The 50,264-nt window shown below is 33.5% G+C and carries 45 protein-coding genes; 15 read left to right on the forward strand and 30 right to left on the reverse strand.

Annotated elements, in window-relative coordinates; all coding sequences use genetic code 11:
• The 4 genes from SLH48_RS20400 to SLH48_RS20415 form a co-directional block, all read right to left on the reverse strand.
• A partial coding sequence (locus SLH48_RS20400; RefSeq protein WP_320259618.1) for an ABC transporter permease occupies nucleotides 1-477 on the reverse strand: 477 nt, incomplete at its 3' end.
• Between the two features lies 1 nt (nucleotide 478).
• The gene (locus SLH48_RS20405) at nucleotides 479-1,411 is read right to left on the reverse strand and encodes an ABC transporter permease (protein ID WP_320259619.1); all 933 of its coding nucleotides are present in this window, start codon (nucleotides 1,409-1,411) and stop codon (nucleotides 479-481) included.
• Between the two features lie 207 nt (nucleotides 1,412-1,618).
• Nucleotides 1,619-3,274, reverse strand: coding sequence for a peptide ABC transporter substrate-binding protein (locus SLH48_RS20410; RefSeq protein WP_214484056.1), 1,656 nt, complete (start codon nucleotides 3,272-3,274; stop codon nucleotides 1,619-1,621).
• A gap of 1,381 nt (nucleotides 3,275-4,655) precedes the next feature.
• A complete protein-coding gene (locus SLH48_RS20415) occupies nucleotides 4,656-5,135 on the reverse strand; it encodes a hypothetical protein (protein WP_320259620.1) in 480 nt (159 codons plus the stop codon).
• A gap of 795 nt (nucleotides 5,136-5,930) precedes the next feature.
• Between SLH48_RS20415 and SLH48_RS20420 the strand changes: the two genes are divergently transcribed.
• Both SLH48_RS20420 and SLH48_RS20425 read left to right on the forward strand, forming a co-directional pair.
• On the forward strand, nucleotides 5,931-6,398 hold the full coding sequence (locus SLH48_RS20420) for a hypothetical protein (protein WP_320259621.1): 468 nt from the start codon (nucleotides 5,931-5,933) through the stop codon (nucleotides 6,396-6,398).
• Nucleotides 6,399-6,568: 170 nt separating this feature from the next.
• The gene (locus SLH48_RS20425) at nucleotides 6,569-6,739 is read left to right on the forward strand and encodes a hypothetical protein (protein WP_320259622.1); all 171 of its coding nucleotides are present in this window, start codon (nucleotides 6,569-6,571) and stop codon (nucleotides 6,737-6,739) included.
• Nucleotides 6,740-6,929: 190 nt separating this feature from the next.
• Here the strand turns inward: SLH48_RS20425 and SLH48_RS20430 are convergent, their stop codons facing one another.
• Complete coding sequence (locus SLH48_RS20430) at nucleotides 6,930-7,580, reverse strand: RNA polymerase sigma factor (RefSeq protein WP_320259623.1); 651 nt, start codon at nucleotides 7,578-7,580, stop codon at nucleotides 6,930-6,932.
• A 90-nt stretch (nucleotides 7,581-7,670) separates the two neighbouring features.
• On the opposite strand from SLH48_RS20430, the gene SLH48_RS20435 reads away from it, so the two are divergent.
• Nucleotides 7,671-8,105 (forward strand): VOC family protein, encoded by a 435-nt coding sequence (locus SLH48_RS20435; RefSeq protein ID WP_320259624.1) that lies wholly within the window; start codon nucleotides 7,671-7,673, stop codon nucleotides 8,103-8,105.
• Between the two features lie 904 nt (nucleotides 8,106-9,009).
• Here the strand turns inward: SLH48_RS20435 and SLH48_RS20440 are convergent.
• The 7 genes from SLH48_RS20440 to SLH48_RS20470 form a co-directional block, all read right to left on the reverse strand.
• A complete protein-coding gene (locus SLH48_RS20440) occupies nucleotides 9,010-9,447 on the reverse strand; it encodes an NUDIX hydrolase (RefSeq protein ID WP_320259625.1) in 438 nt (145 codons plus the stop codon).
• Between the two features lie 327 nt (nucleotides 9,448-9,774).
• Nucleotides 9,775-11,058: a histidine--tRNA ligase gene (locus SLH48_RS20445; RefSeq protein WP_320259626.1), complete on the reverse strand. Its 1,284-nt coding sequence runs from the start codon at nucleotides 11,056-11,058 to the stop codon at nucleotides 9,775-9,777.
• A 948-nt stretch (nucleotides 11,059-12,006) separates the two neighbouring features.
• Nucleotides 12,007-12,426 carry an NUDIX hydrolase gene (locus SLH48_RS20450; RefSeq protein ID WP_320259627.1) on the reverse strand — a complete coding sequence of 140 codons (420 nt, stop codon included), beginning with the start codon at nucleotides 12,424-12,426 and terminating at the stop codon, nucleotides 12,007-12,009.
• A gap of 175 nt (nucleotides 12,427-12,601) precedes the next feature.
• Entirely contained in the window at nucleotides 12,602-14,755 is a 2,154-nt protein-coding gene (locus SLH48_RS20455) for a penicillin-binding protein 2 (protein ID WP_320259628.1), read from the reverse strand.
• A gap of 797 nt (nucleotides 14,756-15,552) precedes the next feature.
• Entirely contained in the window at nucleotides 15,553-16,302 is a 750-nt protein-coding gene (locus SLH48_RS20460) for a class I SAM-dependent methyltransferase (protein WP_320259629.1), read from the reverse strand.
• Between the two features lie 329 nt (nucleotides 16,303-16,631).
• Nucleotides 16,632-17,543: a hypothetical protein gene (locus tag SLH48_RS20465; RefSeq protein ID WP_320259630.1), complete on the reverse strand. Its 912-nt coding sequence runs from the start codon at nucleotides 17,541-17,543 to the stop codon at nucleotides 16,632-16,634.
• Nucleotides 17,527-18,060, reverse strand: a complete 534-nt coding sequence (locus tag SLH48_RS20470; protein WP_320259631.1) for an RNA polymerase sigma factor — start codon at nucleotides 18,058-18,060, stop codon at nucleotides 17,527-17,529. The genes SLH48_RS20465 and SLH48_RS20470 overlap by 17 nt, the downstream gene beginning before the upstream one ends.
• Nucleotides 18,061-18,553: 493 nt before the next feature.
• Between SLH48_RS20470 and SLH48_RS20475 the strand changes: the two genes are divergently transcribed.
• Nucleotides 18,554-19,669 (forward strand): HD domain-containing protein, encoded by a 1,116-nt coding sequence (locus SLH48_RS20475; RefSeq protein WP_320259632.1) that lies wholly within the window; start codon nucleotides 18,554-18,556, stop codon nucleotides 19,667-19,669.
• Between the two features lie 674 nt (nucleotides 19,670-20,343).
• Here SLH48_RS20475 and SLH48_RS20480 read toward each other — a convergent pair.
• The 3 genes from SLH48_RS20480 to SLH48_RS20490 all read right to left on the reverse strand — a co-directional run bounded on the left by SLH48_RS20480 (nucleotide 20,344) and on the right by SLH48_RS20490 (nucleotide 24,609).
• Nucleotides 20,344-20,889, reverse strand: coding sequence for a cytochrome D1 domain-containing protein (locus SLH48_RS20480; RefSeq protein WP_320259633.1), 546 nt, complete (start codon nucleotides 20,887-20,889; stop codon nucleotides 20,344-20,346).
• A 768-nt stretch (nucleotides 20,890-21,657) separates the two neighbouring features.
• The gene (locus SLH48_RS20485) at nucleotides 21,658-23,118 is read right to left on the reverse strand and encodes an Msr family ABC-F type ribosomal protection protein (protein WP_320259634.1); all 1,461 of its coding nucleotides are present in this window, start codon (nucleotides 23,116-23,118) and stop codon (nucleotides 21,658-21,660) included.
• 804 nt (nucleotides 23,119-23,922) lie between these two features.
• Nucleotides 23,923-24,609 carry an ArsR/SmtB family transcription factor gene (locus SLH48_RS20490; protein ID WP_214484033.1) on the reverse strand — a complete coding sequence of 229 codons (687 nt, stop codon included), beginning with the start codon at nucleotides 24,607-24,609 and terminating at the stop codon, nucleotides 23,923-23,925.
• Nucleotides 24,610-25,117: 508 nt separating this feature from the next.
• On the opposite strand from SLH48_RS20490, the gene SLH48_RS20495 reads away from it, so the two are divergent.
• Together SLH48_RS20495 and SLH48_RS20500 are read left to right on the forward strand one after the other, a co-directional pair.
• Nucleotides 25,118-25,990 carry a DMT family transporter gene (locus SLH48_RS20495; RefSeq protein ID WP_320259635.1) on the forward strand — a complete coding sequence of 291 codons (873 nt, stop codon included), beginning with the start codon at nucleotides 25,118-25,120 and terminating at the stop codon, nucleotides 25,988-25,990.
• A gap of 399 nt (nucleotides 25,991-26,389) precedes the next feature.
• Nucleotides 26,390-27,085 carry an AIM24 family protein gene (locus SLH48_RS20500; protein ID WP_250886781.1) on the forward strand — a complete coding sequence of 232 codons (696 nt, stop codon included), beginning with the start codon at nucleotides 26,390-26,392 and terminating at the stop codon, nucleotides 27,083-27,085.
• A gap of 243 nt (nucleotides 27,086-27,328) precedes the next feature.
• On the opposite strand, the gene SLH48_RS20505 is transcribed toward SLH48_RS20500, so the two are convergent.
• The gene (locus SLH48_RS20505; protein WP_320259636.1) at nucleotides 27,329-28,402 is read right to left on the reverse strand and encodes a trifunctional transcriptional activator/DNA repair protein Ada/methylated-DNA--[protein]-cysteine S-methyltransferase; all 1,074 of its coding nucleotides are present in this window, start codon (nucleotides 28,400-28,402) and stop codon (nucleotides 27,329-27,331) included.
• A gap of 536 nt (nucleotides 28,403-28,938) precedes the next feature.
• Nucleotides 28,939-29,817 (reverse strand): SDR family oxidoreductase, encoded by an 879-nt coding sequence (locus SLH48_RS20510; protein WP_320259637.1) that lies wholly within the window; start codon nucleotides 29,815-29,817, stop codon nucleotides 28,939-28,941.
• A gap of 106 nt (nucleotides 29,818-29,923) precedes the next feature.
• On the opposite strand from SLH48_RS20510, the gene SLH48_RS20515 reads away from it, so the two are divergent.
• From SLH48_RS20515 to SLH48_RS20530, 4 genes are all read left to right on the forward strand, one after another.
• Nucleotides 29,924-30,895 (forward strand): YafY family protein, encoded by a 972-nt coding sequence (locus tag SLH48_RS20515; protein WP_320259638.1) that lies wholly within the window; start codon nucleotides 29,924-29,926, stop codon nucleotides 30,893-30,895.
• Between the two features lie 164 nt (nucleotides 30,896-31,059).
• Nucleotides 31,060-31,311: a hypothetical protein gene (locus SLH48_RS20520; protein WP_320259639.1), complete on the forward strand. Its 252-nt coding sequence runs from the start codon at nucleotides 31,060-31,062 to the stop codon at nucleotides 31,309-31,311.
• Nucleotides 31,312-32,004: 693 nt separating this feature from the next.
• Complete coding sequence (locus SLH48_RS20525; protein WP_320259640.1) at nucleotides 32,005-32,577, forward strand: hypothetical protein; 573 nt, start codon at nucleotides 32,005-32,007, stop codon at nucleotides 32,575-32,577.
• 320 nt (nucleotides 32,578-32,897) lie between these two features.
• Nucleotides 32,898-33,152 (forward strand): hypothetical protein, encoded by a 255-nt coding sequence (locus SLH48_RS20530; RefSeq protein WP_320259641.1) that lies wholly within the window; start codon nucleotides 32,898-32,900, stop codon nucleotides 33,150-33,152.
• 119 nt (nucleotides 33,153-33,271) lie between these two features.
• Here the strand turns inward: SLH48_RS20530 and SLH48_RS20535 are convergent, their stop codons facing one another.
• The 3 genes from SLH48_RS20535 to SLH48_RS20545 form a co-directional block, all read right to left on the reverse strand.
• Entirely contained in the window at nucleotides 33,272-33,904 is a 633-nt protein-coding gene (locus SLH48_RS20535; RefSeq protein WP_320259642.1) for a hypothetical protein, read from the reverse strand.
• Nucleotides 33,905-34,199: 295 nt separating this feature from the next.
• On the reverse strand, nucleotides 34,200-34,460 hold the full coding sequence (locus tag SLH48_RS20540) for a hypothetical protein (RefSeq protein WP_320259643.1): 261 nt from the start codon (nucleotides 34,458-34,460) through the stop codon (nucleotides 34,200-34,202).
• Between the two features lie 320 nt (nucleotides 34,461-34,780).
• Nucleotides 34,781-35,293 carry a hypothetical protein gene (locus tag SLH48_RS20545; RefSeq protein ID WP_320259644.1) on the reverse strand — a complete coding sequence of 171 codons (513 nt, stop codon included), beginning with the start codon at nucleotides 35,291-35,293 and terminating at the stop codon, nucleotides 34,781-34,783.
• Nucleotides 35,294-35,976: 683 nt separating this feature from the next.
• Between SLH48_RS20545 and SLH48_RS20550 the strand changes: the two genes are divergently transcribed.
• Together SLH48_RS20550 and SLH48_RS20555 are read left to right on the forward strand one after the other, a co-directional pair.
• Nucleotides 35,977-36,732 (forward strand): hypothetical protein, encoded by a 756-nt coding sequence (locus tag SLH48_RS20550; RefSeq protein WP_320259645.1) that lies wholly within the window; start codon nucleotides 35,977-35,979, stop codon nucleotides 36,730-36,732.
• Between the two features lie 388 nt (nucleotides 36,733-37,120).
• Nucleotides 37,121-37,273, forward strand: a complete 153-nt coding sequence (locus SLH48_RS20555) for a hypothetical protein (RefSeq protein WP_320259646.1) — start codon at nucleotides 37,121-37,123, stop codon at nucleotides 37,271-37,273.
• Nucleotides 37,274-37,618: 345 nt separating this feature from the next.
• Here SLH48_RS20555 and SLH48_RS20560 read toward each other — a convergent pair whose 3' ends face one another.
• From SLH48_RS20560 to SLH48_RS20590, 7 genes are all read right to left on the reverse strand, one after another.
• On the reverse strand, nucleotides 37,619-38,164 hold the full coding sequence (locus SLH48_RS20560) for a BclA C-terminal domain-containing protein (protein ID WP_320259647.1): 546 nt from the start codon (nucleotides 38,162-38,164) through the stop codon (nucleotides 37,619-37,621).
• Nucleotides 38,165-38,457: 293 nt separating this feature from the next.
• Complete coding sequence (locus tag SLH48_RS20565; RefSeq protein WP_320259648.1) at nucleotides 38,458-39,006, reverse strand: hypothetical protein; 549 nt, start codon at nucleotides 39,004-39,006, stop codon at nucleotides 38,458-38,460.
• A 494-nt stretch (nucleotides 39,007-39,500) separates the two neighbouring features.
• Nucleotides 39,501-39,650, reverse strand: a complete 150-nt coding sequence (locus tag SLH48_RS20570) for a hypothetical protein (protein WP_320259649.1) — start codon at nucleotides 39,648-39,650, stop codon at nucleotides 39,501-39,503.
• Between the two features lie 79 nt (nucleotides 39,651-39,729).
• Nucleotides 39,730-41,436: a beta-propeller fold lactonase family protein gene (locus SLH48_RS20575; RefSeq protein ID WP_320259650.1), complete on the reverse strand. Its 1,707-nt coding sequence runs from the start codon at nucleotides 41,434-41,436 to the stop codon at nucleotides 39,730-39,732.
• Nucleotides 41,437-41,784: 348 nt separating this feature from the next.
• Nucleotides 41,785-42,180: a hypothetical protein gene (locus tag SLH48_RS20580; protein WP_320259651.1), complete on the reverse strand. Its 396-nt coding sequence runs from the start codon at nucleotides 42,178-42,180 to the stop codon at nucleotides 41,785-41,787.
• Nucleotides 42,181-42,712: 532 nt separating this feature from the next.
• Nucleotides 42,713-43,270 (reverse strand): cupin domain-containing protein, encoded by a 558-nt coding sequence (locus tag SLH48_RS20585; protein WP_320259658.1) that lies wholly within the window; start codon nucleotides 43,268-43,270, stop codon nucleotides 42,713-42,715.
• Nucleotides 43,271-43,808: 538 nt separating this feature from the next.
• Nucleotides 43,809-44,417, reverse strand: a complete 609-nt coding sequence (locus tag SLH48_RS20590; protein WP_320259652.1) for a histidine phosphatase family protein — start codon at nucleotides 44,415-44,417, stop codon at nucleotides 43,809-43,811.
• A gap of 1,087 nt (nucleotides 44,418-45,504) precedes the next feature.
• Between SLH48_RS20590 and SLH48_RS20595 the strand changes: the two genes are divergently transcribed.
• Nucleotides 45,505-45,642 (forward strand): hypothetical protein, encoded by a 138-nt coding sequence (locus tag SLH48_RS20595; protein WP_214484013.1) that lies wholly within the window; start codon nucleotides 45,505-45,507, stop codon nucleotides 45,640-45,642.
• 281 nt (nucleotides 45,643-45,923) lie between these two features.
• Nucleotides 45,924-46,079 carry a hypothetical protein gene (locus tag SLH48_RS20600; protein WP_320259653.1) on the forward strand — a complete coding sequence of 52 codons (156 nt, stop codon included), beginning with the start codon at nucleotides 45,924-45,926 and terminating at the stop codon, nucleotides 46,077-46,079.
• A 419-nt stretch (nucleotides 46,080-46,498) separates the two neighbouring features.
• Here the strand turns inward: SLH48_RS20600 and SLH48_RS20605 are convergent, their stop codons facing one another.
• From SLH48_RS20605 to SLH48_RS20615, 3 genes are all read right to left on the reverse strand, one after another.
• Complete coding sequence (locus SLH48_RS20605; protein ID WP_320259654.1) at nucleotides 46,499-47,272, reverse strand: GNAT family N-acetyltransferase; 774 nt, start codon at nucleotides 47,270-47,272, stop codon at nucleotides 46,499-46,501.
• 59 nt (nucleotides 47,273-47,331) lie between these two features.
• Complete coding sequence (locus SLH48_RS20610) at nucleotides 47,332-47,871, reverse strand: GNAT family N-acetyltransferase (protein WP_320259655.1); 540 nt, start codon at nucleotides 47,869-47,871, stop codon at nucleotides 47,332-47,334.
• A gap of 577 nt (nucleotides 47,872-48,448) precedes the next feature.
• Nucleotides 48,449-49,393 (reverse strand): helix-turn-helix transcriptional regulator, encoded by a 945-nt coding sequence (locus SLH48_RS20615; protein ID WP_320259656.1) that lies wholly within the window; start codon nucleotides 49,391-49,393, stop codon nucleotides 48,449-48,451.
• An 81-nt stretch (nucleotides 49,394-49,474) separates the two neighbouring features.
• Between SLH48_RS20615 and SLH48_RS20620 the strand changes: the two genes are divergently transcribed.
• Entirely contained in the window at nucleotides 49,475-49,918 is a 444-nt protein-coding gene (locus tag SLH48_RS20620; protein WP_320259657.1) for a VOC family protein, read from the forward strand.
• Nucleotides 49,919-50,264: the final 346 nt, after the last annotated feature.

Raw genomic sequence — 50,264 nt, forward strand, 5'->3', positions numbered from 1 at the left:
AACAGCTGTTAAAATATCGGCGATACGCATTAATATTTCATCCGTACGCTTGCCAAGATAACCTGCTAAACCACCCCAAATGATACCGATAATTAAATCAATTGTTGCAGCTGCTAAACCGATAAACAATGAAATTCGTGCTCCATGCCAAATTCTAGTAAACACGTCACGCCCCAAGCTATCAGTGCCAAACCAATGTTCACTTGAAGGTGCTTTATTCGCTTGGGTTAAATCATTTGACGCATAATCATATGGGGTCAAGCTTGGACCAATCCAGGCCATAATTCCGAGTATGAACAATAAAAAAATGCCGAATACAGCTAATTTATTGCTTTTAAAGCGCAGCCAAACATCTTTCCAAAATGTGATGCTTTTCCCTAATTTTTCTGCTTCATGTGCTTCAGATTTAGTTCGTTCGAATAATTCTTTAGGTAAGTTTTGTTGTATTGTTTGTGATTCTTCTATTTGTCTATCCATATTAATCCCCTTTCCCTTGAGACAATTTAATTCGAGGATCAATTAATCCATATAATATATCTACTAAGAGGATTGAAACGAGTAACAATATACTATAAAACACAGTTACACCCATAATCGTTGTATAATCACGATCTGTAATCGACCGAACGAAGTGGCTACCTAACCCAGGAATACCAAATATACTCTCGATAATAAAGCTACCTGTTAAAATCCCAGCTGTTAGTGGACCCATATAGGAAACAACAGGCATTAAGGCATTACGAATGGCATGCTTAACGACGACAACGGTATTTTTAATGCCCTTTGCCTTCGCTGTTCTTATATAATCTGAAGCTAAGACTTCAAGCATACTTGACCTAGTAAGTCGCGCAATAAATGCTAGCGGTGTCGACGCTAAAGCAATTGCAGGTAAAACATGGTAAGAAAATGATTCAAATCTAGCCACTGGAAATAGCCCTAATTTCATCGCAAATACATATTGTAGGACTGACGCAATGATAAAGCTAGGAACTGATATTCCTAATACTGCAAAGACCATCACGGAATAATCTTGCCACTTATTATGTCTGAGAGCTGAAATAACTCCAAATAATACTCCAAAAGCCAATGCTAGAAAAATAGCCTCCAGTCCAAGTATTAATGATACTGGGAATCCATCATTAATAAAATCATTTACAGATTGTCCGTTGTACTTAAAGGATGGACCGAAATCCCAGCTAGCTACTGAAACTAAATAATCAAAATATTGAGCATACCAAGGCTGATTAAGACCATAATATTCATTAAGTTTTTCTAAAATTTCAGGTGGTGGTGGCTTTTCTGAGGTAAATGGTCCTCCAGGTGCTGCTTTCATAAGGAAAAAGGTTACAGTAATAATTACTAAAAGAGTAATTATGATAAATCCAAGACGTTTTAAAATATACTTAAACAAGGTTGTACACCTCCGCAACATTAACTTGAACTATAAAAACAGGTGACTCAAAGCTAAAGGTCAGACCTACTAACTCCAATTATTGTATAGTATCCGGGCAACATTCCCTATATACAATAAATGGGTTCATGGTCGGATCTTTATGAGTCACCCTCGTTAGTTAACTTTTATTCTAGTATATATCGGTCACTATCATTTATCGATTGGTTATTTCGCTTCGAAATATGCCCATTTATATTGTACGTCTCCTAATCCAGAAACTACAACGCCTTTTAAGTTGTCTTTCTTCACATACGCATTTGTATAATAATAGATTGGAGCAATTGGCATTTCTTCCATGATAAGTTCATCAGCTTTGCTTAAAAGCTCTTTTCGTTTTGCAGGATCTGTCTCTTTGTTAGAATCATCCAATAACTTTTTATACTCATCATTTTCCCATCGAGTATCATTGTTTCCGCCGACCTCTTTATATATTTCTAAGAAGTTCATTGCGTCGTTAAAGTCTCCTAGCCATCCTAAACGAGCAATTTGGTAATTACCCGCATCCATTGCATCAAGATGAACGGCAAACTCCTGATTAAATAATTCCACTTCTACACCTAGATTTTTCTTCCACATATCTTGGATTGCTTGTGCAACTTTAGCATGTGTTTCATTCGTATTGTACGAAAGCTCGATAGCAGGAAGGTCTTCTACACTTGCATAACCTTCTTCCGCTAAACCTTCTTCCAACAATTGTTTAGCAGTTTCATAATCCGCATCTTTAAAATATCCCCCTTCAGCTGCTTCTGGGAAGATAGATGGTGGAATGATACCAAAGGCTGGAACTTCTCCACCTTGTGTTATATTTTCAACAATTGCTTTACGATCAATTGAATACGCAAACGCTTTACGAATCTTCTTATTGTTAAATGGTGCTTCTTCAGTATTAAATTTATACCAATATACACCAGCAATAGGCTTAACATTTAAAATACCTGCTTCTTTAAGGCTTGGTAATGCCTCAGAAGGTAAACTACCAGTTGGGTCACCCGCCCAATCTAACTCATCATTGTCAAACATCGTTAATTCAGTGTTTTGATCATTAATCATAATGATCTCAATTGTTTCTAATGTTACTGAATCTGCATCCCAATAATTTTCATTCTTTTCCAGTACAATTATATCGTTATGCTCCCATGATGCTAGTTTGAAAGGACCATTTGAAGTGTAATCAGGTCCAGCATCTAATGCCCAGTCAGCATTTGCTTCTGAAACTTTACTATTCACTGGGAAATAAGTATAAAATGCAGTAAGCTCTAAGAAGTAAGCAGTTGGATTTTCTAGCTGAACTTCAAGAGTCAGATCATCAAGTGCTTTAACACCAACTTCAGAAAGGTCAACTTCACCATTTCTAGCTGCTTCAGCATTCTTTACATAATCAAGAATATAAGCATAGTTTGCTTCAGGGTTTTGTAGCACCCATTTCCAAGCATATTCAAAATCATGTGCTGTTAAAGCGTCACCATTAGACCATTTTAGGCCATCACGAAGTTTAAACGTATAAGTAAGACCATCATCAGACATTTCATAATCCTCGGCCATTGCCATCTCAGGCTTACCTTCTTTACCGACACGCGTTAAACCTTCAAATGATTGTAATAAAACTGCCGAAGAAGTAGTATCTTCTGCTAAGCCAGGATTTAAAGTACTCGGCTCTGAATTATTATTCACACGTAAAACTTGATTTTCTGCAAGTCCTGTTTCATTCGCTTCTGTTTCTTCTTCTGTTTGTTCTTCTGATTCTTCAGTCGTTTCGTTACTTTCTGCTACCTCTTCTGTCTCAGAGGTTGTTTCACTATTTCCGCATGCAGCAAAGACCATAGTGAATGCTAACAGCAATGTGAGAAGCAAATACAGCTTTGTCTTCTTCAAATTGAATCTCCCCCTAAATGTAATTTTTTGTATGTAGTGGTTATAGCCCACTGAAACTATTATATTATTTACTGAAAATATTGTAAATTAATATTTTTCTTCTTTTTGCAAATTTTATGACTTTTTTTGTCGAAAAATGACCTTAAACCAGTCGTTGTTAATATGGAATATGGCACTAAAAAACTATTAAATGTATTTGATGAAGACATTGGAACCAAAACTTGATTTCCTCATTCTAAATGATATTAAGGAATAAACTATAGAATGATTCGATCTTGTCATGAGCAGAACTTCAAAATATTTATATGCATGCCATCATCGAATAGATCACCCTATTAAAAACAAAAACATATCGACATATTCCTTCGGAACCTAATATTTGCAATTACAAAAACAGCAAATTCCCGGTGAAAGGACATATGCTCACATCAATATTATTTGATCGAAAATAGGATTTTCTTAAACTTTAAACTAAGTTGCTGATAGACATGAGATTTTGTGTTAGCTGTCAATCTACTTACTTTCGTTATAAATACTTAAGTTATATGATGACAGACAATCCGTTGCCTTTCATTACATTTGAACCCCGCTTTCTTTACAAATCAGTTGTAAATATTATCAATCTTTTTGCTTACCCATATCCCGCCCTAACAAGGAGTAAATTCACATTTTCAATGAAATTTCAAATGCTTTTTGCTATGTGTTAAAGTGATGATACCCAAGCCAAACCGTTCTGACTCTCTCAATCATACTCTTACTAAAGCTTGACCAATACCCTGACATTATTCAGGATGTACGAGTATACTTCCATATAACCATGTTGTAAGCCCACACCTGAAACATAACCAAAAGCATTCAGTTTTTCTTTTTGCATCACGAACTTCACCCAAAAATTACAGCGCACAAATAGGATGGGATAATCGTTATCACGTCTATCTCACCCTAAACCCTCTCTTAAATAAGGTTCTTCAACATGAAAATATTGTCGAACCACCTTTAGCTAGGGGATATCTTATAATCATATTTCAGCCACCATCTTCGCTAGTAAATTTTTTATTACAATCTTACCAACAAGATCCAGAGGCTTTATTCCTATTCTAAAGTGATGCCGCTTAGTGTCTTTGCTTTGGTGAATCAAAATATATAAACAACCAATCCAGAAAATTAAGAAATTGTGGAGAAAAACTATTTTCTTCGACATCTATGCTAAAACGAGCATTTGATCATACTACTGTGATAAAACTCATAAATAACAAGATAAATTTGCTCCTCATTTCGTGCCATTCAATAGACAATTACGATTTAAACTCTTTAGTCTCGCTTAATACACTTATTTATTCATAAACCTAGCTCCTATATGACGAAAGTGGTCAAAGTCGCTCATGATCTTCAAACCATTGTCATTAGATATTGTTACATGTCCATTTACTTCAATAATCTCATCAGTACCGATTTTTAATTTTATCGTATAATCATAATCTATATTGCTATTTTCATCTTCTTCACCTTTTACAAGTACTACATCTACTAATTCAATTTTTTTGTTTAGCTTTTTTGCAACTTTATGGGCTATATCAAAGATTCTATTTATATTTTGTTCATATAAAGCATCTTCAGATAAATAGTGACTAACATTTTCGGAAATTTCAAACTCTGAAGGGGGTGCAGACGGGTCTTCTATTGTGTACTGCTCTTTTTTGTATGCCATAACAAGTTCATGAACTTCTTCATCATTTACAGCTTCGTTACTGCAAGCAACTGAGCTGATGAGGAAAATGGAAAACAACGTTAATCTAATTAACTGTGTCATTCAAGTCACTTCCTTGTTTTAATTTGAATGTAGAACGCTGCCTTTCGATCACATAAAGAAAAAATATAAATAAAAGAAACCCCAAACTAGTAATTTTAGAAGCATGTTTGGGGTTTTATTATTTTAGCTTTTATTTTTATTAAAGGTAAAGTCTTCGCATAACTCTCATCACTTTGACTTAGGGAAGCTGATGAAACAGGGCTTAGGAATAAGAATGAGTAACTTATATGATTGTTTTCTAATATCCACCATTATAAAACCCATTCAAAGATGATATTTGTCCTCTGTAATATCAGAGTTATTACTTAATCTAAAACATTCTGTAAATGTTGGCGATCAAGTTTATTGTGTCAAACCTTTCATGATCTCTTTTATTATATTGTCTTGTAGCTTGTAACATTACCTGTCTTTGAAACGAATTGCTTTGACTTTAATTCAAATTTAAGGCAACCAAGTTAAATATTATAAAAATAACTTTACATAATCGTTCCTCATCTTCAAACTTACTTAATGGGCGTTCATTCACTTTTTCAACAAAACGACTCGACATTCCTAGATACAAAGATCAAACAATTTTGTTATATTTCTTTTGCAATGAACTGACTAAGTGATGAACAAAAATAACTTTTAAGGTTGATATCCTAGCATCCCAAACATTACAACACTATATAAATAACAAAGACCGACAAGAACTGATGATTTAATCATCAAAAACAAAATACTTTATTAGCATATAATATACCAATACGTTATAACGAAAAATATTATATAAGTTAAATAGAAGGGATATAAAAAATGAAAAAACTAATATATACTCCTATCATTTTTTTCGTACTAATTACAGCTGCATGTTCTAATAATGAAGTGATTGAAAGTGAGCCACCAATTGCACTAATTGAGATAAATAATAAACAGTATGAAACAATACTAGGGAGTTACTGTTGGAAAACTTCAAAAAGCTCAAACATTTGCGTTGATACAGCTGGGCCAGTGGAAATATTGGAAGGAGAAACACCTATTGAAGTGAGGTCAGGTGAAGTAGTAAAGTTTGTCATGCATTATGAACCAAAGCGTACCAAAATCCATGTAACGCAAATTGAAGGTGTTAAAACTTCTGATGTTATCGTAGAAAACAACACCTTTTTTGCACCAATGGACAAGGGAATTTATTATTATAGCTACGGTGTATGGTGGATGGATAAGGAAAATACAAATGTATCTGATGGTGATGCTCTTTATAATTTCGTGTTAGAAGTGAAGTAAACGATATATTTAGTAGTCTTCTAACATTACTTCAAATGGTTATTTTCATTGTAAGAGTACCTAAATTTGTTATAAGCTTTTTACTACTTATCCTATACATAGTCATATTTAAATTTGAGTGTAGTTTTGATAAAATGTATTCATAAAATATAATTGATTGAGGTAATGAAATGACAGATCATACAGAGATAGATTTAAATAAAGTATACGATTACAAGAAATACCCTGACAAAGTAAGTGGTCGTTGCGATAATTGTAACTCATCCATTTTTAAAAGCTCTGCAAAGGACTATGTTTTTATACGTGAATGTACGAATTGTGGAATGAAAAAAAGCATCTAGACCAGCCCTACTTATAGGGCTTTTCGTTTTGTCCAAAGTAAGATTTGATGAAATAACGATTTACCCTGTCCTCGCTAATTTCTATAGCTAAATATATATGGTAAGATCTAACCAAAATTAATTACAATGACTATACTAAATAACATCCATGACTTTTTACATTCACATAACCCACATTCTCCTACTTGAATCATGATGAAGATAGAAACTCGAGTATATTTCCATCAGGATCTACCACATGACATACAGACTGACTACTATTTCTCCTTACTTTAAAGTTACGGGCTTCAAGTAATCTGTAATAAAAAAATATTTTGTTAGCATTGGCCTCTTTTATTGCACTAGAAAGCCCAACAATGATTTGATGGTTTTGAACATTAACATCTGCATTAGATTTTGGAGATGATTTAAGTCTCTTTCTTGACCGATGTAATGCTGTTTTTATAGATTCATTACTTGTCCGAAGCATTGAGCTTAGTTCTTTTATCGTATAACCAAACACATCTTTAAGAGTTAAGAGCATAGCTTGTTTTAATGGTAAAGATACGAGTAATGATTCAATCAAGTTATCGTATTCTAAAAAATCATTCGTCTGATTATGAATCTCTTCATTGAAATAAAATAAGTCTCTTTTTTTTCTTTTTTCATCTATAAAAAGGTTTTTAGCCACAGTATAAAGAAAAGGGTATGTAATTTCTCGGTTAGGTTCTGAGTCTCTCAGCCTATAAACCTTTAATAAAGTCTCTTGAACAAGGTCTTCTGCCACCCATGTTGAGCCTGTTAATTTCAAACAGTATTTATATAGTTTTGTGATTGTTAATGCTAAATTGTCAAATACCATCTAAAACCCCCTCAAAAAAAATAAAATTACTGTAACCTTTTTACCATTATAAACGTTATACTTAGGAATTTATATAAAAGGAGTGATTTGATGATGCAAGTTGGAAGTATATTTATCCCTGTAACTAGCATAAAGGAAGCGACAAAGTGGTATGAAAAGAATTTAGGCGTTAAGAAAATTGATGGATGGGAAGATGGGGCTGGTTTTTATTTTCCAAACAGTTCAACTCAATTGGCCCTTGTTCAAGTTGAAGCTCCACAACCAACTGAATTTATCATTAAAGGAAAGAAGAAAAATGTCTATTTTAATTTTGTAGTTGAAGATATTAATTCAGTATTTGACCACCTTCATAGTAATGGTGTTATAACTACAGATATTGAAGATTATGGGGGAATGAAAGGTTTTGAGTTCTTTGATTTAGATAATAATACATTTAGTATTGTTAGTGAAAGTATTGACTCACCTTTTCATATTGAAAACGTTAAAATGGTTCAGAAGATGAACAAAAAGACATTAGAAAGTTAATAAAGTGTCCAACGATCAAAAAAACGCTCAATTGGAGCGTTTTTTTGATTAAAACAGCGTTATTTCCATACCTCTTCTACTTGGATAATGATCTACTCGTAGCTTAGTAGGTCAGCAGACATCATTTATCACCTTATGACTCCTTAGTCTTTTCTCGTCAAACTGAATCTTACCCCTGGAATGCCATTCTATATCTCTATTTTTATATGTATTAAATATGACATCCAAATCATAATGACGATTATCATTTCCCCGTTACAACTAGTCCATGAGTTTTTAGAACAACTTTTTCTTTCGAAAATCTAATAACAACTGTTTAAGTTCAACATTTCCACAAATTATTAACCTCTCCATTTATAATTACAATGTTTGGATTAGATTATGATTCTTTAAATATAGGAAGGGTATACATCTTTATCGGTTTCCAAATTCCAATATTAAATTTACTAAATCAAAGGCTGCGTTCACATTATATTAATCCTCATGCCCGTTGTTTTCAGTTTACATGTATTCACATTCTTATTTAACAGGAAATGTGTTTAAAAGTCCCAATTATGTACTTCTTAATCATGTTTTTGATCGACCTTTGGCAAGAGAAAACATTCCGTCTTAAGAATGACATCTAAACAATCTTTCGGTCGTATTTAAAAATGGCGCATCAGTTTATACTTAAATTATCAAAAAACAAAGGGTGATGACCTTGTTAAAAAAATGGTTTAAACGCCATGGAAAACATGGATCTACAATAGATATATATAAAGAAATTGAACGAAGGAAGCTAGAGATAATGCTCAAAAATCATGCTTTTCGATTATATTTAGGTGTTAGATAGAGAGGATAATAAAAAGTATACAACTTCTATTTCCATTTCCTCTTCACCTTTTTCCAATCATTTAACATATATTTAGTCCTTATGACTGACTCTACCTCTAAGAAAATAAGGGGCTGATGATTTACTTTTAATCAACCCCTTTTCGTTTGTAATATGTACATATTGCTCTGCTTTCGACGATTCCATCCAGGTGATTTCTTCAATCTCTTCAGGTAATGATATGCCCATTACTCCGCCAATTATTTTTCCTCTAAAAGTAAAAAAAACAGCGTGGTTACCACTTTCTTCAAAGAATGCTTCACTTATAGAAAATATACCGTCTAATTCTACGACAAACCCTGTTTCTTCTCTAACTTCACGGATAGCAGCATCTTGTAGGGTTTCTTCCTGTTCTACTGCCCCTCCTGGTAAAGTATAGTAAGAGGTCTTTTCGCCCTTATTTTTAACCAGCAAAACTTGTTCGTCATTCTCATCAAAGATGAGTACGTATGCAACGTCTACTCTTTTCACCGCTCGTATTTCCCCCTTAAGAAATAGTAGTATCATTGAATGGTATAAAGCTATTTTTTCTTGAGGAGATCTCCTTACACAACATCCACCAGATTAGAATCTGTTCGTGTAGACCTTACCAATGGAAAATACATATAATTATACCGTTCATTACCCATTTTAATCATATTCTTACATATTTACCTTGTCAAACTTCGACTTATTTTCAAAAGTAGTAACTGTCACATATAATTACGCTGTAATCTTGTCATGGTTGTAACAAAATATACCCATCGTATACCGCTCATTCACTGTTTATATGGTTGAACCATTGATAATATAAGCAGTTTAACTTTTATATTGAAAAGCTTCGAACTTCTCTTCTCCTGAAGACATATTTTTTATTTTTAGTTGATTTTTCTTCACTTCATCTTCTCCGACAATAATTACATAAGGTATTTTCTCTTTGTTTGCCTTATCCAGCGCCTTTCCTAATCTTTTGTTACTCATTTCCAATTCAACCTTATAACCTTGATTCCTTAAATAGTTGGCTACTAACAAGCATTCTCTCTCAGTGTTTATTGGTACTAAATAATAATCTATATCCGTCTTGTCAGTTAGTTTCTTAGACTGACTCATAGCTGTATATATGACATCTAAACCAAAGGAAATTCCGACTGTCGAATATTTTTCATTCGTTCCAATAAGTCCACCAATTGCATTGTCATATCTCCCACCACTCCCGATGCTTGATTTCAGTGATAAATCTGACAAAAAAACTTCATAGATCGTACCTGTGTATATTTCTAACCCTCTTGCTAAAAATGGGTTAAATTCACATCGTCCACTGACATCAAGTAATTCCAAATAATTATCTAGCTCTTGTAATTCATCGAGTCCTTGTTTTACTCGTTCATTTTGTTCGGCGAATGATTGATAGTAACTGTAGCTTGTATGATTGGTAGCAGTGATAAATTGTTTGATCGATTTAATCGTTAACTTCGACAGTCCTATTTCATCAAGCTCATTTATTACATTGTCTAAGCCAATCTTTTCAAGCTTATCTAATATCATCACAACTTTATTAATCTTTTTATCCTCTGTTTGAAATACTTCCAATATGCCAGTTAATAATTTTCTATTGTTATATTGGATAATGATATCTAAATCGAGCTGGCGGAAGGCATCCAATGCCATGATTAATAATTCAGCTTCAGCTAATTGTGATTCTACTCCAACAATATCAACATCACACTGCGTAAATTCTCTAAGTCTACCTGTTTTTATAGGTCCATCTCTGAATACTTTACCAATTTCATATCTTTTCAAAGGCATCCTCAAGGTCGGATTCAACGCAACTACTTTGGCAAAGGGTATGGTGAGGTCATATCTTAAAGCCAAATCTCTTGCTCCTCTGTCAGATAATGCATACATTTCTTCTAATATTTCAGCTCCACCCCCATATTTTGAAGCAAGTAATTCCGTATAATTTAAAATAGGTGTCTCTAGTGGTTTGCATCCGTATTTGATAAATACATCTTCTAACGTTCTTTTAATATCTCTTCTTATTATCTCTGCACTTGGTAAGTAATCTTTCGTTCCTTTGACATTTTGATAAGCCATTTTTTTCATTTTTTCTTCCTCCATAATTAAAGTAAGCAGTTTTCTTATTAAGAAAAACATACACAACTAGAGTTCGTGACATCTTTTCTTCTCAACAGACTATAAAAATCATATCATTCACATCAGTTGCTCAAATTTATAGAACAAAAGCAACAAAGTCTCCGAAAAGAACCTAAATAAAAAAATCGCATCTGAGATAAGTTGTTAACTTAGTCAAATGCGATTTAATAAGAAATAGCCATCCTATGTACGATTTTTTGGATCGTATAGCACAGCTAATTGTTATGATGATGAAATTGTTCGAATGAAATAAAACTTATACAATAGGTCATGTTTATCACCTCTAATTTCCAGTTACTATATCATACTTCATTAGCAGTATCAATGTATTATTTCTTAATTTTTGGATTTTTCACCACATTAAACTACGACTCATATGTATCAGCCTTCGTCGTGTTTTCCCAATAATCATATCTGTATTTTTAAAAAATAAGTCATTATCATTCATAACGTTTCCGTTAGTTATAAGTCTTTAATGGCATATAGCACGATTATACACAATTCTAATAGACTCCCAAGCTGACAGGCAATAAACGATTCTGCATATAAATATGTTAATGCTTGTTGAGGGTAATTCTCTCGTACTTTCTCCCCAAAAAATAAAGTTTGAATCATGATATTGTCCTAGCCATTACAAGCCTTCTTGGTTCGTAAAAAACTTTATTTGTTACACTTAAGGATTATATAATCAGTAGTATAGATATATCTGCAAATTTTAATAAAGTGACATACCATAATAAATCATGCCTTTTGAATTACTTAGTGTAAAATTAATACCTCAGCAGTACATTCATTAAAGTTATATAACGCTGGTGTGTCGATTTCCGATCGCTAATACAATGTTCAATAACAAATGTTCCACATATCACTTAAGTTAGGGATGCATAGATGCAATGTTCAATCAAAGACAAGCTTTAAATAATCACCATGTCCTCTAATAAGTTCAACCTCATTTTCTGAAGAAATCCAGAAAAAATGGAACGTTAGTCCTTCTTCCTCCTCTCCGCCTGTTGGCTCGTAGTCCCATTCATTTGATGCAGTTGTTACAGAAATTTTATAAAAAAACCGATGATGTATAGCACCGTCATCATTTTCCCATAAGTCTTGCGCAATTAAATATTCAATATGAATATCTTTCAGCCCAGTCTCTTCTTCAATTTCTCTTATTACAGCATGATAAGTACTTTCATTAGGTTTAACTGTGCCTTTTGGTATTTGTATTCCTGCTGCAGATATTGGGTGTTGAAAGACTAAAACTTGTGTTTTTCCTTCTTTCATTCTAGTAACATACCCATAAGCTTTTTTTATCGGGGTCAATATCGGAATCCTCCCATATAAAAGGTTGTTTGTTTTCTCAATGTAGTTATACATAATACAGAAAAAGAAAATTATAGTAGACTAGTGCAAACTATCTAAGAATGACAATCTTTCAAATTAATATGAGGAGCTAATTTATAGATATTTCCTAAATTTAGCCCCTCTCTCTCAATCACTACTCATTTTCTTCTTCACTTGTGGGATCGGTTAATTCAGACTCAGCCTCATCGATAACTTCTTGTTCCGTACCATTGGCTCTGTTTTGCTTTAAATTGAAGTATTCATCTAAAATTCTCTCGCCTATGTTTAAATTGATGGAGGTTTTACTATTCCCGTAGTCTGCAGTAGGAGCGACAACCGAAAATGCAACCTCTGGATTGTCATAAGGTGCATAACCAATAAGAGTTAAATTATGAGCATAAGCTACATTTTCCGACTTATCCACATCTACTTGAGCGGTTCCTGTTTTCCCAGCTGGTTTATAGGGTTTGTCTCCAAAAGAACCTACAGCAGTACCTCCTGATTCTTGCATTACTTGACGAAACCCCTCCTGCACTTGTTCAATATACTCTTTTTTCATATCAACTCTATTTAAGATTTCAGGTTTAAATTCCTTTAAAATTGGACCAAGTCCATTTTGACCATCAGATGGTTGATGAATATCCTTGACAATTTGTGGTTTCACCCTGTAACCACCATTAGCAATAGTAGATACATATTGTGCTAGCTGGAGTGGTGTATACGTGTCATATTGCCCAATAGATAGATCCAATAATAAACCTGGGAGTGTATCTGTTCCAGCAAAGCCAGTTTGTTCCCCAGGTAAATCAATCCCTGTTTTTACCCCTAGACCAAATTGACTAAAATAATAACGAAACGTGTCAAAAGCAGCTGTATTTATATACAATGGTTTTCCATAAGCATAATTACCTTCACCTACCCCAATTGCTGTATGAAACATGTAGACATTAGAAGATTTTTTAAGCGCATCAAGGTCGTTTACAGGACCTAACACTTTATATGATCCTTTTGGTAAACCATTAATATTCAATGGACTATCAATAAAGGTAGTACCTGGTTTAATTGTATTTGTTTCAAAGCCTGTTAACACTGTCGCGCCTTTTACTGTTGAACCCATCGCATACGACAACTGAAAAGTTCCCCTAGCAAAATCCAAAAATTCCACTTCACCTTGATCATTTTTCACATATTGCTTCCCAGCTAATGATAGTACTTCACCAGTAGTAGGGTTCATCATAACGACAAAGGCACGGTCTAAAAATGCAGATCCCGATTTGCTTTTTGCAGTTACTAATTCCTCTTCAATAATTTTTTCAATTGCAATTTGCAAATCCATATCAATAGAAAGAACAAGATCTTTACCATTCGCACCTTCTGTAATAACTTCCTGATTAAGAGGATTACCTGCCTTGTCTGTAATATTTTTAACCTTCTCTTTTTGACCATGTAGAACATCTTCGTATTGCTTCTCAATATAGCTTTTACCTACACGGTCATTACGACTATATTCCTTAGCGACATAATAGGTAGCTACTTCAGAAGGTAACCCTTCCTTGGATGATGTAATATTTCCTAATACTGTTCGAAAGGTATCACCGTACGGATATTCACGCACCCAATCTGTCGTCGTATCTACTCCTGGCAATTGTGATAAATGTTCACTTACAACTGCATATTCCTGTTCAGAAACTTCATCATTCTTATTTTCACTGTTACTTTTTACAATTTGTGGTGTGAGTGCATAACCACTAAATTCACGATAAATTGCAAGCACTTCAAGCTCCTGGCCTGTAATGGTGGCAAGCTCCTCTTCTGTAATTCTATTAAGCTGAAGCTTGTATATATCTGTTGCTTCAAGATCACCATCATCTAGTTTCTTTAATTCTGCATCTGTTACTTTTTCCAAAGCTTCTTCAGGATGAGTTAACATCCAAAAGTCTTTTTTATCACGTTCAGTAACATCTTTAGTATCTTTGTCAATGAAAATTGCTAGATCTCTCGCAACCTTAAGGCGCTCCTCAGCAGTTGTACCTTGATAGCCAGTATATGTGATTGCGTTTAACGGTAAATTGTCTACAATGACTTTACCATTCCTGTCATATATTTTCCCTCTTGGAACGGATGCACTTACCGTCACCTCTTCTTTTTTTTCAATTTCACGTCGATAATCTTCCCCATAAACAATCTGAGTAAGTCCAAGCTTTAAAATCAATATTGAAAATAGTAAAAAGACGATAAAAAATAACACATTCAACCGAAATGGGAGATGGTTCCTTTTCTTCTTATTGTTTTTCTGTTTCTTTTTCATCCATGCACCTACTATAATTATTTTTCCATTATTATCAAGTTTTTATAGCATATTCAACTATACAAACAGACCATAGCGTTGAATTAACTTATGACTTTTAAATTCAATTTCTTTTCCTTTATTGCCTATGCTGTCTTAAGAGGAGGGACATCATTTAGTTTGAACTCCAGTGTTACCCACTCTCTTAAAATCGTGTACCATTCACTATTAAATTTGTAAATTAACCAACTCTGAATATATCGAAAAGTAAATTGTTTTCTTGATACTCCCCCTTTTATAGAAAACTTCTTATATATGTTTGACGAATGATGTGATGTATAAGTTGCACAATTACGTATAAAAAAATACTATAATAGTAAAATTTTGATAAGTTATCATTTTGAACTGACATAGTCTGAAAGAATAGTGTAAGAATGAAAAATGGATTGGCAGAATTCGTGCAAAAAACTTATAGGAGGTTATAGAAGCTGATCTTATAAAATATGAACTACATTATTCAAATAACATAATAGGGCCTATCTTAACGACCGATTGCATAATTTAATCCCAATATGTAATTTATAAAAAGACATATTGGGATTTATCATCCAAGAATCAAGTTCATATACTTATTAAGAAAATGCTCACAGTGAATTGTCTTCATATTCTGTTAAGGTTTGTAAGTTTGTACCCTTTGCTGAATATGGGGGTTCACTCATAAGCAGTGATTTTTCTATATATTAAAAGCTTCTCATAAGCAATTGGCAGTATAATTTATCACATCATGAATGCCTGTATAGTTATAAAACTCTATTCTATTATTTAGTTGCTATTATGAGATATCGTTTAGAGTTTGAACAAATTCCTTTATTAGTATTGTTTTTTTCTATGAAGCCCTTCAATATGTCTAAGTCTTGTTTTTCCTCTCCAAATCTAGGAATAATAGGTGTATGCTTTAACAGAAAAATAAGGTCTTCTGGCCTTTCGTAATAAACAAGAGCATTTTCATCGAAGGTTTGGACATTTGAAAAACCTGCTTTGATTAATTCTTGTACATATGTTTCTTGTAATGTTCCATCCTTTTCTCCAAACGATTGTCCGCGACCAAATGCTGTTTTTAAATTTAGTTTGTCGCCTTCACTGACTTGTTGAGTTAAAAAAATTCCGCCTTTCTTTAATACCTTTGAAATTTCCTTTGCATTAAATGGGGCATGGCAGCATGAAACGATATCAAAAAACTCTGCAGGAAATTGTAAATTATCCGATGGTAATTGACAAAATCGTACATTTGAAACATTTGATTTCGCAAGATTTGCTTGAGCTGTTTCCATCATTCCACTAGAGATATCTACTCCAACCAAGAAATTTGCTGAACGAGCAATTTTCAACACATTTTCTCCGCCACCTGTACCAATATCAAGCAATACATCAGAAGATTTGCACCTTTTCACTACTTCATCGTAAAAATGCCATTTTACCCCTTCTGAAGTGGACTTCAATTTACTAAAATCCCAACCATTTACTTTTCCAACTTTGTCATAAAAATCTTTATATTCTAATTCATTCATTTTTATATATCCACCTTTCAAATATAAAAAACCAAGACTCATAGACTTTCTTAAAATACAGTCCAGTGCCTTGGCTTTAAAAAGTATGTTAATGACTCTCGACACTGTTCAAAGATTTCGTTTTCGACAAAAGGGCAGACTTCACCCTTGATGGCTGGTACGCGTTTTTGCCCAGCCCGAAAACTAATTACTTCGAACAATACGATAAGACATTTCATTCACCCCGTTTGAAAGATTATATTTATTATAATTGAAACAGACATTTTATAAAAGGTATATTTTAATATATTTTCCAATTGTACAGCATTAAACTTTAGTAACTTATTTAGCTACTCGTCTTGATCATGATAAACAAACTCATATGCTATTTCTTTGCTATCTAAAGTGATTGATAATTCTGTTTCAAATCTTTCTTGAACAAATGTATAAGTAAGCCCCTTAACAGATCGCAACTCCCAGCCTCCAAGTCCATTATCAATTTTATCTACGTAGTCAAAATATACTCTATTCGAAGCATTTGCCCAGTAATAATGTTCTTTCTCACGGGAAATGGAAATCGGCTCTAATCCAGCAGGATACAACAAGTCATCATAGCCGTGTGTGACATAGAGCTGTTCATTATGAACATATGGTTCCTTCCCTTTAAGTTCCAAAGTGGACATCGCGTGAAAAATTTCAGCATATTCAAGCTTTGGGTAATTAAATGTAATGTGAACCCAATTCTCATCCGTAAATTCAACAAAGAAGTGATATCGTAATGCAGCATCCATCGTCTTAGCATGTTCAATATACATAGTCATTGGATAAGGAAAATTCTCAAGCGTTTCTTCCACAAACATTGGTAATGAATGAACTAACTCTTGTTTCTCCTCTTCAGAAACTTCTGCCACCGTACCTACTTCAACTGGATTATCTTTCCTATAAAGAAGAATACCGTCACCAGTTTTCTCGGGATAGACATCAGTTAACATCCAGCTGAGCTGATTATACTCAAATGATTCTTCATATGCGGTTCGTGGCTGTGCACTTTCTTCTAGAATCAGCCATAAAAAACTTCCACAAATCATTAGTAGGATTGCAGCAGCAATGAAATTTTTTAATAGAAATGCCCGTCTTGGCGTGTGAACAACCTGGTGATCTTGAATAGATTTCAAAAGCCTTGTTCTCATCTTATCTTTTTGATTTTTCGTTGATCCAATTTGTTGGAGCAGCTTCCATTGGTCGTCAAAATGTTTGTTCAATACGGCCGCCTCCTTCTTCGATTCCTTTCATTTTTTTAAGTAATTGCAATGCTCTTGACAATGTTTTACGTACTTTTGCTTCGGACCAGCCAAGACTTTCTGCAATTTCTCTTGTTGAACACTCCTCCACTTTCTTTAAAATAATTACTAGTCGATAATTTGGTTTTAATTTTTGAATAGAATCCATTAATTGCATGACCGCTTCTTTATTTTCAATATACTGTTCGATATTAATAGGTGAAGGAATTTCTTTAACTACCGAAACAAGCCTTCTTCTCTTTCGTTTGCGAATTTCATCAATTACCAAATGCTTGGCAATGCTGAACAACCATGTTTTTATATTCGAGCGGTTGCCAAATTGGTCATATGAAATATACGCACGCACGAATGTGTCATGAACTAGATCTTCACAGCATTGTTTATCACCAAGCATAAAGAGAATAAAGCGGTACACGTCGTCAAAGTATTTTTCGTACCAATCCATTACAAGTTGCTGCTTATCTTCGTTCAATCCCATCATCACCTTCTTTTCCTGTTTTATATTTAATCAGTCGTTTGAAAGTTCATTTTGTGACACCTGTAAACAATTTTTTTTAAAAAAGTTTATTCAATTTTTACTCATACCTTCAGCTAAACTAATTTTACTATATTCATCCTAAAAGAAACGTAGATTAATAGCTAAGACTTTACAAATTTAACAGTCGAAATGCTAGTATTCGAAGGTAGTGACTTCACAAACTTGCCCATACATCATTAGAAACTAACAATACTAGATATAACGATTAGGGTTTGATTTGCGAATTTTTATGATCTTATAGGTTGATATTTCTCTTCATACATTATTCAAATGGTCAACGTTTTTTCTTTTATAAGAATTTAACAATAATTAAGAAAACAGCCTATAATAAGATATACCTACAAATTAACAAATAACATTTTATGTTAATTTTTTGTTATTGCCATAGCATTGGAGAATCAAATAGTTACGGTTTTAAATTCAGGAGGTAGAAATGATAGTCAATGATCCCATTTATAAGACAATCCAAATAGAAGATGATGACTTGATAGAAATAGTTAAAACGAAAGCATTTCAAAGGTTATCTCTCATTAAACAGCAAGGTAATACATTTTTTCTACATAACGAAGCAATTCATACTAGGTTTGAGCATTCCCTAGGAATCTATGAATTGCTGAAGCGAGTTATCTCTAGCCTAAGTGCACGGGGAGACATTTCTCTTACTCAGTATGAAAAAAAACTTGCTAAAGTTGCAGCATTATTACATGATATCGGTCATGGTCCCTTTTCACATTGCTTCCAACTCATATCAGGTCATGATCATGGAGAAGTAACGCTTCGAATCATTAGCGAAAACGCAGAAATCAGAAATATATTAGACCGAACACCAAACTTACTGAACGATGTTTTACATATATTAAAAGGTGGTAGTAAGTATAAAATCATTGAAGAAATTCTATTTGGTTCACTATCACTCGATCAGCTTGATTTTTGGAATAGAGATTTATATTATTCTCACTTACACATTAATCCTTATGACATTGATACCTTAATTGATTCCCTTCGGTTTAAAGGAAATACTTTAATGATTGATGTCTCCGCAGTTCCTCAAATAGAACGAATGATAAGCATGAAGGAGAGTTTATACAAGCATGGCTTCAGCCACCCTTTTGTTGTTGGTAAGGATCTGCTTATACAAGAAATTTTTAAAACAGTTGTACGTGAAGACATTCATCTTCAATCACAATCGCTCTCAAACGTGTTGAAATCTGAAATACTACAAATAAAAGATTTTCTTACTCTGCACGATAAAATGCTAGTGGATGAAGTTTTCATATTAAGTCATGTAAAGGAACATGAGCAATTGAGTAAGTTAGCAACACTATATTTATCATCAACTGGCAGTGTAAAATATGATGAATCATATATGGATATGTCTTCTTCTACTGGGATTGTTATTAAAGAAAACAGAAATTATTGTTCATATAATGGGGAGATTTATGTTAGTAATGGTGAAGAAATTGTTGATATTTTACAAGTTTCTAAGCATATACAAAATATCACTGAAATACCAGCAAAATATCGTGTCTATTCATTAAATGACTCTTAATCAATATGTAAGTTGTTTTAGATGTTCATAATTAAATTTGAACAAAATAGCCTCAATTATCATTCTCAATTTATTTTACTAGAGGAAAAGCAATCATTCCACCTAGAATGGTAGCTAGTAAAAAAGAGAATGTAGACAATATAAACCTTTGTAGGGGTCGTATATTAGAGAAACGCTCTGAAATCTCGTCATATAAACTTAATGCTGATAAAAAGAAAAAGAAAATAAGTCCTATTTGAAGAAGATCAACTTTCGTAAGAGCTGAGAAAGGTTTTTTAATGTTAATAGAACCAAGGACAAAAAGAAAAAACACAGTAATATAAAATATACATTTGAATTGAAAGTACTTTATGTAGTTCATAATAGTGAATCCTTGTATCATTTTTTGGTCAATAGATCCCCCATTTAATCAAGGTTATGAGATCTATTAGTGGATTAGCTCAATTTATAATAAGATGGGGGAGGCAAAAATTCAAGTGAGTTTTAATGGAAATAAGAATTAAATATATTCCTAAATGGCTAATGTCAATGGCTGTTTTCCCATTAAAAAGTTGTATACGTGTTTATCTTTTATAAACAACAACATATGTGAAAACAGCCTTTAAGGAAGATCAAAATAAATAAAACAATGATGATATTTTAAGCTTGGGATGACCATGGGGCTTGAATACGATCTAATTGGTTGTACCTGCGTTTATATAGGCTAATTTTCCATCTGGTGTAAAAGAAATAAATAACGGTAATGTGCTATCTTCTGGAAGAATCAGAGTAGCAACAACTGTGTGAGTTTTTGTATCAATAACTGAGAGAGTACCGGGCTCAGAACTTCTGAAACCTAAAACATAAGCAAGCTTTCCATCTGGTGTAAACTTTACCGAAGTAAGAGGGAGTTCTCCTATAGAAACTGTAGCGATTATTGAATGAGTTTTTACATCAAGAACAGGTACAGTACCTAGATTTGTAGTAACGTAAACTAATTTGCCATCTGGAGAAATATCAATAGCTTGTGGAAGGGTAGAAGCATCAAATTGAATCGTAGCAATTACTGAATGTGTCTGTGTATCAATAACAGATACTGAACGGCCATTTACATTAATAGTATAAACAAGCTTGCCATCTGGTGTTAAAGATTGAGGAGCCCCTGAGAAAGCGGCTGGAATGCCTACTGGAAGTGTAGTTATAAGGGAGTGAGTTTTTGTGTCAACGACAAAAGTAGTCAAGTGAATGCACCTCTTCATTTTATTTGTTATTACATGAATATGAAGAGAGTAAGCTGTTTGATTCGAAATTGTACATTTATCATACAGTTTTTAAATTATGGATGTATCAAGGTGTACAATGATCTTAGTGTTTAACAGCAATTTTTATTAAGCATGTAATTTATTGAAATAAGAGTTGAGAGAATGAGAGCAACTTGGAATGTATGTCATTCACCATATTAATTATGTGAATGTACACTTCGTAGACATACAATAATGTACAGGAGTAAAGGAAATATGGAAATATAATTTACTACAGGGATATCGTCACAGCAAAGAGTAACGATTTTATGGATGGTGAAATGCCTGAATTTTACTGTCGTGCTCAAAGGCCAGAACATCTTCTAGTAAGTCCAATTCAATAATTTTATAAAATTTCATCTTCTAAAGTGCCTTCTTTTGTGTAAAAAGTTAGCTTAAAAATATTATATTGAGTAATTTCCAAAAAAAGAAAAGAGGACATATAACAAGTCCTCTTCTACATCTTTTCGAAAACTTTGTTGTTTCTCTTAAATGTAATTTTAAAGTCTTGAATGGTGAAAAGAATACCGATCGTTAAATATTTACGTGTTTCGTACTTATTAGGAAAAGCAACAATTAATGCGAAATACAGCCTCCACAAAATACAATTTAAAAATTGATCGTCTTTTCCACTCGGCTCATTGTAAATTCTCTCGAAAATAAGAATCATATAAAGAACGTACGGTCTAACCTACCATATATGCTAACTCATAAACACTGTTGTTGTATTTTTTTGTCAGAAATGTTTAAACGTAACTCTGCCACATTCTTTATGAACCTTGTATCATGTGATACAAATATGATGGTTCCTTTATAGGCACAGATAAATCGCTCTAATGCTTCAATAGTCCTGGTATCTAAAAAATTGGTAGGTTCGTCTAGCAATAATATGTTATATTCTCCTAAAAATAATAGACAGAGCTGGAGGCGCATCGCTTCTCCACCACTTAATGTGTTCACTTTTTTTAATAAGTCTGAATCTAAAAATTGCATCGAATGTAGAGCACTTCTTAGTGACCCCTCATCATATTCTGAACGATTTTTCATAAATTGCAGGATCGTTTCATCACTTGTAAATTGATAGCTCATTTGACGAAAGAAGCCAATTCTCGCTTTTGGTGTAATCGTCAGACCGACGGCATGACTGGCAATGTGCTTTAATAGTGTACTTTTACCACTTCCATTTTCACCAGTTATCGCTATTATTTTCCCTAAAGGGAGTTGAAAACTAACTTCATCTAACAATCTACGATCTTCCAATTCGAGACTAAATCTATCAGCCATAATTGGAAATTTATTGTGCAATTCCAATGCTTTTGATTGGTGAAATACAATTTGCTTTTCCTCTTTCACTGCTTCCACATGCTTTAGCCTATCTTTACGTTGTTCAATTGCTTTTGCGGCGCGATGTACTGCTTTTTGGCATGTCCCTTTAGACTTCGATTCAAACATACGGTTCGCTTTAGCCTTCGCTTCTTTCCTTGACATACTTCCAGCTTGTGCAACTTTTTCGGCCTTTTTCATTTTTTCTTGCGCTGCTTTTGCTAGACGCTTCTGTTCTTTCATATATTGAGCATGAGCTTGATTTTGCTGTTCACGTTCTAATTGTTTCTGCTCTACATACTCGCTGTAATTACCTTTATAAACGTGTACTTCTCCTTCATCGACTTCCCAAATAGATGTGGTGAGCTGGTCAAGTACGGCACGGTCATGACTAACGATTATCAGTGCCCCATAGTAATATCTCAATTCATCGAGTAAATATGAAATACCTTCTTGGTCCAAATGAGTTGTCGGCTCATCAATTAGTAATGCTTCATAATAATGTGTAAACAATTGTGCTAATTTCAGCCTTGTTTGCTCTCCACCACTTAAATGGTTAGAATTTTGCGGAACAGCTAACCTTCCAAGTAACGATGGGTCTGCTTCATCAGTTGTTGGTGCTGATATTTGCTCAAAATACCCATGCTCTACATAGCGATGTACCTTCCCAACTGAAGGTTGAACAATCCCAGAAAGCAACTTGATTAATGTACTTTTCCCGGCACCATTTTTCCCCACGATTCCAATTCGATCAAATTGATGCACAGCTAACCGTTCAATTTTTAATACCCTTTTATCTATATATGTCATTTCAATATTTTTAAATTCAAAACAAATATGTTCCATTTTGCTACCTCCCGAAATATGTAATTTCGTATCGATAGCTATAAAATCGATACGAGCTTTTGTTTCAAGCCCGTATTAATAAAAAAGTAACATCATCTTCAAAATAATACTCCAATCCAATGCAAAAAATTAACATTATCTTCTATTTATGTAACAAAAAAATTCTACCTCATTTCTTGCCATTTAGTAAAGGTTTTTTTATCTTTAACTATCATTAATGACTATTTCAACTCTATTTCCAACAGGATCTAAAATAGCATTCATAATATCTATATCCTGTACCTCTAGGTTCACTGACAGCTTTAATTCCATTCTGTTAATGAGTTGACAGTTTTTTTGAGTCTACAGAAATGGCAAAGTGATAGAGTCCAAGATATTTCTCACTCTTATCATTATTGTTTTCTAGAATCAAAGGCATTCGCATGATTTAAATTGACAACCTGCCCTAAGTGATAAAAAAGCGTTCAAATTCTTAATATTCATATTTCGTATTAACCAGTTGCATTGAAATATGTAGGTTCTTTTCTTGAACTATATTGCTATAGTTCCTTAACTAACAGATAAAGTTGTTCAGTCTTCGTTATAGAAGGAAAGATGCACCTTAATCTAGTTGTATAAGTGTTTCAAACATCTAATTTTTAACATAAAACTGCAAACATAAATTTTTTGTGTTCAAATTGCAATTTTTGCTATGCTCATCGTATTGCTTCTATGAAATGGCTCTTTAGAGAAGAAAGAATGCTTAAAAGAATTAATGTGAAAACAGTCTTATTAAGTACCGTTCAGTACTAGAGACAACTTGCTTTAAACATCAATCATGAATATGTCTTTAAATCCTTTCTTACCTGCAGGAGTGATTGTTATAGCTCTGGAATTGGCTGAGCGTTGAATCCAGTTTAACTCCAATATTCTTTCTAGCAGAGCATTTCCTAATGCACCAGCAAGGTGGTGACGTCTTTCACTCCAGTCTAAACATTTATGTGCAAATGCACGACGCTTATTCTTAACTTCCCGAAGATTAATTTGAAAAGATGCAAAGAATTCTTCTCCTTTGTCTGTCACCTCAAACTCTGTGGTGTTATTACAAAGAATACCTGTATTAACTAAAGAGTCAGTGATTTGTATACCTAAGCTTCCTGCAAGATGATCATAACAAGTTCGTGCAAAACGTACTGCTTTATCTTCAGAAGCTTGTTTTAATGACTTGATTTCAGTACGTGGAGCTATTGAAAGTAGAGATTCCATCACTTGCGCAACTTCCTGATTACGAATACCATAATACCTGTGTCTCCCGTGCTTTTCCATTGTAATTAAATTGGCATCAACCATTTTAGTTAAGTGAAAACTAGCAGTTTGAGGTTTAATTTGCGCCATATACGCTAGCTCGCTTGCAGGGTGAAATCTACCGTCTAATAATACTGTCAGGATTGCTGCACGAGAATTTTCGCTCACAAGGCTGGCAACCTTTGCTACATCAGGTCTTCCGCTCATATTTATTCTCCCCTCACATTCTTAGTCATCTCGATCATAACTAATATATTGATTTAGAACCATCAATTTAGTTAGTGAAAAAATATAACTTTACATCCATATTTCGATTATGATTTTATTATATCCATGTTACGCTACTCATACAGTAATATTTATTTTTTATCAGGTCTTTTTTTTAGGCTCTTTTCGTAAAATTTTGTTGCTGTTGCTATCCGCTTAGTACTATAAAAAGAGTTTTTATATTGTTTGTCATCGCTGTACAGAAGAAAAGAGCCACGTCTCTAGTTGTGTACTTCTCAATACGAAAAGCAACAATCCATGAGAAAACAGCAACTTTTTGTTGCTATTTATACAATATTACTACAATTAAATCGGGCATTATGCAATTGTTTCTTAGAAGAAAAGATGCTAAGAAACGATAGTTGGACCTGTGTTTTTTTTAGTACAATTACTTCAATCAATGAGAAAGAGTTTACCTTTAAATATAAAAGTTAATTCGGAGGAACTTATGAATCCAATTGTTTACACATTACTAGTAATACTTGCTACTTCACTGATGGGATCTTCTTTTGCGATAGGGAAAATGGGCTTGGCATATGTATCACCATTTCTTTTAGTTGGGTTACGCTTTACAATTGCTGGATTAATAATGTCTCTTTGGGTTAAGAATAAAAAGCTACATTCACCCAAGGACACTTGGATAAAGATATTTATTATAGGACTCTTTCAAACTACAGGTGTTATGGGATGTATATTTCTAAGCCTAAGAACGATTACAGCGGGTGAGTCTTCTATTCTAACATTTATTAACCCACTTCTTGTAGTAATCCTCGGTACCATTTTTCTACGAATGAAATACCGATTATATCAATGGATTGGAGTTTTAATAGGATGTCTAGGTGTAATAGTTACATTTGGGTTTCACTTACAATTACAACCTGGAACACTTTTAGGGCTTGGAGCAGGAATTTCTTGGGCTATAGCAACTATATTAGTTAAAAAATGGGGATCTCATTTTGATATATGGGTACTTACAGCTTATCAAATGCTGTTTGGTGGGTTAGTACTCTTACTCTTGAGCATCATACTTGAATCACCAAAAATGATCATAAATATTGAATCTATATCAATTGTGCTATATTTAGCTATTATGGGTTCTATCGTTCAATTTGCAACTTGGTATTACCTTCTCAATAAAGGTGATCCAGGTAAAACGAGTGCCTTTTTATTTTTAGCTCCCTTTTTTGGAGTACTTTTTGGATGGTTACTGCTTGACGAAATTGTTCAATGGTATGTTTATTTAGGTGGGCTACTCATTTTTATTGGGATTTTCTTAGTTAACTGGAATTTCTCAAAAGAAAAAATAAGCTCATTTAAGTAACCACAACCAACTATACGAGAGAGAATTCATACAATCTAAATAATAAAATTCTTCTCTATTTGTTAAATCGTTGACCACGATGGATGAATTCATGGATTTGACTGATAAACCCATGGATTTGACCCATTAATTCACGCATTTGACCGATAAACTCATGAATTCAACCCATATATTCATGGATTTGACCCATATATGATAAAATTTGATTAATAAAGAACTAAATTAACCGGCACTAATAAAAGATGAGATTATGTACGAATAAAATGAATGACAAAATTCTACATCACATCAATTTGATATATGCTATCTTTATTACAGAAACATTTTACAAAAATATATTCCTCAATAACACTTTCGATATCCATCTTGTTACAGAATATTTTTCAGGAGGGGTTTTATTTGAATCAGCGATATTCTATTCAAGAGTTTGTAGATCAAACGAAGCAAAAGGAAAAAAATCAAGGTGTATTTGAACTAGAAAGTCCTAGAATGTTAGAGGTTAATTTAGATGGAGAAGTTTGGGCAAAGGTCGGTTCCATGACTTCTTATAAGGGCCAAGTTAAATTTGTAAGAGAAAGCATTTTAGAGCACGGCATCGGTAAAATGTTTAAAAAACAATTTACTGGAGAAGGTGTTAGCTTGATGAAAGCATCAGGAAACGGCACAGTATATTTTTCAGATAGTGGGAAAAAGATATACATTATTAATCTTGATGGAGAAGCTATTTCTATCAATGGAAATGATATTTTGGCTTTCGAGTCAACTGTTAAATGGGATATTAAAATGATTCGTAAAATTGCTGGTATGTTAGCAGGTGGACTATTTAATGTTCGTTTAGAAGGACATGGTCTTATTGCTTTTACTAGTCATTATGAGCCTCTCACTTTAGAAGTAACTCCTGATAACCCAGTAATGACAGACCCAAATTCTACTATCGCTTGGTCTAGTAATTTAACTCCTGATATTGTTACAGATATTCAATTTAAAAGTTTGTTTGGTCGAGGAAGCGGAGAAAGTTTTCAAATGAAGTTTAGCGGTAGTGGCTTTGTTGTAGTACAACCATTTGAAGAAGTATATCGAGCACCAAATGCATAATAGAGTAAGGCTCTTTTCGTAAACTTTGTTGCTAATGTTATCAAATTAGTAACACAAAATGGTTTTATATTGTTAGTCATTATGTACACAAGAAAAGATGTCACGAACTTTAGTAGTACGAAAAGCAACAATCAATACGAAAACAGCCTAAAAAATGAACTTTGAAACTATTTTGTACTTACTAAAAGAATGCAAGGGTAAAAATTCCATCCTTGCATTCTAAAAAAGCTTTGATAAATCAGGTTAATTTGGTTTGTTGGAGAGTAAGTTATTATACGTTTTTTCATGGTTTAGCAACCAATTTTTTCTTTCTAAACCGCCACCATATCCACCTAAATCTCCGTTAGATTGGATAACCCTATGACATGGGACGATGATTGCTAATTGATTGGCCCCATTTGCGTTACCAATGGCTCTAACAGATCTTGGGTTATTAATTAAGGTAGCTAGTTCTTTATATGAAGTCGTTTTTCCTAATTCAATTTCCAACAGTTCATTCCAGACAGTTTTTTGAAATTCAGACCCTAGTAAGATGATCGGGGTTTTAAATGTTGTTAGTTTTTTTGTAAAATAGTTTGTGATTTCCTCTTCAATCTGTTTTGATATTTTATTTACTCCTGGAATGATTGAAGCGTTTAACTTATTTCGCAAACGTTCAATTTCTCTTTCCAAACCTCTACGATCAACAAATTCAAGTAAATATAAATAATCATCATCTACTATACTTACCATCGGTCCTAATTTAGTATCTATCCAGTTTGCATATAGCATTTTTACACTTTTAGACTTTGTTGGTGCTTTTCCCATGATTTTGGAAAATGCATCGTGAAAGCCACTCGAAGAATCATACCCTACATCTATTTGAGCATTGATAATTTTTTCACCTGTTCTTATCGATTTCATTGCAATCCCCATTCTTCTAGCTCTCGCATATTGTACAAAGGTCATACCATAAAATTTTTTAAACTGTCTTCTAGCGGTAGCTGCATGAAGACCTAACTTTGAGAAATCAGCATCCTTCCACCTTTTTTCTGGATTTTCCTCAACAAGCTGTATCATTTGATGTACAAGCGGAGATATTTCTTTAGGATATGACATTGGATGACACCTCTTACAAGGACGAAATCCTGCTAAAAGTGCTTCTTCAGCTGTTGCATAGAAATTGCAATTTTCATATTTAGGCTTTCTAGCCGGACATGTCGCATGACAAAATACACCTGTGGTCTTAATTCCAGCAAAGAAAATACCATCAAATGATGAATTTCTTGCTAACAATGCTTCGTAATATTGTTTTTTTAACGCTTCATCATTAATCATTTCAGATCCCTCATTTTATCTGTGCAATATTATTGTAAGGCTCTTTTCGTAAACTTTTTTGCTATACTTCACTAAATATGAGAAGGAAGTATGTTATATAAGATTTTTTTAGTCTTTAGCAAACAAAAGATGCCACGAACGATAGCTGTATTCGTGTTTATTTCCTAGTACGATAAACAACATTCAATTCAAAAACAGCCTATGGTAATAACAATTTTATTTCTTTCGGATATTTATATAACTTCATTACCTTCGTTACACTATTATTGCTCTACAGTTTCTCATTTCGGCTGTATTTTCACTGTACATATATAAAATTATAAATAAGATATAGACATTGTGCATACGAAAAATGAACATCTATTTTTTTGTATTCGTGTTAAGGAAAGCATAGATATTATATAAAAATAGCAGCAAATAGAAAGTCTTAGCGTTGCCAAAGATTCAGGAAACAAGGGTACTATTTATATCTCAATCATAGACAAAAAAAACGCGATTCTATTCAAGAATTGCGTCAAGTCAAGTAACCGAGAGAACTATTGATTTTGTTGAACATTTTCTTCAAAATATTTGCCCCAATCAGGCTTTCTTCCATCAATATCTTTAAATCCATACTCTCTTGATAATTCCCATGAGCTAAGTGCTTTTCCTGTTTTGTTTTGTACCTTCGGATCACTCGCGAGTGCTGCAATCGCTCTACCGATAAAAAATGGTGTTTCAGAAGCGATGAAGTGTGGATCTTTAGCAGCTCCTTCTTGCCAATTCTCTTCAGTGACACCAAACCAATCTAACATAGCTTCTGAACGTAAATATCCAGGACTCACCGCTACTGCTGTAATATTATGATCCTCTAAATCTTTTGACATCGCTTGTGCTAGGTGGATGGTCGAAATCTTTGCCAAACTGTAATATAAATTTCCTCGATAATCATAGCTTACACCATCTGTTATTTCGATAACTAACCCTCTCTGATTTTTAACCATAAGCGGAACACCATAATGACTAGTAATCATGTGAGAATGTACCGCTCTTCTCTGCATAAGAAGCCCATTATCTAAATCATGTTCCCAAAAAGGGGTTTCCCATTGGGTGAGTGGATCCCCTCCCCAAACATCATTTACAAGAATATCAAGCTTTCCATTTTGTTCTTCCTCTATTTTATTAAACAAAGATTTCACATCGTCTTCAACCGTATGATCAACTCTAACTGGTATCCCTATTCCACCTTTACTATTAACGAGCTCTGCCGTTTCTTCAATCGTTTCTGTTCTTCCCATTGAAGATAAATTACCTCTCGTACTTCTTCCAGTTACATAGACGGTTGCTCCTGCTTCCCCAAGCATCATTGCAATTCCACGCCCAGCTCCCCTTGTTCCTCCAGCAACTACGGCTATTTTTCCTGTTAATTGTTTCATGTAATCAACCTCCACTTTTTTGATAAGAATAGTATAATACTTAATGATGTCACCTTATGTCATATAATAATTATTCTGTTATTGTTATTTTTCAGGGGGTATTTTTATGCGTGCAGATAGATTGATTTCCATTTTACTTTTGTTACAAAATAAGGGAAAACTAACAACTAAACAATTAGCACAGGAATTAGAAGTATCAGAACGCACGATTCATCGTGATATGGAAGCATTAAGTATATCGGGAATTCCTGTAATTGCGGAACGTGGTAAATCAGGGGGCTGGACATTACTTGATAAATACAAGACAAATTTAACTGGTTTGAAGCACAATGAAATAATGTCATTGTTAATTTCTCCATCACTTCAGTTGCTTACTGATCTAGGTTTAGCAAAAGATTGGCATGAAGCACGGCAAAAAATCCTTGCATCTGTTCCTAGTACCTATGAACAAAATACGAATGATATTTGGAACCGTATCCATGTAGATACTAGTACATGGCGGCAGTCAACTGAAAAAATTGAGTCTTTTAAAACTATGCAACAAGCGATATGGGATGAAAAGAAACTTCACATTAAATATGAACGTGCAGATGGACAATGTGTTGAACGAATTGTAAACCCATTAGGTTTAGTCGCTAAAGGGAGTACGTGGTATTTAGTTGCGCACTCAAATGGCAAATTCAGAAACTACCGTGCTTCACGAATGCAGTCTGCAACACTAACTAAGGAAGAATTTGACCGACCTAATGACTTTAACCTGGCGCACTTTTGGAGATCTTCAACAACAGAATTTATTAACAGCCTACCGAGATACGAGGTGAATGTCGAAGTATCACCTCATATTATTCAAAGAATAAAGTTTCCTGGACGTTTTGTACAAATTTTACAGGTAGAAACTCCTTTAGAAAATGGTTGGATACCAGTAATACTTAGCTTTGATGCAGAACAAGAAGCAAAAGAATATATTTTAGGCTTCGGAGATCAAATAAAAATTATACATCCTAAAAGTTTAAAGAAACAAATATACGATATGGCAAAAGCTGTCGTAAATTTTTATGAGCAGGAGAAGACACTATAAAAACCTTTTAATGTTGTAACTATCATTTATCTTACTAACGATAACATTTTACAATCTATAATTCATTGATGATTCCTTCAAAATATACAACTGTGCCTATCCATAATAATAATAATAATACAAACATATTTTATTGCAGAAATTTGTACAAGGCAGAGGAAAAATTGAGCGCAAATAAAGCTTCGTCATGTTGCGGTAATAAGCTGGGCATCAATGAGACCATCATTAAAGAACAGTCTGCTTGTTGTGGTTGTCCTGTTACCGTTGATGGCTCTAGTGGGAATTGTTGTAATTGCCCTGTTATTGAACGGTTCTTTAATGGACACGATTATAGTTTAGCATGTAATGAATCAATTGACATGTTCACATCGAAAAACGGTCTCACTCTTTTCGGGAATATTAATGTAGCCTTTTGACTCTGAATGTGGAGCAACTGCAATTATCACTGCAAATAATATGGAACCCCCTATTAATATCCCTGCACCAAAACGTCCGAATCCCGCTGATAATTCTATTTTATCTGCAAATGTTACAAAGATAAGAGTAATATGTTCCGAGGATGCAGGACAGAATTGTTTAGGCAACTCATATTTGATAACATTGAAAGATGTATCACTTCGAATCCACCGCTATGATCTTACTAGGAGGAAGTCCCTACACCTATTAATGGACAGCTGGCTTAGTCAAATCTATATTTTACAAGACTGTGTTTAAATGTATAAGTATCAATAACTCACGCGACCACTTTCCACAGAGTATAATTAGCAACCTTCATATAAGCAATTAATAAAATTCAAGTCAACTTAACAATGACTATCTATCCATTTAAATAATTAGTTAGTCAACTTTCTTTAACTTGATCCTCTTGTTACTTAAAAGCGATGTTACCTCATAATTCTTCCGCAAAAACTGCTCGATTAGCTACAAACAATTTTATGCTCTCATCTATATTGCAGTATATATTTCCCACTAGCAGGCTCTTTCCACATTGACAAATGTACAACTTCTTACTTTTGAAAAATTCCACTCCTTTAAATAAGGATAGCAACCTATACAACTGTTGTGATTTAACCATTGTATATTAATAAATACCTTTAGAAGGTGAACTCATGTCAACAATACCACCTATATACCGTTGTAGAATTGCGCCAAAATCAAATTGCGTTTTTACCACAAAAAAATTTCAAAATTTCACGCCTATACAAATTCCAGAAGAAGGAACAGCTACACCTTATCCGTCAAATATATGTGTCTCTGGATTTACTGACAAAATTGTGAAAGTAGTTATATCCATTAATAACTTAAGTCACACCTTTGTCGGTGACCTTATCATATTATTAGTTGCTCCTAGCGGTAGAAATGCCACAATTATGGCTGGAGCAGGATTTGGTAAAGTAGACGATATAACCCTTACTTTTGATGATATGGGATCAAGCATCATCCCACTCTTTTTGCCACTTACCACTGGTACATTTCAACCAGCAAATTATTTAGGTGAACTAGTACCATTACCACCACCAGCGCCTACTAAACAATCTTTCGGTTCAATGTTAAGTACGTTTAATTTTTTAAATCCTAACGGCATTTGGAGTCTTTTCGTTTTTGATGCATTCCCTGACGATTCAGGTAATATTGCAGGAGGCTGGGATTTAACGATTACTACTAGTAATTGTACACCTTGATAAAGCCTAAATATATTTTAATGAAATATCATTTATGTGCTCACTGTGTATAGCAATTCCAAAAAGCTACAAAATGGTACACATTCTTTTCGAAAGCTATATAACTACCGTAGATTGAATGTAATCAGCTAGTTGTTTTATTTAGTGATATTAGTGTTACTATTATACTTGTTTTGCTTACCGTTAAAGGTCCATCTACCCCGTATATATTTCGAACTGTTAATCATCGACTTAAGGTGGAATCTGTTTGCTTATTTTGAATATTACATCTCCTCCTTTCGTTTAGTGTATAATTATAGAATCATAAGGGGGTTATTAATGTGATTTTGTTATTAACGATAATTGCAGCTACTATCTTAAGCTCTCTTTTATTCTTTATAACTGGTCCATTTGCTATGATTATCGTTTCGGGTATCGTTCTTGGTTGCTTATTTAGAGGTCTGTACTTACTTAACGATCTCAACAAGAGACTTTTAAAAATAGCACCTAAAACGGATAGAGTAAAAGAAGCATATGAGAGATATTTAGAAGAAAGGGAAAAGGAAAATAATGAACAAGGTGGCATTTCCAATTAGTATCAGTAAACTCTATAATTTTTTCTTTAGCACAACTCCTTCTCAGTAAAAATAATTTAACCTGCCAAGCCAAGTAAAAAAAGCACTCTAAAAGAGCGCTTTTTTATAACAGTTAATCATTATTCTGTTTCGTCCAAAGCATCTGGGTAAACAACCGTTTTAAATAAATCACCAGTGGCATCATTTTTAACAAAGATCGTTACAACATAATCTTGTGGATCAACACCATTAAATAGTTGATAGTACATACCTGACATTCCTAATCCAAGTTGAGCAAAACTATCAAAACTGTTCTCGTATTTTTCTTGATCTACTACTAATGTAAATTCTGAAAATGAATCATTATGTATTACATCTTTAATTGAAGGAAAGTCTCCATTATTTTTGTAATCTTCGACGGTCGTAATTATACTATCTTTAATTTCATCCATCATTTCTTTATGCTTAGACTTTGACATTACATAAGTAATAGTACCGTCATCATTTTGTATGACGTCTTTTATGCCATCTTCTTTTGCTTGGGCCGTTATACTGTCCATGTTTTCTCCCTCAAAAAACGAGTTTGGTAGAGTTACTTCAACATTTAACAACCCTTTATCTACTTCAATTGACTCTGCTTCATTTTCTTTCTCAACATCTTTTGAAATTTCTCCTGACTCAATTTCTTTTCCATCACTTGCTTTTTCTTGACTACATGCCGAAACAAATACAGTTAGGAATACAACAAATGATAATAATAGTGTTCTTTTCATATTATTTCTCCCCCTTAAAACTCCTCTAATATTATACCAATAATTGTATATAAGGGAAGTAAAAAACTACTCATTTTCATACTATTTCATTCTTCTCTTTTCTATTTGAACCTTGATACTAGCATTAGCTCTAATCCACCTCAGAATGGATAGAATTTTGGATATTTTTTCAAAGTATTATGGGTAAATCTGAAACCATTCGTAGTAAAGTTAATATACCTCACCCTATCTGGTTAACACAGATCTACCGTGTACAGTTAATTGTCTTAAATATAAATTCGAACAAAAAGCCATATCAATGATATGACTTTCTAAGATCCTTATTCCTCCATAGGCGTATTATGAAAAACTCATTTATATCAGAAGTTACACTTTTTAATATTTCAATGAATTTTATAGTATCTTTTTCTAGCTCTAAACTATGATTTCCACCATCAACCACTTTTAATATAAGATTTTGATTGTTTTTCAATTTATCAAAGCGTTCCACAATAAAACAAGAACTATCTTTTTCTCCCAAAATACATATAGAAGGTTGGGTAAACATGTTTAGCATCAATTAAAGTCCATGTTGATTGTCCACTTGCAATTAAGTTCCCATGATGTAAACAAGAATTATTTGTATGCATTAGTATAAATAATAAAGGCTCTTTTCGTAAACTTTGTTGCTATTTTTATTAAAAGTGGACAGTTTGACGAGTTTTAGGAGTGCTCAATAATTGTTTAAGTAGAAAAGATGCCACGAACGCTATATGTTTACGTGCTTATATCTTTGAACGAAAAGCAACAATCAATGCGAAAACAGCCATAATAAAAGACTGGATACCAGCCTTTTTATTTTAACCAATAAATTCGAATTATTTACGGTTTGACACATTAAGTAAGTCTAATGACATGTAAAATATGTCCTTCGTAACTAGGTGCGGCATCAGCAACAGGTGTTGAGACTGAAATCAATTCATTCATGGCACTACTTTGATAAAGAAATGATTTTGAAACTGGATATACTTCCGATGCAGAAGGATCAGGGTCTAGCATAATGTCTGATCCAATGGGCCCTACTACGTCCGAATTAAATTGAAAAAAAAGTTCACTAGTTGCGTTTAAAGTACAATTTGCCTTAAATGAGATTTCATATATGCCTATATCAGAAAGTCGAATGGCATTGTTGTTATCTGCAGTTGATAAACCTATACAAGGCCCTGGAGCACCAAATGTAACACCTTGACCTGGTGATGCTGTTTCCTCTTGAACCCCTTCAATTTGGCATACTCCTAGGATATTACCAGGTGGCCCCGGAGGCCCTTGAGGTCCTTGTTTCCCCGGTGGACCAGGTGGCCCTTTGGGTGGTGGTGGAACAACTTTGCATTTACAATCTTTGTCTTTCATTAGTGATTTTCACCTTCTATAATTGTTTTACTTTATATGTATGGTTAATTTCTATAGAAGATTGGACTAACATGTATCATGTGCCAAAAATGTATAGAAGCCTATGACAACAATAAAAAACCGCAAGTGTTCTCGACACTCACGGTCAGACAGTAGACAATTCCCAGAGGGTTGGCCTTATATCTTGAAAATAGACCACCAATCTACAGTTCAAGAGTTCAGGCTGGTATATCTTTCATCTTTTTCATTGAAGGTCAATCTTGCAACGCATCCGTTAATTTGAGCGAGTACTTTCACAAGCTTTACATTCTTTCAACTAAGTTATAAATATCCTAGCACCGATGTGATGTTTTTTTACTGTGCTTGTCCAGTTGAATTATAGTTTCTGTGCCTATTTTGGCTAGGACACCGAATCTGGTTGCGTGTGAATTTGATATATTGTTCATAAATACCTTCCCGCTTTCGTATGATACTTATATGGTTATGTATTCGGTTAATAATACCAGCAAAAGATTTTAGTCTGCACACTTTTACCCAAAGTTTCGATTATTAGTTAAACTGTACTTCAAACTATTATTACTAGTTCAAACATATTTTTTCATTGTTCAAAATTGTAAGAAATGATAGATTATTATTATGTTATAAATTTACTTTTAAATTCATGTAAGGGACGGTAGGTTTTAATGAATGGATTAGATACGTTAGCAATAGGTTTATTAATTTGTTTTTTTATTTTTAGGCAATATAAAATATATAATTATGACGAATTTCATAAAACAGTATCTGAAAACAAAATAAAAAAACAAATCGTATCCAATAGAAGAGGTTTAATAATTACTAATCTCCTCTTCGGAACTATTATAATCTTGATTGTATCACCAGAACTTGTAGAAAAGTATATTGATTTAGAAGTAGGGAAAATAGAGAATGTTTCTAGTGTATTCGCTTCTGTTTTGATCGCATATTTGATTTATCACCAGCAAACCCTCGAAGGGATTAGAACAGAAATAACAATTAAGAAACTACTAAAAGAAAAACATGAGGAAAACTTGAATTCTCCTAAGCTAAATATTCAAATAAATGAAAATGAACAAAAATTTAAGATTCCTATATTCAGCAGTAGAAACATGGATTATAAAATAGAAGCTATATTACAAAATGTTTCAGAAAAAGAGTTACATGACGAGAATGTTCCTTACTATTCATCTGATTTATCAATAGCTAAAACCTTATTACCTTCTTTGCCAACATACAAAGATAACAATAATTTACACAACTTCAATGGCTATCCAAATAAAGAGCTAGAAGTAGATGTAACAGATCATAATGGAAATGTATTTACAGCTATAGCAAATGATGAGTCCGTTATTATTTGTACTGTTTTCCTTATGTTCAAAGATGTGCCTTTACAAATCTCTTGTGATACTGTACGTTCTTAGCGATATTCACCATTGAATTCTCTTGAAATCGTTTAATAATTTTCGAAGGTTATATACATAGAGAAAGGCTAAAAGGATTTTGCGCAGTGTTGTAAGTGCGATTATAAACCGTATTATGTCAAGTTTCTTCCTTTTTATGCTGACGCTCGGTATAGTGGGACATTCTCCATTTCACTAAGGCAATTTTAACGGCCTCCCTTCCATGGTTTTCTAATGACATTTGTATAATGTAGATAGTTGTCAGTTGCACATTTAAGTAGTCAGGCATTCACTAATTAATAACGCCTTAAAACCTGAAGGGAAGTAAAATCTATGTCTGACTGTTCGTGCAAAGGGAAAAGAAACAATGAAATATTTTGTAATTGTCAGCTTGGTCAATTAACATTAAGTGATGGTATGGAGGGAATTAGTATTTGTCCCTATAATATTAACAACAGATACAATAAGTGTGCCGGAAAAGGGTTGGGTTGCCAAAGTTGATTCTATGGTAGACTTACAAGCCATTGTCAGTGGACCAGAGGCTTTTGGTATCAGTATGTAATTGAACACATAACAGATGGGAATGCTATTACCCTGTGTCAGATAAGAGACAGACATTGATCCAAAGCTATACAGTATGTGATACTCCACCTATCATATAGATTATCTATTTTAGACAATAAATGTGAACCAGCATTTTTAATTCTTACAAGTACGTGTCGATCATTATAATAATTGGTATTATATTATACAAGCTAAAAAATGAATGTGTTATACATAGTCCCAAGAAAATTGTATCAGGATGCCTAAACATTCTGGCATGATGACATGAAAGCAGCCCCACTTTTTAGATAGAGTAGGGCATTTCTTATGTTTACTTCTATTTTTGAAATGTAGTGACATAGAATTAAGTGTATCTAATTATATCCAAAACTGGGAAAAGGTATCCATTTTGTCCTGTTAAAGTCGCGTTTAGGACCTCAACTTCAATAGTATCACCCATAGTAAGAGCTTGAAGCATGGTTCTTGAAACTGTAGTACGTGAACTATTAGTCCCCATACCATCACTCTGCGAAACAGACTGTGATTTACTTAAACCACTTCCATTAATCAAAACTCTAAATACAAGCATATCACCTTGACCTAGTGATACATCAATACTATATGTGATTTGATAAAAACCTGTAGCAGGAATCATGATTTCATTATTTGTAGGCATAGTAGTTGCAAAACCTTCACATGGTCCGAGATCAGGAAGCATCACCAGGTCACCAGACATTGGAGTCGTAATTTGTTGGCTAATATTAAAAATTTCACAAAAACCTAATGCACTACCTGGAATCCCAGGAATCCCCATTGGTCCTTGTGGTCCTTGTTTTCCTGGAGGTCCTTGCGGTCCTTGTGGTGGTGGTGGAACGACCCTGCATTTACAGTCCTTCTCCTTATCATGCATCTTTTTCACCTCCAAAATATTATTCTACTTATTTATATGATATTTTTTAATATTTGCTTGGACTAATATTTGTAGTTAGCCACAGGTTTAATCATTGTACACACATTATAAACAAGTCCTTTAAATACATTTTCACCTCTGCCTCTATTCCAGATTCTTGGAATGGAGGTTACATATTTCGATAGATGAGGTCTACGAATCAAACTACCTATAACTGGTATTATGCTTACTAGAATTGAATATTATATTCAATGATATACAAAAATCTTCAACTACTGGGAGTCTTCGTTTCTCTAAGATAATTGTATTACCTGCAGGGAAGGTCGTACGAAAAAAACGGATTGTCCTGCTGCTGTCGTTTGCAGTTCAGTAGAAATTACATCATTAGCATTTAACATCCGAATAGTGGTTCTTGATAATGGAAGTATGATTTGCTCAGTATTAGAATCGTTTACAAATATTTGTGTATCCAGCTGTTGTGTACCATTAATTGTTATACCAATGAAAAAATCAAGGGAGCCAATATCTCCAGTGTCTAAGGCATTTACAGTAAATGAAATTTCATAGTCTCCAGTATTTAGCACAGTGATGGAACCAATCAGTGGATTGAGCGTAGTGTTATTAAATGGTCCTGGAGAATCATATCCAGGTGGTGGAACAATTGGATTACCGTCACTTACAGCAAATGGGTCTTGAGTATCCCTTAAAACACCATAAGATAAAGCGGTCCCCGGTGGTCCTGGAGGTCCTATTGGTCCTTGTGGTCCCTGTTTCCCCGGTGGTCCTGGTGGTCCTTGAGGTGGTGGTGGCACAACTCTACATTTACAGTCTTTATCTTTCATTTTTATTTTCACCTTCTAAAATTGTTTTACTATATATGTATGGATATTTGCTATAGAAGGTTGGACTAATAGATATACCGTGATTAAAATGTGCCGGTGTCTATGTTAATTGTACATTCTCCAACAATTATAATATTTTAATCATAAACAAGCAGGAACAGTATACAACAAGAAAGGCCAAAGGTTCAGCTACACCGACGGCCTAACAGCAATGATTCCTTCAAGAGTTGACTTCTAAGAAAAAGACCGCATCCCTACTGGCATAAGGGGTCAATTTTTTGTCGTTTTTGTTGAAAGACAGTACCGAAATGATCAGCCTGCAAAATTCATGGTGAATGGAGGTACGTTTGATAATATATCTCCCGTGGTGCGTTTTCGGTGTCGATTTCATATAACAGAATCCAATTACAGCTGTTTTCCAGGTTCAGATCCTCGCCGAAATATTTAGATGCGCAGTAGATCAAGTCACAACCGCCGCGATGTATAAGGGTAAATCACTCTAGCTTTTCGATTAGTGCAATATCCACCGGCATTTCCTCGGCCCAGTTATATCCACCGTTAATTAACGTAATGATTTCGTTTATTTCTTCGATTTTATGCTGTTGTGCGGTATAGTCGAGCCATCCACCGCTTTTCCAAACCAAGATCGTCCTCTATTCCGTTTTAGTGCACGCGAAAAAGCCCGCCGATTGATGAGCGAGCTTATATTTAATGTAATTTAGATTAGTTCGGTGTGAATGCAATCGCCTCAGGATTAGTACCAACGTCTACAGTTGTGATTTCTGTATGAGTTTTCACGTCAATAACTGAGACAGTGCCATCGCTCGAGTTTCCAACATACGCAAATTTTCCATCAGGTGTGAATTCGACAAAACGATTGTTATCTCCCACCTCTATCGTTGCTACGATTGAGTGTGTTTTTATATCGATGGCAGTAACTGTATTTCCGTTGAGAGTGGCTACATAAGCGAGTTTTCCATCAGGTGAAATTGCGATATTATTTGGCATGTCTCCCTGAATACCAATCGGAATTGTAGTAACTATCGAATGAGTTTTGACGTCAATTACTGTGAGAGAGCCGAGTATTGAACCCTCACCTTGATTAACGACATATGCATATTTACCGTTCGGAATAATCGCAATATTATTAGGTCTGTTCCCTACTGACAAGGTAGCAATTACGGAATGTGTCTTTGTATCGATAACTGTTACATTCCCATCATCTTGACATACTACATAAGCTAATTTCCCGTCGGGTGTAAAAAAAATGCCTCTTGGGTCATCACTAACATTGATTGTCGCTATCAAACTATGAGTCTTAACATCTATAGCAGCTACAGAAGAAAAACCACTAACGTCTTCACGTTTACATACGTAAACTAATTTCCCATCAGGATTGATTGCTATAGATTCAGGTTGTCCCCCTACAAAAATAGTAGCAATAACAGAATGAGTTTTCGTGTCAATCACAGATATATTATCATCCGGTTCCATTACTATATAGGCAAGTTTACTATCCGGTGTAAAAGCGATATCTACCGGCCCAACCCCTACTTGAATAGTTGCAATAACCGAGTGTAATTTCGTATCAATTACTGACACACCACTAATCACATTTCTTGTGAAAGTAACATAAGCTAGTTTCCCATCAGGTGATATCGCTATATTATCAGCCCCCGATCCTACTAACACGGTAGCTATAACAGAGTGTGTTTTTACATCAATAGCCGTAACTGTATTTCCGTTAAAAGTATCTACATAAGCTAGTTTCCCGTCTGGTGATATCGCTATATTACTTGGACTGTCGCCCGGATTAGCTATCGGAATTGTAGCGACAACAGAGTGCGTTTTCACATCAATAACTGTGACGGAACCACTTGTTGAATCATCGCCTTGATTTACTACATAAGCTAGTTTCCCATCCGGAGTAAACTCTACGTCCTGTGGTCTGATTCCTGCGAGAATCGTAGCAATAATAGAGTGCGATTTCGTATCTATTACCGACAAGTTATTACTACTGCTGTTTGTTACATAAGCAAGTTTTCCATTAGGAGAAATTGCGATATTATTCGGATTCATTCCTACACCTACGGTAGCAATAACTGAGTGGGTTTTAGTATTAATGACGGTAAGGTTGGAATCAACATCGATGGCTACATAAGCAAGTTTTCCATCTGGTGTAAAAGCGACAGCAACTGGAGATAACCCCAACTGAACAGTAGCAATGACTGAATGAGTCTTCGTACCAATCACGGACATGGTATTGCTTTGAAAGCTTCTATTTGTGACATATGCAATTTTCTCGTCAGGTGAAATCGCAACATCATTAGGGTCACCACCCACTAACGTACTAGCGATAAGAGAATGCGTTTTCGTATCGATTACAGATATAGTGTTAGGCCCGTTACTCACTACATAAGCCAGTACCATCGTACCGACCTCCTTAATTCTTTTATTACAGTGTATGCGAGCATAAGGTCAAAGTAATTTTTTTGAATCTGCATTGTTCTTTTGGCAGATAAAGGCTATTCGCTGGGGGCGCTTGGGGTCAGTCGTTTTCCCTTTGCAATATCACTCAGATTTTTAATTTCGCTGCATCCGCCATTCTTTACTAGTTTTCATACTAATCACTAAGGAACCAATACGCATTCACAAACATTGATGTGACGGTATTTATAGAAGTGTTTCCTATGCTTTACTACAATACAATACTGCATACAATTTCTACTTTAAGGCGAAATTGTTAGAAGGTACGGGTCAAATGTGCCGTGCAGACACCTAACTACATGGCTCTGTCATACCATCACAATTTATATCAACAGAAACATTTCCACCTCCAATTATATCCGTTATTTCTACTCTCGTTACATTTTTAAATGAAAAGAGCTTGTTAATGTTTTTAGTAGCTAAATCTAAAATTATAGGCTGTATTACACCATTTGAAGTAAAGTTAATAACTACTCTTTCATTTCCTGTTGGGTCAGAAACAGTAAGTTCAGCTTCACCGTGTAATCCAATTGGTCTCCCATTGTATGCCTCTATTACATCCCCTGTCGCTAATTCTATATAATCAAGAGATGAGGTTTCAGTAATTAATTGACACGGACAATCACACGGTTTTCCTTCCTTGATAGTATTCCCGCAACACGTTGTTACTTTTTTATATTGAGTCATTGTTATTCCTCCATAATCACAGTTTAATACGATATTATATACCGTAAGTCTTATCCGTGATTGGACGTATGGAATATGATCACCATTTCTTTGTCGGTTAATGGAAGCATAACCCTACGATTAAGTCAAAGCTCAAGTCAACGGAAATAAAAAAACACTAGAACCTTTGAGTTATCAAGGATTCTAGCGTTAGGATGATTTCGACAGGTCTCGAACCAGCGACCTCTAGCCTGTATCCATCAACTATAAGGTCATTATAGCACTAAAAATCGCGAACTTCCCCCACCCCATTGCTAACCTCCTTTCATACACAGAACTAGGAGGTTACATATTTTTCTCTGTTGAATATCACCCTTTTACCTTTGAATTTATGGTTAAAAGTTATCTTTAGCACTAACAAATGGTGTTATTATATGATCAGGATCATTCAATATTATGATGTTCATATTTCATATTTTTGCCTTGCTGTAAAAGTTTGAATACTTCTATAAGTTCCCAATCTTCTATTGTTTCATATGACTTTTCTGAAGATCTACTGTATTCCATCTCTAGTTCCGTTACCTTCTTCTATAGCCATTGCATCTGCTTTAGTCCTATGAACAGTACCAAATGGATGGTTTGGTGGAGCATATATCGAGTATAGTTTTAATGCAACATTACCTGTATTTATCACATTGTGCCACATTCCAGCAGGTATCATAATGGCGGAGTCATCAAAAATTCTTCTTTGGAAACTTAAGCTTTCTCTCTCCTTACCCATTTGAACAAGTCCTTGACCTTGTTCAACTCTTAAGAATTGATCAGTATTAGGGTGGATTTCCAAACCAATATCCTCACCAACATTAAGACTCATTAATGTAACTTGAAAATGCTTACCTGTCCATATTGCTGTACGGTAGGTATTATTTTGTAAGGTAGCTTCATTGATATTTAAAACAAATGGGTTTGCTCCATAATCTCTTAATACAAGCCTATTATGACTATAATATGGCAGATACGAGCCATATACCTTATTAGAATGAGCCCAATAAGGTTTAGGCTTTCTAAAAGTATGCATTGGTACATTCACATTATAAGGATGTTGATACATATAAGGCACACAGTACCCATCAATCCCCTCAGATTAATAAATTGTTATTTACAAACCATCTTATGTACTATAGTAGAGGAGTGTACTTGACTCATTGTATCTTCAAATAAGGAGATGCTTTCTTTATCAATAAAAGCCCTTTCATCCATTATTTTGTCCAAGTTGCTGCTGGAGAAAAAGATGAGGTAGAGAATATAAGTTAATATTATAAATTTCTTTAAACCTTCCACTCAATGTTAGAATTGTATTTATTCAGTTAGAAAATGCATCAATAAATTAATTAAAAGCATTAGAGGGAGGATTTATCTAAGCCTTCACGATTGTGAAATTTTACAAAAATTTTGTGTGAAAAGTAATTCCCATTAATAATGCCATTCTTATGAAGTCAACCAGTATCTAATCTAGTTGACCTATTTTGAATAAATATTATCCCTAAAATGGTCGAGATAGACATGACTATATTCATGCGCCATATTGTGGAATAAAGAAAATCTTTATAAAACCTTTTCTTACACATTATACTCTTGACCTGGATTTATTAAAATTCCTCATACTCGTAACTGATTCGCTCAATGTCCTGATTATTCAATTTAAATAAGGTATTTTGTGATACTTCTAATCTTAATGCTTCCTCTTTATCCATTTGTTTGTATACTCCTCTTAACACTCTCCCCATTAATCCATGTGAAATGACAATTACTTTTTCTCTACCCTTTATACTATCAAGCCATTTGGATGCCCGCTCTACAACAGTTTCATAGCTTTCTCCATCTGGAGATTTGAAATACCAATTATAACTATCTGTATTTTTTATAAGCTTAGACCATGTAGCTTCTATTTCCTTAGTTGTTAAACCAGCCCAAGAACCTACGGATACTTCTTTTATTGTATTATCTATAATTACCTTATTAAAATCATAGCCCAGAGTTTCACAAATAATTTTTGTACTTTGAATAGTTCTTCCTAGTGGACTCGAATATATCGTCCATTCATTTGGATCATCGATTAATAGCTTTAATAGCCTTGATATATTTTTGACCTGATCAATTCCCGCTATTGTTAAAGGGGAATCAAGCTCACCTTGATATCGTCCTTCAGTATTAAAAACTGTTTCTCCATGTCGAATTAAGTAAATAGTTTGATTCAAAACAATAATCCTCCAATGTATTTAGTATAGATTTATAAGTAATTCATATAACGTAAATGAAAGTCGTTTATTATAGTCACTATCTACATAATAGACGTCGATTCTCAAATAAAGTTTCTGTTTTGTATAATTGAGCAAAAATTTTCGTGCAATTTATAAAAAATGTACCATATAATTTATTTTATAAAATGTAATTTCCCTTTTTCGATCGATATTTGGATATTTGAAGCTAAGAGACATTATTAACTACCGAAGAAAAATAAGCATTGATGCAATACATTCCACCGCTTATTCGAAAAGAAGCAGTATTATAATTAAGAGTATGAGAGAGGGGCATATATTATGGGAAGAATTATTACAAAAGGCGAGATGGACTATAGCTATGTAACATATTTTTTAGTTTTTCTATTTTCTCTCTTCACTCTAAGAAAGATAAAAAAATTGAAGAGGTCAGAAAAGTTCTCAAGAAAAAGTTTGTTGAAGTTAACTATAAAATATAGTGATTGATTCTTTTGACTTAGCAACTATTATGGCTCTTTCCAAAAGAAAAGACGCGTTTCATTGCAGAAATGCGCCATATTGTTGAGTAACATTAGGTGAATGTGGCATGTTGAACATTTAGTTTGATAATTTTCTCTCATTCTGTTATCTTCTGCCCTCTTATTAACCACAACCTATCTTGCGTTTACTAAACATTTCGTTAGAATTATCTTATAATTAAACTAGAGGTGATAAATATAAAACTTGAATTTCCATTGTTTCTTCTGATAGTTTTACTTTTTTCCACTGTTGTTCATTATTTCTCACCAAAGTATGAAGATATATATATCATATTAGCCGTTGGAGTTGTTTATCTGACTCTAAAGAAACTAAGCATATTGAAGAAAAATGTTAGTCCAGCAATTGGGATTTCCTTAATATTTATCACCTTGTTTATTTTCATTGTCATTTATTAGAAATAGAATTTTCTGGTAGTAAACACAACTATCATTGTATTTACTTATTTTTTTTAAGGGTCTTTTGTTACAATAGACACTATATTTATTCACCTATTACATAAACTTTATATACAGGAGTGGGTTTTAAGATGACATTTAATGCATTTACACCATTGATGGGGTTATTTATTTATTTACTTTTTATCGTAATCGGAGCAAATATTTTATATTGGGTGATTAAACTAGCTGTTAAGAACGCCATCAATGAATCAAAAATTAATAAATAGAAAGCAAGTATTATCAGTGTACACCTTCAATTATTTTTGAAGTGTTTTTTATGAAACATTTTTGCTATTAAGTCTGATATCACCACAAAATAATAAAAAAATATTCATTTCATGCTAATAACTCTCATATAATTAACTAGTTTTAATACCCATTTTTCAGTCTTGAAGCATAATTCAAGGCTTTTTTCTATTCTCCACTTTGCTTATTTTATTTACTTAATTCATTATAATTATTGTTATAATTCACCATGTGAATTACTTTCTAACATGAGGTGATTCACTTGGAAACTGTTCTTTTATTTGCTTTATTTGCTGTACCTATTTTCTTTATTGTCTTATATGAGATAATCAAACGTGCTGTTAAAAATGGTATCGATGAATCTATGACGAGTAAATTGACTAGACAAGATATAAGTAAGAGACATCAGTCAAAATAACAACCCTACAAAACATTCCAGTTATTAGGAGGTTTTTTAGTAACCTTAATTATTCTTAAATTTCCATAAACATGTGTAAATCCGCTCAAAAATTGAATAGTATGTTTTCCCCCTCTTATAGTACTTGCCAGTGCATCGACGTCACCAGAGACGAAAGTAAATAAGAATTCTGTTGCAACCAAAGTAAACTCAAAAAAATCCCTACTCATTGAGTAAGGGATTTTGCTATTATGTCTTCATGTAAATGTACAGTATGTTATGTTAACTTCTTTAAAGATGTGTGAGATTTTCTAAAAAATAGTCCAAGGAACCACATTATCACTTGTGTTTCCTTAATAGGTAATTATTCTTAAGGTAGTCCAGATAGCCTTGACCACCTTCTTGCGCCATATTGTGGAATAATGGTTATTAATTTTTGCTTATTTTTTATAATTAATATAATACGTGTCATATGACTCTTTCAACACGTATCCAAGTTTTTGTGCTAAGTTTGCAGATTCAATGTTGGCTGCATCCCAACTAGGGTAAAACCCATTCTCAAGACAATCTAAAATCAATGCAGATGCTGCTATTGATGCTAAGCCTTTTCTTCTATGCAATGGATGTGTGGCAACTTCAATCTCAATTCCATGATTATAAATACTATATGATGACGCTCCACATACAACTTGTCCATCATATAAAATGGCATACCCTATACCTCTATTTATAAAATCATCTATCGAATCAAACTGACTTGTAAAATCCTCTGAAATTTCATGAAGAGATGGTTCTTTCGCTAATGTTAAATCTATTTTTTGTAGTCTATATCCTTCTGATAATTTTGATAAAAAAGTGTGTATATGACTCTGGTTTAGATCTTCAGGATTTTTTTGGAATTTATATCGTTGAAATTTATCCAAAACTCCTTTATGAACAGTCTCTATACGATTTTTCCATTCGTCCTTATTTACGATCACATAGATATGTTCAGGAAGGTTGTATAGTAACTCCTCAGCCCCCCTTGAATATGGGTTACCAGCATAGTATACAAAAATGCCTACCATAATTTGTGCAATAGTTGGGTTCTCAAGATCATCAACCCAAACAGTTCCCATATGACCTTGAAGACACGAAAGAACCATGGTATTATCCATATCTTTGAACATAGGAAACAACTTTTTTCTTACATTGATATCTGCTTCATGTATCATGAAAATTCCTTCTTTCCTAATATTTTTTACTGGAAATATACAGAATTAATCTTATATTCTTATATCCTATGATTCGAAATCTTGCACTCTGACTTAGTATTAAATTCTTGAATGTATTTTCCACCTTCAAAACGCTCAGTAAATTCACCCTTACAAATATCGTTAATAATTCCCTGCCAAAAATAACGAGCAGGCTTGTTTTTTTCTATTTGAGTAATCTTCCAATCACCAGGAAACATGGTAAATACTTTTTTCGCTATTTCTTTTCCGTAGCCATTACCACTATATTTAGCCATAATAAAGAATTCTTGAATTGTGTTTGGGCTCGACTCAGTTGAGCTTTCAACAAGAGCAAATCCAATAAATTCATCTTCTAATTTTATAAAGTAAGCATGAAAGTTACTATTAACCCAATACTTCTCTAAATTAAAAGGTACATAGGTTCCATCCTGTTCTAATATTATAGAAGGAATATATCTACTGAATTCATATATGTAAAACTGCATTATGCTATGTAATATATTCTCTTCCGTTGGCTGTACTTTTTGTAAAGTAAGCACTATATCAACTCCTACCCATAAATTTATGGCGTTCTTCAACAACCTCCCCCATTATCTAACGACTCTGAGATATAATTTACTAGACTAACTTATGTGAGGAAAAACAGGAAATTAAATGCTAAGTACTTCTCTGTAATAATTTATTTATCTTTCAGAAATTAAAAAAGCCACAGGGTTATATAAATTAACCTTGTGACTCACATTACGTTCTTTTTCGAAAATATACTTACATACGCTTTTCATGGAGGCTTAATTATTTAATCCGCATGAGTGAGAGGCAATACATTTAATTTCCAAGGTTATCCTCATTAAATTAGTCATGGTTTACCCTCACTCCCTTCTATAATAAGACAACTATACCAAACATAATTGTCTAAATCAATAGCTTAAGCCATCTCCACGTTACTATTACTTACTACCATTAAACACCCTTTTCACACAATAAATATGAAATATTTTGTTGTTAAATAACATGGCCCTAAAATGAATAATGACACATATCTATATTTCAGACATGCGCCAAATTGGAATATTTTATTTACTCATGAGGGGCTATATGCTACTGAAAAAAGTCGATTAGAATGGTTTTCTCTGTATTATAATCAACACAATCGAGTTAGTTTATATTATTTATGTGTAGCGTAATAACCTTCAACTTGCTTTGAATCAAAGTTTTTAATGAGTTCGGACTTATAGAAATAATGTTCTGACCAAAGCGCAAAATGTAGTCTGAAATAAAATCTTCTTCGCTCAAATTGTAATAGCCTGATATAACATAATGTTCGTCTTCTCTTAAAATTGACATTGATGGATAATGCTCCTTATCATATAAGTCCTTTCCTTTATCATTTACAACAATGGAGAAATGAATAGCATTTTCTTGTTTATGGTAGGTTCCTAATAGTGATAATAAATATTCTAATCTCATTGACATTCTATCTTTAACCATTTTTAGTGATAAAATCTTATCACACCGTAAAGTTTGGACTCTTTGCTTATCGATATTGTAAAATTTTGCATACCATTGCCCAAATTTAGAGTTTATTTTTATAAACTGACCTGTTAATTGTATTTTTTCTTTATTTTTTTTATAGGACACTTGGTAGATTTTCTCATCCATAATGCCTTGAATTAAATCTTGTATGTAAGGATTAAAATTACTATGGTTGGTTATTTCTAAGCTAATTAACTCTTTCATTTTTTCAATATTTTCTTTCACTTGAATAGGTATAACTTTTTTAAACTTCTCTTCTAAATTACTTATTTCATATTCAAATGGTTTTGCTTTATATCCTTCCAAAGTCAGCATAGCAAAGTACATAGCAAACATTTCATCCACAGTAAAGATAATTGGAGATAATATACGATTTTCTAATACTAAATACCTCCCATTTCTACCTTGCTCAGCATAAATTGGCATCCCTAATAATTCTAAAGATTGAACATCTCTAATCGCTGTACTTCTTGATATATTATACTTTTCCATCAAATCCTTAAGGTTAAAAGTCTTTTTATTATTTATGAATTGCAACATATCATTTAATCTTTCAGACTTATTCATATTAACTCCTTAAATGGTGTCATTGTTTGATACCTTTAAAGTCTATACTAAAAGTGTCAATTATAAAAGGAGGTCATTTCAATGACATTAGAAATTGCAGTTTTTTTATCTATGAATGGCAAAGCATATGAAGCAATTAACTTTTACAAAAAACACTTAAATGCTAAGGAGCTACTATGTGTGACATATTCAGATATGGCAAAACGTGATAATTCACTTGTATTAACAGAAGGTAACAAAGATTATATTTCACATTCGGTACTTCAGCTAGGAAAAACTAAACTAATGATTGCTGAAGAAACAATGCTACCTAGTGAAAGCTACAATGTAGGTAATAATATTTCACTTTGTATTCAAAGTGCAAACTTAGCAGAAATTCAAAACTATTATAATAATTTAACAAGCGATGATAGAGTTCAAATTATTACTCCTCTTGCTAAGAATGTTTTCAGTGAAGCTTACGGGATTGTTCAGGATCCTTATGGTATTCAATTTCAACTTATGTATGATAAGCGTTTAAAATAGACATATAATTTAAGTAATATAGCTTTGCAATAAAGCCAGAACAAATATTTGTTGTATGTCCATATTCTTAGATAGACCAACAGAAGCCATTTTGATGAATCTTTCACAAAATGGCTTCTTTACATAATAAACTTATCCTTTTTCAATAAGAAAGAGATTGAATTTGACTTATGGAATAAATTGACCCTTAACAGAAATAGACACATATCTTTTTTTCTGATATGCACCATTTTGTTAAATGACATTTTTGACACTCCCACGCCTAAAGGAGCAAGCTGATAGCCTTACGGCATCAGTGGGATTCTCGAGTGATTAAACCGAAGTGCATTTCTGCTATCGGAGTATG

Source organism: Cytobacillus sp. IB215316 (genome assembly GCF_033963865.1).
Classification (GTDB): domain Bacteria; phylum Bacillota; class Bacilli; order Bacillales; family SM2101; genus Nanhaiella; species Nanhaiella sioensis.

What these genes read in the sequence shown, in the direction of transcription:
- SLH48_RS20560 (WP_320259647.1), bottom strand. Translation starts at nt 38,164, where the DNA reads ATGCATGATAAGGAGAAGGACTGTAAATGCAGGGTCGTTCCACCACCA.
- SLH48_RS20550 (WP_320259645.1), top strand. Translation starts at nt 35,977, where the DNA reads ATGAATGGATTAGATACGTTAGCAATAGGTTTATTAATTTGTTTTTTT.
- SLH48_RS20615 (WP_320259656.1), bottom strand. Translation starts at nt 49,393, where the DNA reads ATGAATAAGTCTGAAAGATTAAATGATATGTTGCAATTCATAAATAAT.
- SLH48_RS20580 (WP_320259651.1), bottom strand. Translation starts at nt 42,180, where the DNA reads ATGACTCAATATAAAAAAGTAACAACGTGTTGCGGGAATACTATCAAG.
- SLH48_RS20410 (WP_214484056.1), bottom strand. Translation starts at nt 3,274, where the DNA reads ATGGTCTTTGCTGCATGCGGAAATAGTGAAACAACCTCTGAGACAGAA.
- SLH48_RS20420 (WP_320259621.1), top strand. Translation starts at nt 5,931, where the DNA reads ATGAAAAAACTAATATATACTCCTATCATTTTTTTCGTACTAATTACA.
- SLH48_RS20605 (WP_320259654.1), bottom strand. Translation starts at nt 47,272, where the DNA reads ATGATACATGAAGCAGATATCAATGTAAGAAAAAAGTTGTTTCCTATG.
- SLH48_RS20565 (WP_320259648.1), bottom strand. Translation starts at nt 39,006, where the DNA reads ATGAAAGATAAAGACTGTAAATGTAGAGTTGTGCCACCACCACCTCAA.
- SLH48_RS20425 (WP_320259622.1), top strand. Translation starts at nt 6,569, where the DNA reads ATGACAGATCATACAGAGATAGATTTAAATAAAGTATACGATTACAAG.
- SLH48_RS20435 (WP_320259624.1), top strand. Translation starts at nt 7,671, where the DNA reads ATGATGCAAGTTGGAAGTATATTTATCCCTGTAACTAGCATAAAGGAA.
- SLH48_RS20620 (WP_320259657.1), top strand. Translation starts at nt 49,475, where the DNA reads ATGACATTAGAAATTGCAGTTTTTTTATCTATGAATGGCAAAGCATAT.
- SLH48_RS20460 (WP_320259629.1), bottom strand. Translation starts at nt 16,302, where the DNA reads ATGAATGAATTAGAATATAAAGATTTTTATGACAAAGTTGGAAAAGTA.
- SLH48_RS20430 (WP_320259623.1), bottom strand. Translation starts at nt 7,580, where the DNA reads ATGGTATTTGACAATTTAGCATTAACAATCACAAAACTATATAAATAC.
- SLH48_RS20470 (WP_320259631.1), bottom strand. Translation starts at nt 18,060, where the DNA reads ATGGGATTGAACGAAGATAAGCAGCAACTTGTAATGGATTGGTACGAA.
- SLH48_RS20510 (WP_320259637.1), bottom strand. Translation starts at nt 29,817, where the DNA reads ATGAAACAATTAACAGGAAAAATAGCCGTAGTTGCTGGAGGAACAAGG.
- SLH48_RS20540 (WP_320259643.1), bottom strand. Translation starts at nt 34,460, where the DNA reads ATGCTAAACATGTTTACCCAACCTTCTATATGTATTTTGGGAGAAAAA.
- SLH48_RS20525 (WP_320259640.1), top strand. Translation starts at nt 32,005, where the DNA reads ATGTCAACAATACCACCTATATACCGTTGTAGAATTGCGCCAAAATCA.
- SLH48_RS20490 (WP_214484033.1), bottom strand. Translation starts at nt 24,609, where the DNA reads ATGAGCGGAAGACCTGATGTAGCAAAGGTTGCCAGCCTTGTGAGCGAA.
- SLH48_RS20445 (WP_320259626.1), bottom strand. Translation starts at nt 11,058, where the DNA reads ATGAAAAAAATGGCTTATCAAAATGTCAAAGGAACGAAAGATTACTTA.
- SLH48_RS20575 (WP_320259650.1), bottom strand. Translation starts at nt 41,436, where the DNA reads ATGGTACTGGCTTATGTAGTGAGTAACGGGCCTAACACTATATCTGTA.
- SLH48_RS20415 (WP_320259620.1), bottom strand. Translation starts at nt 5,135, where the DNA reads ATGACACAGTTAATTAGATTAACGTTGTTTTCCATTTTCCTCATCAGC.
- SLH48_RS20475 (WP_320259632.1), top strand. Translation starts at nt 18,554, where the DNA reads ATGATAGTCAATGATCCCATTTATAAGACAATCCAAATAGAAGATGAT.
- SLH48_RS20595 (WP_214484013.1), top strand. Translation starts at nt 45,505, where the DNA reads ATGACATTTAATGCATTTACACCATTGATGGGGTTATTTATTTATTTA.
- SLH48_RS20585 (WP_320259658.1), bottom strand. Translation starts at nt 43,270, where the DNA reads ATGTATCAACATCCTTATAATGTGAATGTACCAATGCATACTTTTAGA.
- SLH48_RS20545 (WP_320259644.1), bottom strand. Translation starts at nt 35,293, where the DNA reads ATGAAAGACAAAGATTGTAAATGCAAAGTTGTTCCACCACCACCCAAA.
- SLH48_RS20515 (WP_320259638.1), top strand. Translation starts at nt 29,924, where the DNA reads ATGCGTGCAGATAGATTGATTTCCATTTTACTTTTGTTACAAAATAAG.
- SLH48_RS20485 (WP_320259634.1), bottom strand. Translation starts at nt 23,118, where the DNA reads ATGGAACATATTTGTTTTGAATTTAAAAATATTGAAATGACATATATA.
- SLH48_RS20505 (WP_320259636.1), bottom strand. Translation starts at nt 28,402, where the DNA reads ATGATTAATGATGAAGCGTTAAAAAAACAATATTACGAAGCATTGTTA.
- SLH48_RS20495 (WP_320259635.1), top strand. Translation starts at nt 25,118, where the DNA reads ATGAATCCAATTGTTTACACATTACTAGTAATACTTGCTACTTCACTG.
- SLH48_RS20455 (WP_320259628.1), bottom strand. Translation starts at nt 14,755, where the DNA reads ATGAAAAAGAAACAGAAAAACAATAAGAAGAAAAGGAACCATCTCCCA.
- SLH48_RS20535 (WP_320259642.1), bottom strand. Translation starts at nt 33,904, where the DNA reads ATGAAAAGAACACTATTATTATCATTTGTTGTATTCCTAACTGTATTT.